Genomic DNA, 45,763 nt, shown 5'->3' on the forward strand with positions numbered 1-45,763 from the left:
GTTTCAGGCAACGGAAACACCCTAGGACATTTCACACTCCTATAGCATTTCCCAAAGGCTACAAAAGAAACACCATCTAGTCCCAAAGATGTAAAAGATGTCACCCTCAATTCGCTCTAGCAGAACAAAATAGAGTAGAAGTAAAACAGATCTGAAACCTAGCCCTTTTTGCATTTCACACGCGGCTAACGCTAGCTAGGTTATCGTACTTCTATTGAAACCAACTTATATCAAACTCTAAATCACCATTGAGTCATTATCAGTGCATTCATGGACTAATAAGTTAACGGCATCGACCTTAACTTCTGATCAAGAGTATATAAGTGTTCTGCAGCTTGCATGTGTTGAGGGTAATCACTGAACTTCTCACGATTCTCCTCATTCATCTTACATGTCTCATCCACCAGCATTAACTTCCAATACAGCTTCGTTGTATGCAACATCGCCAGTAACGGTTTGAACACCTCTTTCTCATAAGCTTGAATCAACTCTTCAATCAACTCGTCACGTTCGTCTTCGCTTGCGATTGAACCCTCGGTTGCCGACAACACTTTTTGATACTTCAGGTTTTGTTGCAGCTTATCCATGACCGTTTGGTTTTCTTCCGCTAAGTCAACAAGCTTCGACTTAATGATGTTTACCCAATTCGCTTGGCTCAGTACTGTGTCATCAACGCTGGTAAAATCTTCTCGTATTTGTCGTTCAACATCTTTTTGAGCTTTCTTTAAAACCGCACGCACCTTTTGGAAAGGCAGCTGATACTCCTTACTTAGCTCGATAATCAGTTTATGAAAACCACCATTTGGAAGGTGTAAGTTTTCTTTAAACGTCGCCATTGCAGCTTCTTGCTGTTCGGTAAGGTGAGTCATTCTGTTTCCTATTCTTTATCACTTATGGTGCTGAGCCCGCGATCATACCATTATTACCCTCGTTTTTTCGGTAACTTGATCAGTTACACCTCGCTATGCCGTTAAATTCTCTCAGCCCTTTCTCTTTTGGCTAGTTATTAACCCACTTGGCATAAAATGGTAAATCTCTATCGGCGAAAGTTCGTACATTACGCGCTCAGGGGATATCGCCAGACAGGAGTCGTTACTTACATATGAAAGACAAGCGCGAGAAATGAGAAAACAGATGACCTATTCAGAATACAAAGAATCCGATTTGCATAAGTGCGTGAGCATTGGTTCAGAAGCAATGGTATCCATTGCCAAGTTTGCCTTTAAAGCCACTACCCTTTTATTTCGATTTTTCCGCTGGCTTGTCGTATCGGCTTATACCTACGTGATGAAGTAATTCTATATGGGAGTCGTTGTTTTCATTACGACTTATCTAAATACCCCAAAGCGCGCCCTATTAGGTCGCGCTTTTTTTGTGCCCAGTTTTATACCTAGCTTGATGCCAAAAGTCCGAGTGCATTTTATATCGTCAGTGGCGCTAAATGGTAAAACTGACCATCGAATAAAAACCATACTACACCTGTTCCAACGAAACAGACTTCTAACTTATACAGGTACTAAAATGAAAAAGATTGCACTTAAAATTGTAGGACTAACGGTTTTGGCTTCTGCGCTAACTGGTTGTATCGGCAGCAACGCCGTAACAGGGAAAGTGATGAAATTTAACGTTGAAGTTGTCGATAACCGCTATGCCCGTGCAGGTGTAAACTTCTTATTAGCGCCTGTATACGGTATTACTACCGCAGCAGACTATGTGGTATTCAACTCACTTGAATTCTGGACAGGTAAAAACCCTATCAGCGGTTCACCACACGTATTTGATACAAAAACAGACACGCACTTCAAAGTGAACGATGAGCTGGACCCAAGCCTGAAAGAAGCCCCTGTCGGCCCAATTTCTAACAATCGCACCATTGAAACGGGTGAGATGATTAAGATCGACGAAAACACGATTCAAATGGACATCGTCTATACATCTGGTGAAACAGCGACTCTAACGGGCATCAAAGACGGTCAAAACGTTACCTATTACATGGATGGTCAGCTTGTATCGCAAACAACTATCGCTGAATTAGAGAAGATTCAAGGCACTGAAGCTTAAGGTTCATCGCCCACACAGAGTTCAAACTTAAAGAGACTTTTGAGCTCATAAAATAGAACAAGCCCGGCGATTGCCGGGCTTGTTTGTATGTGCTCTATTATTTGTAAATGCTCTATTGGGACTGAGACTGTGCAAGTCGAATGCTCACCAAACTCGCCACCATGATAGCTAAGTAAAAGCTGCCGATAATGGATTCCATAAACACAAAGAATTGAGCAATAGGCAGAGCTGGTGATATGTCGCCGTAACCAACCGTAGTCAAGGTGATAAAGCTAAAGTACATCGCATTAAACAAGTTCGTCAGCCAGACTTGCTCTTCTAACCCGTTAAAGGCATTAGGAAAGATCTCTAAAATTAACAAGTAGATGGTCGACCAAGCAAACCCTAGCAACAAGTAAATACAGATGGAGCCGATGATGTGATTGGGTGTCACCGTTTTGGCTTTCATCACCTGCTTCAACGCCGAGTAAATGTGTGAAAACAAGAACACAGCCAACGCCGATAGCGTCACTATCGACAGGTTATAGCCTTCCAAAAATGAAAACACGCCAGACACGAGCGCCGTAATCAATAACAGCCCATACCAAGAGCGATACAAGGCTCGCTCTTTATGAATACCGGCAATTGAACTCGCCAACGTAATAATGATAAGAAATAGGATTGTTTTCTGGCCTTGCGGATAAAACTGCTGCATCACCGCGCAACCAAGAAACAACACCAACAGTGCATAGAATAAGAAGTAGAAGTTGTCGTCTTTAGAGACTGGCTTCATCTATTTTCCCTCGACCTCTGCAGGTTTTTTCTCAGTTTCTTGTTGGTTTTTCTCTTCAAGTCCAAGCCACGCCATCATCAGCTCATAGCTTAAACTCAGTATCACAGCACCGACAAACAGACCGACGATGCCTGACATCGCCATTCCGCCCAGTGCACCCAATAGAATTACCAACATTGGAATGTGAGAGCCACGGCTCAGCAATACTGGCTTTAAGATAGCGTCACTGCCGCTCACCAAAATACACCACACTAAGAACAAGCTCGCCGCCAGTGTCGATTCAACGCTGAACATGTAGATGATCGCCGGTAATAGAGCGAGAATCGGTGGAAGTTGGATTATCGCAATGAGCAGCACAGCTAGCGCCCAAAACGCAGCTGCTGGAACGCCTGCAATCACCAAACCGATTGCCGACATCATGGATTGAATCACAGCCACACCAATCACACCTTGCACAACGCTTCGCACGGTCGATTTAGAGAGCTCTACCAACTCTTCACCTTTACCGCCCGTTAAACGCGCCACTAAGTGAGTCACGCCGGTTTTGCATTTATCGGCATTACTCATGAATGCACCCGCAATGATGGTAGAGATGATGAACTGAATAAAGCCGCCACCTAACGAGCCAAGAACAGAAGCCGCTTTCGTCGCAAACTGTTTAAGTTCATCCGCATACTTTATGAAAGTGCCTTCAATATTGTTGGAGGCGGCAACCAAGGTTGAATAAACCTTCTCACCTATGAATGGAATATCTTGTAAGGACTCTTTCGGTTTAGGCAATGACAATGTGCCATCTTGAAGCCCTGTCATCAGGTCAGTCGCGCTGGTGTAGATACCAGAAGAAAGCGCCGCCAAAGGAATAAATAGAAGAATCACACCAATAAAGCTCAGCAATGCACTGGCTTTACCTTTCGACATCCCGGTTTTATTTGAAATTGCGACCGCCACTGGATACAACGCAGTCGCAATGATCGCACCCCATATCACCAGAAGAATGAATGGGCGCAAAATCGAAAAACACCAATACACGAGCATGGCAATCGCTGCGATCTTGATGGCAGCGTCTATCGCCTGTTTTGAAAAATCATCGGTTAACTTCATGAGACGTCCTTGTTAGACAAAATTAAGGCTGATTTTGTAGAAACTTCCAATTCCGTGTTTCTAGGAATAGAGAAGCCAAAATCATATATATGCCAATTAACACTAATTGGAATATGCGTATAAGAGTGTTGCTATCGATGTCACCGGAGCTCATCAACGTGCTACCAACCAGTACGAGCAACGTACTAAATGCAGTGGCGAAAATAGGTGCTTTTTCGGGAACCGTGTAGATCTTGGTAGCCATAAGAATGGCAATAAGTCCTATAAACAAAGAATAGAAGACAATGTTGGGTACTATAGAAAGAATTGAAAAAGCAGCAATCGCCAGCAATCCCCCGATACCGTTACTTATCACCAGAAAAGCGCTCAACTTTATCGACTTCTCTGACGTAATCATCAACGATAACAACGCAATGAACATCATTGTCAGTAAAGCTTCAGATATTTGAAAAATAAAGAAAAAACACACCACAGGATAGGAGATAATCATCGCCTTAAAGGCCGCATACCAACGCTGTTTCTTTTCGAGTGGCGCAGCAGCGAAGCCTGAGAACGCCGATTTTGGCTCAGGGAAAAACACATGCACTAACGCAAAAAGCATGACTGAAACCACACCAGAGGTCGCTAAGCCAGAGGCCAGCATGACTGAAACGCCAGGGTTATCAATCGCCATGAATGGCAACATCAAGACCGCAATCAACAGTATGGTGGCGAACAGGTTCCATTTTGGGTCGACAAACAAGTAGTAACCCCACAGCATCATTAACCCCACTAAAATCAGCAATGGGATTGGATAATGGGTAATTCCTCGCGACAGTAATAAACCTAACCCCATTGTCACCACAACGGCCAAGAGCAATTCGTAGACCGTTTCTTTATGGAGATTTGGTTTATCAATTAAGAACTTAGCTGTGAACACTGGCGCCACAAACGCAAGTGGCCAGTTTATCCACGCCGCCAAGAAAACAGCCAACGTGACCTAGGCTGTTCTCTCGATAATAAGCTTCAATCCAAATATCTTCGGTTGAAACAAAGGTCATGATTGCTTGCCCTGCTGATGCATAGAAACCTTCAGACAGGCTAAAGTTAGAGACACCACCTTGTGTCGGTGCAGTAATCACGGTGCGCTCTAGGTTCAATTGAGCTTGTTCAAGTGCCAGCAACGCCGCTTTCACTTGGCTATTTTCTTCGCCTTCTTTACCCATTTGTTTCTTAGCACGGTCAAGGTCAGCTTCTGCATTCACAACCGCCGCACGAGAGGTCGCTAATGCTGCTCGCGCTTTATCTGCATCTGATTTAGAAACCACACCTTTATCTGCCATCTCTAAAACACGCTTGGCTTGCAGTTTGGTGTTTTGTCTTTCAACAATAGCTGAAGTGAGTTTCGCTTGAGCTGAAGCAATGCTCGCGGTTTGCGCGCCGACATTTTGGCCTGCAATCTCTAAATTTTGCTCGGCTTGTTGTACGGCTATTTGGTAATCAGACTCATCTAAAATGGCTAGCTTATCGCCTTGATTAACCAGTTGGTTAGGTTGAACAAGAATATCGAGCACTTTACCCGACACCTCAGGTTTGATTGGAACGATATAACCTTTGACACGAGCATTATCAGTAATAGGGATGATGCGGTCTGAAATGATACTGAAGATCAACATGAACGCTACGAACAACAATAAGTAGTTGGTGACCTTTCTTACTTTGTCTTTTCCATTTTCTTGCTGGCCAACTTCTTCCTTGGCTTCTTGCGCATTCCCGTTGACTTCTGACATGGGACTCCCTTCTAGATAACTAACATCAACAAAATTAATACTTTAAAAATAAGCCCGGTGATGGAAAACTCAAGTAAATAGGGTTAGATTTAGTAAACAAAACGTTGCAAATGATATAAGTGCCTTATCTGCACTGCGATAGGTCGCTTCGGCTTGCGCCTGTATTTCAGACACACCACTGCTCACGGTCAGGTTCAATGTTGTCCCTTTGGTAATCACTTCTTTCAGTCGATACATCGCCTCAAACGCTTCTGCCAAATTGGTTTCAGGCATCAAGATAGCGAACTCTTCTCCGCCTACTCGCGCGACGATATCAGTGTCTCGGCTGTTGTTTCTCAACAGTTCAGCGACCTCTTTCAGCGCTGAATCACCTTGGTCATGACCGTGATTATCATTGATAGCCTTGAAGTGATCTAAATCGATCAACGCCAAACAGGAATGTGTGTAACCATAACGCTCTGCCAGGTTAGAATAATGTTTTAAGTCGTTATCAAAGCGGCGTCGATTCCAGCACCCTGTCAGTGAATCCGTTTCCACCAGCATTCTTAATCGACGCTCCAATATCTTGCGTCGGCTAATATCCGTAAAGGTCACCACGTACTTGTTATTGTGCGGCAGAATTTCAGTTAGCTTTTCCACCACAACGTTTACGGTAAACTGCTCACCAAGTCGACTGACGCCACTCAACTCACCTTTCCATCTCTGGTTTTCCTTCAGTGAGCGAGTAATGGTCGTGATTAGGCTGCTGTTATTCATAAAACAGAGATCAGAAATCGGACGAGATTCGACTTGGTCAAAGGCATAACCTGAAACCCGAGAGAATTGTTGATTCACTTGTATGACCCTCAATTGACTATCGAGGACAATAAAACCTGCGACACCATCAATGATCGCTTCCGACAAGTTATTCTTGCTTTGAGCCATTTCATGTCGATAAAGGCGTGCGGTAATAAGAGTGCTAAGTAAAAACAACGCACACACCGAAAAAACCATGGCTGACGTAGAAGCAATACTCAGCAACCACAAGCTAAATGCCATATTGAGGACAAGTGCAGACACCACGTATAGCGGCATTTTTCGGTCATAACTTAACTTGTTCATAGTTTGCTCTGGTGATGGGCGAATGACTATGATGGCTAAGTTTTGATTAAGATATTTACCATTTTACGACACATACAAATTCAAATTACATATCGAACAATAAGTGCATAGGGTTACACTAACTATTAAGCGGAAGAGATTGAAAAGATTCGAGACCGCCACTTTGAATGCCAACCAGTGCCGGGTTACCTAGGCCTACTAACCGAATATCTCCGTCAAAATAACGAATAAACAAACGGTTAGTGGCCAAGCTCGTGTTTACTGACTTGGTAGATTACTGAACGGCTAGCTCCCCTCTGCGTACCCAGAATGCTCGAACATGGTCATAAATCAGATTAAACACAAACGCGTAAATGGTAATAAAAATGGTCACGCCGATGTCCATCAAAAATGCCTGCCATAACCCCACGTTAAGTAAGTATGCCATCACAGGGATTGTCGCTATCAACAAGCCAGCCTCAAATAGCACGACATGAAAAACACGTAACTTAAGCGAACGCTTTGATTTTTCCCCCGTGAAATAACGATCAAAAATACGGTTAAAACAGTAGTTCCAAATCATTGCGATAGTCGCAACAACTATCATGGTTCCTGATAAGGCATTCACATCGTGATCAGTAAATATCGCTAAACCTATAATTGACAGTGTGACGGCCAATACTTCAAACAACACCGAGTGGAAAACTCTCTCTAACGTACTCATACATTCCTATAGCAATTTATAACATGGTGGACTTACCGAAATTATGTCACCGAAAACAATAAGAGAAAGTTAACAGCCATCACGTTTAGTGATAGCTTAAGTATAAGTACCCCATTTTGTATTGAGCGAGAGATAACATGTACAGTTTTGAGCAACTAAAAGTCTTCGTCACGGTGTGTGAAAGTGGCTCTTTCTCTGCCGCCGCTCGCAAACTGAAACGAGCTCAGTCTGGGGTAAGCCAATCGATAGCCAACCTCGAAATTGCCATTGACCAAGAGCTGTTTAACCGAGAGAAAAACATCCCCGTTTTAACCAGCAAAGGTAAAGCGTTATTGCCTGTGGCTAAGTCCATTCTTGACCAGCAAAAGTACTTCGATCAAAAAGTAGAATCGCTGACCCAAGAAGATGAGCACGAACTGATCATTGCGGTTGATGAAAGCATCATAGATAAGAACTTTATTAAGATAATCAGCTCACTCGCCGATCAATTTCCAATCACACACTTCGATATCATTACCACCTCAACCTTTGATGTTGAAGACCTAGTAAGACGCGGAAAAGCACAGATTGGCATCATCTACGCGGATGGCGAACTGAAGGTCGATATGGATTTCTTTTTGCTAGGCCAAGCGCGTTTCCTAACCGTTAGCTCTGCCACTCACGAACTCAGCCAAATGTCGGTAGTACAAGACTCAGACCTCAAGCGTTATCGCCAATGTGTGCATCGCAGCTCAAAGCAGCGCGAATTGTGGTTCACCTACGGTATTAGCTCGATGCTTTGGTATGCCAACAACCACAAGACCATTGTTGATCTCGTTGAACAGAACGTAGGTTGGGCAAATGTGCCCGAAATGATGGTGATGGAAGGCATTCAAAAAGGTGATCTTGTGGCGTTACCTGTCTCGCACGAGCATGGTGGTTGGATTACTCCAGTGGGTTGTTTGGTGTCTCGCAGCCACATCAATGGCCCAGTGCTCACTAGCCTTATTGAAAAGCTTAAGGGGCACTCACTGCAATACAATCAATGGCAAGCCAACTAAACTCCCCCAATTCTTGAGTTCAGCCTATTTCAGCAACGGAATCCTAAGTCAATGACGGTGGTGCTTTCTCCACCGCTACCTCATTTCTGCTTATCTTGCCGATAAATATCTTTGTCGTGTGGATAAAACACCCTAGTTGATGTCCAAAAGTGACCTAACTACACTGCGATCCCAACCGGGTGTGTCTTTTCAAACGAATGTAGACAGGCCCAAATCGCTCTTTAACACCACTGACCCAACTTCAAATCTCCCAGATAAGCGCTCAGCCTTGCCGTTGCTTATATCGGTTTCAAATAGATCACTTTTTGAATATTAATTCGCACCCAATTTATGAGCGCTCTTTGAGTGCTTTTTTATATCTAAATGAACCTTTTGGAAAATTTGTCGTGAACGTTTTAAGAAATATTTGCCCTGAGAAAATGGGTAAAGAGCGTAACAAACGAGAGTATGATTTACGCGTACTTAATTGTGTCAGTGAAAGCGAATATGAATCGCGTATGGCGGTTTGGAATAGCCTAGCGTTAACTGCTACTCCGTCTGCTTCGGAAACAAAGGGCTTCATCGATGAGTCTTTCAACAAGCTTCAACAAGACCTAAAAGAAGCTAGCCGTGAGTTATCGATTAACTACACGGACTTCATCGCAATGGCGCATGAAGAGATCAACTACATTAAGGTGTTTGTGGCTGATAAAACAGCACAATACGGTTGGTACGCTGCGATCGTTCTTATGGTCATCGGCACGGTTGCTCTGTGTATTCAGTAAGTTAGACCACAAATTTTACTGGCTACTGCATCGAGCGCTTTAATGCGCTCTAACTAGAAAACAAATGACGAGTCTCATTTGTTTTCTAGCCACCACAAACTCACTCTCCCATCAAAAACAACAAATCTTGGGTCGCTTGTTTCGGGTCTTCTGCGTGACATATCGCTGATACCAACGCCAGGCCGTGAATACCTGTCTGAACCAACTGCGGAATGTTCGATTCGTTGATTCCACCGATACCAACAATCGGCAATTTCGTTGTTTTCAAAGCCATTTGAATGCCTTCATAACCCCAATGTTTCTTTAGATTCGTCTTAGTCGGTGTGGCAAAAATCGCACTGAGACCAATGTAATCGATCGGCAAACTATCTGCTTGTTGTAGCTGCTGTTCAGTTTCAATTGATAACCCAAGAATCTTGTCTGAACCAATCAGCTTACGTGCTAACTCTGCAGGCATATCCGATTGACCCAGATGCAAACCATCGGCGTCGACAGCCAATGCTACGTCCACTCGGTCATTGATGATCAGCGGAACACCTGAGCCAGCCAGAATCGACTTAACCGCTTGTGCTCGTTCAATGAAGGCTCTTACGTCCCCATGTTTTTCTCTTACTTGAACCATAGTGACGCCACCAGCAACCGCTTGTTCAACCACGAATTTAAGCGTTTCTAGATCTTGTTGGTCGTCAGTCACCAGATAAAGTTTATAAGGGTTCATCGCGTACCTTTGAAGTCGATTTCTAAAATTGGTTTTCTGCCATTTTACCGACAAATCACATCCTATGCATGGAAGTTAGCACTTAATTCCTTAAGTTAGGCGGTTGAATTCAAATACGCAACTCGTTGAAAGCATGTCGAAAAACCCGATTTTTCTAACAAAAGCGTTACTTATTACACAAACTATTCGCTTTAGCATGCCCAGAATGCTGTTTTATGAAATACTCCCCTATGAAGGAATCAGGTAAATATAGGGATAGTTATGCGCCACCTTTCTATAGCGCTCAAGATCAAGCTGGGTTATGCCATCTGCTTGCTCTTTTTCGTCATTTCAGGCCTTGTGAGTTACAAAGGTATTCAAACCTTGTCGAACGGCTTTAGCCAGTACAGTGACCTCAGCCACAAGGCGACATTGTCAGGCAACATTCAAGTGCACTTTCTTCAGATGCGTTTAGCTTCTGAACGTTACTTAGAGTCATTGGATGATCAATACGAAGCGAATTATCAATCGAGCAAACTTGCGATTGATGAACTGCTGAACAACTTAATCCAAACCACCACCAATACTGATAGCTTGTCGAGCCTGCAATTAGTGCAAGACAGCGTTGCAGCTTTTGATGCGGCTTATGGATCAATGAAACAGAGCCAACTGCTCATTGACCAGTTAGTGAACGTGGAGATGGTCACACGAGAAACCAACGCACTGAAAGCGGCTCAGAGCTTATTGTATGAGTCTTACAATAACAATGATCCAAACGCGAGCTTATACGCAGGCATGTTGATGGAGAACTTCCTCGCAGCCAAGATCACAGTGCTGAGTTACTCAAACAACAACGACCTCAAAACCTATGAAGCTGGTAAAGACATTTTTGAATATGCTCTGCCAGGTATAGAAGGCGATATTGAATCTCTTAAATCATCTCCTTATCAAAGTGAATTGATTGAAGATTTCTCTAACCAACGGGAAGCGTACGCGAAAGGCTTTGAGCAAGTTCATCAACAGATGATTGAGAACACGCAAAGAACCGCTACCCTCGCCTCTATTGGTGACAGCTTAGCGATTTCGGTAGCTGATGCTCAGAGCATTCTAGAACAACAGAAACAAGCATTAACACCAGAACTGCAAGCCAGCGAAAAGCGCTCGATTCAAATCATCATATTGCTGACGGGTGTGGCTTTAGTTATTGGCATGACGAGCGCCGTGTTGGTGACTCGCTCTATTACTAAAGGCATCGCACAAGTTAAACAGATCACCAACGAGCTTTCTCAGGGCAACCTGAATGTGGAAGTGAACATTGAGAGCAAAAATGAGATTGGCGAACTGCTGACTAATATGGAGATCACCATTGAATCTCTGCGCGATATTGTTGGCCAAGTGAACCGTTCTAGCGTGCGTATTGGTGAGATGTCGGAGTCACTCAATCAAGTGACCAATAACAGCTCGACCAACGCAACACAATTGAATAGCGAGATGATAAATATCTCTTCTGCCGTTGATCAATTGGCTTCCAGCACATCAGAAATTGCTGCAAGTGCTAACCACGCGTCTCAAGTTGCTAACCAAGCAACCGAGAATGTGGCGATGGGACTCAAAGAAGTAGACAAAACACTGCATGAAATTGGAAGCGCCGATGAAAGCATGCAGGTCAGCAGCCAGAAAGTGACTGACCTACACAAAGAGTCGATGAACATTGGTGCCATTCTTGAAGTAATCAAAGGCGTTTCTGAGCAGACCAACCTGTTGGCATTGAATGCGGCTATTGAAGCTGCGCGCGCAGGTGAACAAGGTCGCGGATTTGCAGTAGTAGCCGATGAAGTAAGAACGCTCGCTAAACGTACCCAAGACTCTGCTAGCCAGATTGATGAGCTCATCACCTCACTACAACGTGGCGCTAAAGATGCGTTAGAGTCTATCAAAGAGAGCCACAGCACGGTTTCAGACGCTTCAACGCAGGCGCAGCAAGCTTCTCAGAATTTACATGTGATTAATCAACACATCCAAGACCTGAACCAAGCCAACAGCCAAATCGCAGTGTCAGTTGATGAGCAGGATCGTCTCACTAAATCACTCGGTGAGAACGCGCAAGGTGCAAACACCATCGCGCAAAGTAACCAAGAGTCAGTCAGCAGCATTTCTGGTGCCGCGAGTGACTTAACCGAGGTTGCTCATCATCTAGAGAGCCAAGTAAATCGATTTAGAACCTAACGAAGCCAATTTCTCATATAACGGGATAGCTAACGCGACGAGATAGTTAATACGGTTTTGAAGCAATAATAGAAAAGCCCTCAACACATATGTGTTGAGGGCTTTTTAATAAGCTACGAATGCAGATCTAGATTGAATCTACTGAATCTTCAAACGTTGAATCAGTGTCTCTTCATCTAGCTGATACAGCTCATCGAGTAAGTTCATCTGCAAGCTACCTGGGCCGCGTGAGTTCTCAGCCGCGATTTCGCCAACCACACCCAACACAGCTGCAGCAGCCAAACCACTATCATCACCGACTGCAGCGAAAGCTCCCGTTAATGCAGTAAGAGTACAACCCATGCCCGTCACATACGGCATCATTGGGTGCCCGTTGTTTAACGTCACAACACTGTCTTTCGTGACAACGTAATCCGTCTCACCAGAAATCACCACATTCGCACCATATTCAGCGACTAAGCATTGTGCTGCGCCTAATGCAGCGTCACTGCTATCTAGTGCATCAACGCCTTTGCTCTGTGCTTGCTCGCCTGCTAGCGCGATAATCTCAGACGCATTACCACGAATGATCAACTTATCCGCTAAGCGTGCAATTTCACGAGAAGTCTCAGTACGCAGCGTACTTGCACCACAACCCACAGGGTCAAGAACCACAACCTTGTTGTTCGCGTTCGCTTGTTCTACAGCAAAACACATTCTTGGCGTCCACACACTGTCGAGCGTACCAATGTTGATCACCAGCGCGCCAGAGAAAGACATCATTTCTGCCAGTTCTTGTTGCGAGTGCGCCATAATAGGCGAAGCGCCAATCGCCAATAACGCGTTGGCCGTATTGTTCATCACGACGTAGTTGGTGATGTTCACAACCAGTGGTTTTTGCTCTCGTAATGCGCGCAACGATTGGATGATTTGTTCAGTTAGCATGGATAAATCCTTATTCGTAAAAGTCGCTTTAAGCCGCTGTTGAATCATCAAGAGCGTTCAGCCCTTGCTGCCAAAAAGCCACTTCCATACGCGTTGCCGTTTTGAAGATATGAACGATGTTCTGACCGCGCTCGCTGTTGATATCAATTTCAGCCAGTAGCTGATTGAAATACTCAGCGCCCGTTGCCACGCCCGACTGGAACTCTTCTCCGCCATAAAGCTGTAGCCAGCTTGCGTATGGGTTGCCTTCCAAAACAGTATCACTGCTTTCTAACAGCGCTTTACCAATCACGGCATAACCGATTGAACACGGAGCCAGTGCCGCATATAAGTCGACAAGATCACCCGTCATACCCGCATCTAGAACGTAGCGCGTGTAGGCAACAGTGCCGAAATCTTCAGGTTCGTTTTCTAAATCCGATTCCGTTAAGCCCCACTGACCACAGTAAGTGACGTGGTGAGAGATTTCAGAATCTAATAAAGCATGAACACTTGGCAGTGCACGACGCATATCAGCCAGTGTTTTCGCCTTGTAGATCGCCAAGGCATACGCGCGAGCATACTGCTTCAAAAACAGAAAATCTTGCTTCAGGTAATGCAAAAAACACGGCTGAGCGAGGGTGCCGTTTGCCAGCGTTTTAACAAAATCATGCTCGGTGTAGTCTTGCCAATCTTGCTGACAGGCTTGGATTAAGTCTTGGTATTTCATGAGATTCCTTAGTCAAAAGTCGGCACGTAATCAGCGGCTTTTGGTAGTGATTTGATAATGCCTTTGTCGAACATGAACTGCGCGTAATCATCGTAACGCTTCATATCTACAGCAGAAGGGCGAAGTGCAAAGCGAGTCAGTGTGTCGTTCCATGCACGTTGGTTAAGCTCGTTGTTCAACGTATCTGGTGAATACGCCACAAATTCGCTCCATGACTCTTGCGGGTGGTTCACAATGTAAGTGGTTGCTTGTTCCAATGCTTTGTTGAACGCTTTGATCGCTTCATCATCGTGCTGCTTTGCGTTCGCAACAAAGATAAGCTCATCGTAAGCTGGCACACCGTGCTCTTCTGGGAAGAACGCTTTTGCTTTAAAGCCTTCAAGGGCTAACTGGTTGGTTTCGAAGTTACGTAAGCCACCCCAGATTGCATCTACCTTGCCCGATGCCAATGAAGATGAAAGTGCCCAACCAACATTGATGGTTTGCACGTCTGTAAACGCAACATTTTCTTGCGCTAGCATGGTGCCAATAGTCGCTTCTTCGTTTCCTGCGATCGCAATACCGATCTTCTTGCCTTTCAGATCCGCTAGTGAATCGTTCTTGCCGTTATCCAGAACCATTAGTGTGTTTAGTGGCGTCGCGATAAGGGTTGATGCACGAACTAAAGGAAGACCCGCTGCCACATCCATGGTTAAACTTGGTTGGTAAGTTACCGCTAAATCGACCTTACCTGCTGCGACAAGTTTCGCTGGCGTGCTTGGGTCTGCTGGTTCTTGGATTTCAACCTCTAAGCCTTGGTCAGCGAAGTAGCCACGCTCTTGAGCAATCACAATTGGGCCGTGGTTCGGGTTCACAAACCAATCCAACATCAATGTCAGTTTCTTTTGTTCAGAATCCGCCAATGCATGACCTGAAACTAGCGAAGCAAGCAGTGCCACTGCACCTACCAATTTGGTATTTTTCATAGTTAACCTTTCCTTTTGAATATTATTCTTATATTGAGCGAAGCCATCATTGGTTTTCCCAAGGGATAGCTTTTTTGAGTAACTTGTCTGTGATGAAGTAGAGCGAGATAGATAGCACCGCCAAGATGAACAAGGCAGCAAACATCTCATCAATGATCATGCGCGCGTTGGCCTGTAGCATTAGGTAACCCAGCCCTTCGCTCGAACCAACCCACTCCCCGACGACGGCACCAATTGGGGCAATCACCACAGCCACACGAATGCCAGACGCTAAGGTTGGCAGTGCAGCAGGAAGTTGGATATGGCGAAGCAATTGCCATTTCGATGCACCCATCGTCTTGGCAAGATCGAGATAGCCTGTCGGTGTATTACGTAGGCCGTCGTAGCAACATGTGGTAACAGGGAAGAAGATAATGATCGCCGCCATCACCACTTTTGACGCGATGCCATAGCCAAGCCACAACATCAATACTGGCGCAATCGCAAACACAGGGATCGCTTGGCTAGCGATTAAGATAGGTAATAGCCAACGTTTCAACGGATCGAACATCAACATCTGCAGAGCGAAAAACAGCCCCATGGACAAACCGAGCAATAGACCAAGTAAGATCTCTTGCGCAGTCACCCAAGTGTGTTTGAGTAACACATCGTAGCGTTCGATTAGTTTAATAAAGACTTCTGCCGGAGCGGGAAGAATGAAGCTCGGCATCTCGAAGATAACGACCACCATTTGCCATAAACCGAGAATCACGGCGCTGCTGATAAGCAAACGCATAACGGGATTCATCTGACGAGGACGTTCAGTGCTCGCCTGTATGTCGGTTGAATGAGCCACAGCTTCGCTTCGCGTTAGATCATTCATAATCACGCTCCAACTGATCTAAGATCGCTTGTTGTAACTCAGCACATTCACCATCTAACACTCTTGGTGTGGCCGTGTTGGGCACAGATAAAGACTGAGCGTTCGCAGGTGTGCCTTGCAACACATACAAATTATCCGCCAAGCGCACTGCTTCTTGTGGATCATGGGTGATCAACACAACGGTTTTACCTTTTAGCAGTTCACACGCTAAGCTCTGTAGTTTGTGTCTTGTTACCGCATCCAGCGCAGAGAACGGTTCATCCATCAGCACCACTGGCTTGTCTTGCATTAAGGTTCGAGCCAAAGCAACACGCTGGCGCATACCACCAGACAATTGATCCGGCATCGCATTCGCATAATCAGCCAAACCAACCGCAGCTAACAACTCGAGTGCTTGATTGGTTTGCACTGCTTTATCAGAAGCTGGATTTTGAAAGCGATGACTCAGGCAAACATTGTCGATGACCGATAGCCATGGCAATAACAAATCCTGCTGCGCCATGTAAGCGATGCGATCCGTTAATGGCAATTCATCAGAGGTTACCAATGTGCCCTGCCATTCCACCTTGTCGTCCAACAAGCCTGCCAGATAACGCAATACCGTGGTTTTTCCGCAGCCACTGCGACCAAGTAACACTGTCCACTTGCCTGCTTTTAAGCTCAATGACAGTCCAGATAAGGTCGCGTGCTCGCTATCTCGGTAACGCAGAGTCGCATTACTGAGTTGAACGCCAATCGTATTAACGGACATTACCGTGCCCAACGAAGAAGTGATTTACAGGGCCGTGACCTTGACCAACTTGAAGTTCGTCGGCGTGAGCAATTGCTCGTGAAATGTATTGTTTACCTAGGTCGACAGCCTCTGGAAGTTTGTTGCCTTGAGCCAAGAAAGAAGCAATAGCAGAAGAGAGCGTGCAGCCCGTTCCATGAGTGTTTTTGGTAGGAAAACGCTTCGCGCTAATCAGAGCAGATGTGGTTGGCAGAATCAGTAAGTCGTTACTGTTTTCATCTTTCTCCAGGTGGCCGCCTTTCAAGAGAACCGCTTTAGCACCTAGTGCGCGTAAATCTTCAATCATGCCCTGCATTTCAGCTTCGCTTTCAGGTACCGGCTTGCCTGTTAACGCCGCGCCTTCAGGCAAATTAGGCGTAATGATGTCTGCCAGCGGAATCAGCTCTTGTTTCAGTGTAGTAATGGCTGAGTTTTCTAAAAGAAGATCACCACTGGTTGCGACCATTACAGGGTCAATCACTAAGTGTTTAGGTTGGTACTGCTTAATTTTATCAGCGACGACTTTGATGATTTTCGAATCGGCCAACATGCCGACTTTTACTGCCACGATATTGAGATCAGTAAAAACCGCATCTAACTGGCTAGCAACATGGTCGAGTGGAATAGGCAAAATGGCGGAAACGCCTTGGGTATTCTGAGAGGTAATTGCGGTAATTACCGAACAAGCGAAGCTACCCGTTGCAGACATGGCTTTAATATCAGCTTGAATGCCCGCGCCACCACCACTGTCAGAACCAGCGATCGTCAATACAATCGGAGTGTTTGTTCGAATCGAACCATCAGCAGAGTGCTGCGAAACTGAGGCTTTTAGCGTTAAATCTTTTGAATTAGAACTGTGTGTCATTGTCGCTCCTACTATCTTACAAGACGTAGGAGAACGAACACCGATCGAAGGAGAAGTCGCAATAAACACATGAAAGTTTTCATGGGTGCAGACGCAGATCGAGTGCTTATAGTTCCCTACGCCAGTGTTAACTGAATCAGGTTCAACGGGTCTCGATTAACGATCTCAGCAAACACCAAATAAGGTATATGCCCCCCGACTATTGATAGCGATAGTAACAGCACTCTCACAACTGAGATACTGATTTTATTCAATTATAAGAATTACACATGAAAAAATTTCAATTAGGCAAAACAAATACTTATAACGTTCCTTTAGATGGCTTCGACTGTATAAACAAGCACAACACAATCAGAGACATACCTAACCAGCCTGTAAAAGGAATCAGCTCACCGACAACACAGACGGCAAGCACCGCTGCAACTACTGGTTCAAACAGAGTCAGCAGATTGGCGCTACTCGCGGTCACGTGGCGTAAACCAAAACTGAACGCGATATAGCCCAAGCATTGTGGGATTAACGTCAGATAACTGATGACTAATACGTTAATCTGCGAGGAAAACAGGTTCTCCCCCGTAAACCAGAGCGTTGGCAGCAACAGCATCGCACCCAGGCCAAAAATACTGCCCATCGCCGCTTGTGACTTAATCCCTTTGTCGATCAGTGCTTTGGTCGCCCAAGAATAAATGGCGTAACACAACCCAGCGAGCAAACCTAAAGCAATACCGAACAGCTTGAGATCATCACCGGATTCATTCGTCGATGAAGATTCTGAAAACACCAACAACCCAATACCCACCACACCAATCGCAAAGCTAGTGAGCCAACGTTTGTTGATATTATTCTTTTTGCTAATAAGACACTCTAACAGAGCAGAAAAGAAAGGTGCGGTAGCAATCGAAACCACTGTACCAATCGCCACGCCAGATAATTTCATTGAAGAATAGAAAGCTAAAGGATAGATCGCTAAAGCCAAAGCGCTCACCGTCAACAGCTTCTTGTTCTGCAAAAGCTTGTCGAAAGCGAATAGGATTTTTCGATACGCCAATCCCGCTTGCATTAGGCCACCGACGCCCATAGAGAAAGCACCAATCGCTAATGGGCTTAGATCAGGCGCAAAACTTGCGGCGGTGCCTGTCGTGCCCCATAAAATAGAAGCAAACAAGATGGCTAAAGTGCCCGTTTGGAATTCGTTAACGCGATTGATGGCAAGATTCATTTCTATTACCCAATTTTCAGTTCTGAAATAGATAATAGTGAAGATTGATAAAATTTAGTTTGCCGAAAGGACGCTATTGTTGTTTCTAAAGACTGTCTTTCATTGAGCCTAGAAACGCCCTTGGAGACATTCCAAAGTGCTGAGAGAAGCGACGACTGAAAGCAGAAACATCACTATAACCCACATTTTCGGCTATCAACTGAACCGGTAAATCGGTGTGGGTTAGCAAGGCTTGGGCTTTCTCCATGCGATATCGAGTGATGTATTTAAGCGCACTGATCCCCAGGCACTCTTTGAAGCGTTTTTTGAATTGAGTAGGGCTCAAACAGGCCGTTTTTGCAAGTTGTGAAATGGATAATGGCTGGGTGTAGTTATCCGCAATCAACCTCTGTACCGCACGGATTCTTGGGTCGATGCTCTTGCTCACTTGTTGTTGCTCTAACAGCAGTGAAAACACATCCAAAACTGATGATTCAATACCACTATCGACCTGATATTCCAGCTGCTTTTCAACAAACAGCAAGAAGCTCATTAAAGGTGGCGTTATCGTGAAAACCGAAAGCTCATGCTCTAACAAATGCTGAGGCAACACAGCCATATCCGCGACAATAAACCGCGCTGCTTCGTCCGCTTTAAACGCATGTGCTGTGGTTACCGGAATCACCACACATTCGCCCACCGCCACTTTACCGACATACCCCACCATTTCGATATTAATACTGCCTTGGATCGGCAATACCAGTTGATGATGGTCATCATGAGCATGGGTATTAAATTGCTTGGTGTAAGATCGAATGCTTAAGCTAGATTTCATGAGCAACGCCGGAGTACATTTCGCTAGGTTAAAGTAAGAGATACAAAGTTACATTATCACTTCCCTAGAGTCACACTCAATGATCATCAAATTCATGCTAACTAGGTGACATGATCAAAAACGGCCTCTAAATGAGAGGCCGTTTTTATTCGAATGCTTAATCACGTCAAAGATTTAAAACGATACTTGGTTATCCTGACCAACCACTACCTGAACACTATTTTGAACTTCATAAATGTCAAAACCATCAGCAACCGGATCAGCATTGTCTTCATCACTGTCGTGTTGCGCGGTACAGGTATAACCCAATGAGTAAGTACCTGGATCAATAAATCCCAGAGAGAACTCATAGTTAGTCTGTGCTTCATTCATTGCCACTGATGCTGAAGTAATCGGCTTCACCTCATCGGAACCGCCAATAGGCGCCATGTCAGCTTTGTCGACATTACCTTCATACAAGTACACCGACTGAACATAAGTATTATCATTTGTAGGGTTACAAGCTTCAAAAGTGGTACTCGAAACAGTACCTTCAATGTTTCCTGTCTCAACCGTATTGATAAGGCTTACAGACGTTCTTTGAATAGTGTAATCAGGGAAAGTCGAACTGTTCTTTAGGCCACGTCGAAGATCGAACTCGACAACAAAATCGTTACTCTGTTGGTTCACATTAAATGAATCATTAAAGTAAAGCACGCCAGCGTTATCTTCTTTACCAACACCTTGCGGGCACGCGCCATTACCTTTCACCGTTAACTCACGAATCGAGTCATCGTTTTCTACAACATAAGATGGATGTGTCGGGTGATCGCCATCATTCGCAAACACACATAGTTTATAGCTACCTACTGGAACTACCTCGTTTTCAATCAAAGGAAGTGCATCGCTTCCTTGGTAATCCAATAAATTGACACTTAATGGAATAGGATCTTCACCGTCTGGCAACGGGTCGCCATTTTCATCAACGTAATCACCGTTTTCGTCCGTTTTATACACGTCATACACTAGCGTTGTACCTCCCTGAATCGGAAGTAAAGCTACCTTGCTGAATGTCACCGTCACATCTTTAACATCATCGACGGGCGCATCACTCACACTCAAGGTAATGGGTGTCGTACTGCTTGATGATCCTGAGTCTCCGCCACAACCAACAAGCCCGGCCAACACAAGGCTAGCTAAAGCCGTTTCCTTTAAATATTTCATAACTCATTTCCTATAAAATCACTGCTCAATAAAGGGCTTATTTGAGTGCCCTCTTATTCTTTTTCTTGTTGTGACCCATAAATAAACAGCGCTATTGTTTGATGATCCCTACTATTCAGGGCATTCCTCATCCAAAAAACACTGTTCATCAAGGTGCACATATCAAGTCGCACATAGGTTAATTAAGTCTAGTAAGTAAATTGTCAGTAGCAACGCATGTTTGGCAAAAGTGCTGTCAATTGTGTTGAAATAGTCGTTGAGTAGAAAATGGGAAACAGGGATTGAAAGCAACTTGATCAAAGTGAATAATCGCCACCAAGATCAAAAAAGGCCGTTAAGACAGCCTGTTGCTGAACTTAAACGACCTTTTCATTGAATTTTGATTAAGCTAATTCGATCTTAGCTCATTCAAATTCGCTTATTTTTGAAGTTGTTCTTTAGCCGCTTCAACCTTAGAGAAATCTAGGCCAAGCTCTTCAACGGCTTCTTTGATTAGCGCAGGGTTTTGCATTACCTGGCCCATCAGCATTTGAAGTTTATCTTGTGGTAAGCCAAGTTGGCTGATCGTCGCCATTGCTGCAAGAGGGTTCTCGGTCAACGTCTTGAATAGCTCGCTGATCTGCTCGTCGCTAATATTGTTCTCTTTCAACATTGCTAAAATCAGGTTCATTTTTTTGCCTTTGAAACACTAAATTAAGTAGGAGCACAGCATACCATCTAGCTGTGCTCGATTGTACTAGCAACTTATACTTTGCCTACTGTGAAGTAACCCTAAGCCTAGCGAGACTCTAATGGGTAAGAGCGGTAGCTCCACATACCATAGGTTCTAAGCGCATCTCGGTAGATACCTAGTAGCTCACCATCACTCGCCTTCTTAAGATCTGCGAGTGGCTTGTCTGGGTAAGAAACCGTATCAAAAGTAATGCCCTGAGGGCCGGTTTGCCAGCTAGCGATTTCAAACAGAGTTTGACCACGACGAACATGGCTTGCCGAGCTAATAATGGTCGCGTGCTTAATATCATGGCGAGCAAGTGCGTAGCTACTGAATAAGGCATTGCCTACCGTGCTGGTCGCGTAATTCTCTTCGATGATGCGATCTTTGCTTACCCCTTTCTCGATAAGCCAATCCGCCATTAACTTACCTTCAGTCTTGTGGTTCTTGGGCACGCCACCCGTTAACACGATCATCGCATCTGAGTTCGCCTTAGCCATCGCCAATGTTGTCTCAAGACGCTCAATCAAAATTTGATGCATAGAGCCGTCTGGATTAAGCGCATAGCCCAAAGTGACAATCGCGCCATGATGATCAAGCAAGCCTTTATCCGCAGACTCTTTCAACGGTGTTTCTAACACGCGGTCGACCGTAGCAAAAATGCGTTTGATGTCTTCTGCTTTACCTTTGTTCAGGATTTCCAGTTTCTCCATGTGCTTATTGGATTCACTTTCATTGCCTTCAAATCGCTGCCAAACCGCAAGGTAAGCATGAAGATCAACATCGTCTGGTGCAACCGTCAGCGCTTGCTCAAACAGCTCAATAGCGCGCTCTGCATTCTTGTTGTAGATCTGAGCGTTCGCTGCCGAGATAAGCAAATCAGTACGGTAAGGTTCTAGTTGGTAAGCTTCTAACAATCGGTTAGTCACAATTTCCATGTTGCTTGGCATTTTAGCCGTAAAGCCCGCGTGAGAAATTCTTGCCGGAGACTTAAACGCCTGCAACGCATCAAGAAGTAATTGGTCGACAACTTGTCGCTTAGTCACCAACTGCGCGTAATCCGCAGAAGCCTGTACTGCGCCGTCGTTAGCAGCAAAAGAATAAGGTGTTGCGCCAAAAGCCAGCATGCCACCAAGAGCGAGGGCGAGGGCGATAATGTTCTTTTTCATGAAAAGATCCTGTGTCGTTAAGTGTTCACATCAGATTTGCTCACCAATGTAAGTCCCTAAGATTAAAAAACCGTGAAGCACACCTTAATCTCTAACGTTTATATTCATTTGTTGCATAAGGTGTGGCAGCAGATCACGATTTTGAACTTACCAATAAGCCTGTGCATCCAGATAATTCTGGTTTGAACCAGTGCTCAACGTTTTTGTTGGAATATCTGACTGCGGATTTCATACGCCCTATCCCGCCAAAAACCACCCATCACAAATCCGAACTCCGCATAAAGCAACGAATCAAAAAAACCACTTTAAGCTCATTTTTTCAACAACTTAAAATCCAACACACTGAATCGCGCGATTTTACCCCTCGCTCAAATAACGAGGTCTTCAACACATAGAGTTGGAATGCGAGTCAGAAGATCTTCAAATAATTCAAAATCAACCATTGAACGATCGTTCAAGTGGTGCTTTAATAAATGACCAATACAAGGAGTTACCCCATGCTTAAGTTCTATTTTCACCAAACACCAAACCCAATGAAGATCGCTCTGTTTTTGGAAGAGACAGGCCTAGATTTTGAACTTGTTCCTGTCGATACCTTAAAGGGTGAGCAGCATTCACCGGAATATCGTTTAATCAATCCAAATGGCAAAACGCCTGCGATTGAAGATGAAGGACAACGTGTATTCGACTCTAACGCTATCCTTCTGTATCTCTCAGAGAAAACAGGCAAGCTTGGCGGTCAGCCAGAAGACAGAGCTGAACTACTCTCTTGGATGATGTTTATCGCGAGTGGCCTTGGTCCATATTCAGGCCAATCGGTACACTTCCGCCATGCTGCACCAGCAGGCTTAGACTACGCTGTGAACCGATACCTACGTGAAGCACAACGTCACTACGAAGTGTTAGAGAAGCATATGGAAGGTCGTGAATTTATCGTAGGAAATGAGTACACCATTGTCGATGTCGCTGCATGGGGTTGGATTGACAAAGCACCAGTCGTGCTTGGTGAAGAAGGCCTAGAACCTTACCCGAACTTGAAGCGTTGGTTTAACGCAATCAACACTCGCCCTGCTGCACTGCGTGCTCGCGAAATCGGCAAAGGCATTGAGTTTAAAACCGAACGTGATGAAGAAGCAAAACGAGCACTGTTTCCTTCGAATTTCCCAATCAACGAATAATTCAGCATGAAGTAAACGATGTGGAGCGAAAGCTCATTACTGGGCGAGCTATCTAAAAATCAATAGTATTGTTTCTATTAACTGATACCACACTAGTTAAAATATCAATACTATTGATATAGCTATTGTAAGAACCCTTACCGACATCCGATGGTGTCTCTGTCGGTCGTGCCGGGGAAAAGTCCTGAATCAGTTACTCTGGATCGCAGCGAATTTGTAAAGCATATGTTAGGCATGAATTAAACTTCGACTACAAAGCATAAACTTATTTTCAAGATACCAAATGAAAAAACAATCATGTGACAATCAACTAAAGAGACGATAAATGAGTTTTACAAAGACTAATAGCATTTGAAAGTAATATTAATTTTTGAATGCTAATTCAAATAATTAGGCGTTCTGATAGTTTTGCTTTTTTCGTTGATATTCTAGGCAACAAAATGAGATCAGGCTGCCTTAGTGCTTTACTTGTTACAATATCTGGTACGTGCTATCTATCTATAGGTTTTTCAGGACTTGAGAATCAGTTTGGTATGGTATGGGCAGGAGCTGCGTTAATCGTCTTAATCGTGTTTAATTTGACGCTGCCACTCTCTTTAGGCGCTTACTTTTATACTACAAGTATATTAGGTTGGCACTGGTTTGAGGCATCATTATTCACGTTAGTACTAATAACCATCATAGTTCCTGCGATCATTAAATCTGTTAGTCACATTCTAAATCCAGCGTCTTCTGAAAATTAGACAGATTATTAGCGCGCAGGTTTAATGACATTGATTTTATCAATTTCACGTAAAAAAAGAGCCGCTTTAGCGGCTCTTGATTTTCAAACTATTCGAATCAGTTCAGATTACTCTTTACCGAATACGTTGTTCTCTTGCTCTTGTACACGGATGAAAGTCGTACGCTTAGTTAGCTCTTTAAGCTTTGCTGCACCTACGTATGTACAAGTTGAACGTACACCACCAAGGATGTCAGAAATTGTGTTGTGAACAGAGCCACGGAACGGAAGTAAAACAGTTTTACCTTCAGCAGCACGGTACTTAGCAACACCACCTGAGTGCTTGTCCATAGCCGACTGTGACGACATTCCATAGAACTTCATGAATTGCTTACCGTCTTGCTCTACAACTTCGCCGCCTGACTCAGAGTGACCTGCTAGCATGCCGCCTAGCATTACGAAGTCAGCACCGCCGCCGAACGCTTTAGATACGTCACCCGCACATGAACAGCCACCGTCACCGATGATCATGCCGCCAAGGCCGTGTGCTGCGTCGCCACACTCGATGATTGCAGAAAGTTGAGGGTAACCTACGCCTGTTTTAACACGTGTAGTACAAACAGAACCAGGGCCGATACCAACCTTAACGATGTCTGCGCCAGCTAGGATTAGCTCTTCAACCATGTCACCCGTTACAACGTTACCAGCAGAGATAACTTTAGTCGGGAATTCAGCACGTACTTTTTGTACATACTCAACTAGGTGCTCTGAGTAGCCGTTAGCGATATCAATACAGATAAATACGAATTCGTCGCTAAGCGCCATGATTTGCTTAGTTTTCTCAAACTCAGCTTCAGAAGTACCTGTTGAAACAAATACGTTGTTCAGCGTTTTCTTGTCTGCTGTTTTTGCGAACTCAGCCCACTGCTCTACTGTGTAGTGCTTGTGTACTGCAGTCATAACACCGTGCTCTGCTAGAGCAGCTGCCATTTCAAAGCTTGCTACCGAATCCATGTTCGCTGCAATTACTGGAGTACCAGACCATTGACGACCGCTATGCTTGAATGTAAAATCGCGGGTTAATTCAACTTGAGAACGGCTTTTAAGGGTAGAACGCTTCGGACGGAAGAGTACATCTTTGAAACCTAACTTAAGTTCTTGTTCGATACGCATGATAATTTGTCCTGTAATCATATTACGTGTCGTGCGTTTTCGGTAAGCGTTGGCAGACGCTTTACTGAGTTTCGGACACAAAAAAACCGGAGCGTTGGCAGACGCTCCGGTTTTCAGCATTATAGGCTGTGATTTACTAACAGCAAGTCTGATATTTCATTTTTTTTTGTGCTATCCTCTCAAAGATTCCATATCTGGTAAAAGCTTCCCGCCCGTCATTTCCTACTAAATTCATAGTAATTAATAACTTAACAACATATTCACGCAAACGCTGTCGGTTTATTGCGCAAACGTTTCCCTTGCAAATTCGGCGAAAAAATCTTCGATAAGGCAAATTTGTGAAAAAAGTGCCCTTTAATCACATAAAAATCACACTTTTCTTGAATCAAAAAATGCGTTTTTTCTTAAATAATTTCATTTTTTTCTGACTTTTTTCGCTTCGAGTGCCGATCTCAGCCCTCTTTCATTAGCCCTGAAATTTATAAAGTACAAAGGCAAGATCGATTAGCACGTTCGAAACTTGGATGAGCGGGGTAAAGTCCACAAAATATGGCAGGTTAGATGCGCTTATTTATGAGAACCCAGCGGATACAAGCCGCTGTTGATAGAGCCTAACAACAACTCGACTAAAGTTAACGAACACGGAACGCCTTTCTTTAGTTCGAACTCATTACTACAGGATCAGATACAAAAATGGCCAAGGGGATTAACCTTGGCCATTTTTATTTGGTTTTCAGAGTGCTCTTATAAGGCGATTCAATTTTCACCTTAAGGTACGTCAAGCCTTTTTCTGAGACATCAGAGCTTCAGCAGTCGCATCTTGAATCGACAAGAACAAGGATGTCACTTGCCCAGTTGGAGAACGCATCGGGTTAAGCGTGACGTTCTGATACATAAAGTCGGCTTGCTGAGTTACTGGCCTCACGTTGCGGCACTTAAACAGATAAGGCCTTTGTTGCCACGTTATGAAGCTACGGCAGCCTAGGTCATAAACCGGTTTTGTTTTAAGCCTAAACCACTCTTCAGGAATTTCAGGGAATAACTCAAAGATCGACTTACCGATCGCATCATGCGATTGCTTACCGCTATGGTGCGTCATGAAGCCATTCCAAACTTGTACCTGAAAGTCACGGTTAATGACCACCAGCCCCATATCGACGTTTTGAACCATGTCTACCATCCAGTGGAACTGTTCAAATTCAGCAGGAAGATTCAACATATTAAAACTCCTCCATTAGGTAGGCCAATTTGTTATCTAGAAGAGGCAGAGACTCATCAACAAACATAAATAGAAGGTCACAACGGATGGACGTGCCGTCGATGTTGTAGCTGACTTCGAACGTCATGGTCTTTTTAAATGAGCCGCTGGTATTTTCAATCACCGAATCAATCGAGATGTGTTGACCTAGCAGCACAGGAGAGCTCTGGAAGAAACGAACTTCTGATTGCTCCCCTAACCCATTCAAGAAAGAGCCGACTAAGATGTTCGATACATCCATCAACAACTCTAATTCTTCTAGCTGCTCGCTTTCTGTTGGCACCTTCATGAGCTTCTTAAGATCGCTCACACTGGAATCACTCAACAAAACTAGCGCTTCACCTGCAATGCCTTCTCCACTAAAGCCTTGGCAAACACCCGACACTTGGTCGTTATCCGCTAGGTCACGAAGTGCCATGTGCAATTCACTCACTTCGAAGATGTTAACGTTCGGCAGCGGTAGGTGAACAAACACATTAAAGTGACGAGCCAGTGCATCAGCGGCACGGCCTATCGCAACGTTCGCAACTTCCATATAGATGTCACGTCGGCGCAGAATCGGTAGCTCTAGCGGTGCTGGCGTAATAAGTTGAGGCTGTTTTGGTGGCTCAACATGCTCACGTAGAATCGCTTTTAACGCTTCTTTATCGATCGGCTTTTGCAAAAATGCTTTGGCGCCAAGATCCAGCACCTTCTGTTGTGCTTTTGGTTGTATGTCACCAGAAACAACGACAACTGGCGTGGTATCGCCTAAACGTTGCATCTCTTCCAATGTGCCATAGCCGTCTAATTCCGGCATGGTTAGGTCGAGGAACATCAATTTGAATTGGTTTTTAGCGAGCTCTTCAAGTGCATTAAGCCCATGAACAGCAAAAGTTATATCTGCATTTAGAGAACTAGGCAGTGACCGAGCCATCTGCTTCCTTGCTAACGCAGAATCATCACATATAAGAACTGGGAACGACATAAATGCACCACTGACAAATTAAAGCTAATTCGACCGAGTGTAACAGAACATTATGGTATCAGGTACGGGGTGAATGGATTTATGTGCAGATTATTAGTAAGAATGATGAAACAGGTGGGTAAGCTATTATTTCGCATTATTCTTCATGAAAAACAATATGCTACAAAGGTAATAGCCAATCCTTGCTGTTGAGTAATAGCACTATTATATTTAACAGCAGCCTTAACAAGCGGGTTTATTAAGGCTCGACTGACTCATTCATTGAACGGCTTTATGTAGCCATGATAGAGAGCTATCCAACAAAGCTAATGCAAGAGAACTAGAACTGATATGAAGGCCATAAAATCAGTAATGCGAAACGTATGATCACAGCAAATACCAACAACGCGATCCCCAGGCGATACCATTTGTATTCGGCGATGTTCATTGGGATACGCTTGTAGAACATCGTAATCACGCCTTTCCAATCGCTACTGCGTCTTCCGTACTGCATCATGCTCGTCAAAACAAACAGTGCGCCAAGCACTAACATTCCTTTTTCAGCCCAGAACAATCCAACTTCCATTTGTGTATTCCTTGATAAAACGGTGAGCAACTCAAATCATTCTAGTCACCTTTTAGCTCGGTTTCTGTAAGACCAAGGTCTAAATTACGAAGTACGCAATTTAGGGCTTATAGGTCATTGTTGGTAATTGATAGTTCTCGGTCAGCAATACAACGTTTATCGTTCAAGGTTCCATGGTAAAGGCGAGCATCACAAGCAAATCACGTATAAGCATGATTCGACAAATCTGGAGATTGGTTGTTCTTTTGAATGACACGCATCAATTGGATAAGCAGCAGAATACCTGTCACGCCTAAGCCAACACCGATTCCGCCCCAAATCCCTGCCAATTCGAACTTAGGCATCAAATACCAAGCCGCAGGCAAGCCAAATACCCAGTAACCGATGGCAGTCATCACGGTTGGCATAGAGACAATCTTCATGCCTCTTAGCAGGTTAATCGCCAGTAGTTGCCAAGCATCAACAATAAAGCACAAAGCAACGACCCAAATCACAGAAGCCAGTAGTGAAGTCATAGCACCCGTGCCATCGTCTAACTTGAAGATAGAAGCGATCATCTCAGGCCATATAATGAACACGGCCGACAACGCCACACTCAACACCGACACCAATATGAAGCTTTGAATCGAGGTTCTTTTTATTCCTTCGTAGTTACCCGCGCCAAAATCACGGCCAACCAAAATCGCCGCAGCTTGTGAGAAACCAAAATTGAAGTTCCAAGTAAAGCTTAAACATTGCAGCAAGATTTGGTGCAAGGCTAACGAAGCAATACTGATCGTGCCCGCCATCAAGGTGCCACCGTAAATCAAGCCATGCTCAAGTAAAGCAGCCAAGCCGATAGGTAGACCCATCAACAACAATGGGCTCATCAACTTGATTGAATACTCTTCTGTATTTAGCCAAGGGGCGAACTGCTTAAACTCGTCACGCTTAAATACCCAAACCGTATATCCAACCATCACGATAAATGCCGCGATAGCCGTACCAAGCCCTAAACCTGTTAAGCCCATGTCTAATTGGAAGGTGAGAAAGTAGCTCACTGGCACATTCAGAATTACGGTGATAATCGACATCACAAGAATGGAGCGCACGTTGCCAAACGCACTGGTTAAGCCACGAAGTACCAACAAGATAAGCGAAGGCAACATTACCCACTTCAAAGCATGGACATATTCCATGGCTAAAGTGATCACTTCTGGTGGCTGTTTGGCTGCTTCTAATACCAACGGAGCAAACCAGAAGCTGGCCATTAAGGTCACGCTGAGCACGAATGCCAACATGGTTGCGCCTTTCACCGCCAATCTAATTTGAGTATTACCAAACTCAGGGCGAGCTACTCGCTGACCATAAGCGATCGCAATCAAATTCGCGACACAACCCACGGTGCTGCTCGCAATAATGAAGATGAAAAAGTAGATTGAGGCACCTAAGCCACCAGCCGCAAGGGCTGACACACTGATACGCGACATCATCCAAACATCAGTAAGAACTAAAGCCATAGATATCAGCTGTGAAATGATCAAAGGGAATGCAAGAGTGAGTATTTTTTTCATGAGCGCCTCAGGTAATTTCGCCCAAAATACGATCGATGAGGCTAGCGTTCAATTGATAAATTTGCGACTCTAACATTCCATAAACTCATGCGAACGAATTATGACCCCATATCCTAGCTTGCCATCATCACATAATGGCTTAAAAGCCTTTGAAGCTGCCGCAAGGCTGATGAGCTTTACTCTGGCTGCCGAAGAGCTGCATGTGACACAAAGTGCGATCAGCCGACAGATCAAACAGCTTGAAGATGAGTTAAACGCATCACTGGTTATTCGTAAGCATCGAGCCATAGAATTAACGGTACAAGGTCATGATTTGTATGTCGCTTTGCGAGAAAGCTACGGTAATATCGAAGCTGTTATCGCCTCTTGGAGTGAGCCCAAGCAGAAGCGTATCGTGATCAAAGCGACTCTGAGTTTCGCGACGCGAGTATTGATCTCCAAAGTTCGGGAATTAAACGAGCGTTATCAAGATCATGAGATCGTCATTGTTCCTGTGATTGAGGAAGACGAATCGATTAATAGTAGTGAGTATGATCTACTGATCTTCCACACGCGTTTCAAAAAACGCTATGACAAGGCACCTGACATTACCTTCTTGCGTGAAGAGTTCATGGCGCCGGTTTGCTCGACTAGCTTAACCACCAAAGACACCGACCTTGATTCAATCTTAACCTTGCCAAGGCTGCATCCAACCTTAGATCATCACGACTGGAAAGTGTGGCTGGCCGATGTTGAATTCCCACCAAAGAAACCTGTCAGAAATACCAGCTTCTTGTCTTTAGATATGGCGCTCAGTGCCTGTCTATCCGGTGAAGGGGTTACGGTCACGGATCTGTTGTTAGTTCAACAAGATCTCCAACGAGGCTTCTTGTACTGCCCTAGAAATGCAAAAATCCAACACAGTGCTTGGACTTACTTCATGCACCAGCGTAGTCACACGCCTATCATCAACGACCTTATTGAATGGCTTAGAGAAGAGACAACAAAAGAGATCGAGTTGCTGAAAGTACTCGCACAGCAGTATCAATGGTTTGGTGTAATAGAACAGGACAAAGCCTTTGGTCGGCTCTTCTAAACTAAGTTATGATTCCTGTTCCCTCAACCGATTGATATTTTTATGCCTTCTTTCTCTTTTTCAATGATCCCTGTTGGGGTTAGATTCATGATCCTTTCTGCTTTTGGATTCGCACTGATGTCAGCGTGTGTGAAATACATCAGCAACTACGGCATACCTGTATTCGAAATTGTTGCAGCAAGGGCTTTGGTGTCTTTGATCATCAGTTATATCGACGTTAAGCGAAAAGGCATTTCGATCTGGGGAAATAACAAACCGTTGTTGTTTGTTCGAGGCGCAGTTGGCACAGCAGCCTTGATGTGTGTTTACTACGCTGTGACCACCTTGCCATTAGCAGAAGCAACCATTCTACAATACGTTCATCCTGTATTTACCGCTCTACTTGGTGTGTTATTCCTGAAAGAACGCGTCCAAAAGTCGACCATGATCTGCATTGCGTTTTGCTTAGCAGGATTATTAGTGATGGTTCAGCCAAGCATGAACAGTGGCGCGAGCAGCGAGTTACCGCTATTCAGCATTATGGTGGCGTTATGTGGCGCATTTGGTAGCTCAATTGCTTATGTGATTGTGAGGAAGCTTAGCCAAACAGAAGACAGTTCAGTCATCATCTTCTACTTCCCACTGGTTGCGCTACCAATCTCAACAGCTCTTATCTGGAACGACTTTGTATGGCCTAGCCTATTCCTAACCATGATGCTTGTGCTCGTCGGGATTTTCACACAAATAGGACAATACGGTTTAACCAAAGCAATGCAAACCCAGGCAGCAGGTAAAGCTTCAGCTTACTCATACGTGCAGATCGTCTTCTCAGCGCTATTAGGTGTGTGGATCTTCAATGAGATTCCATCGGTTTGGACTTATCTAGGTGGTGGCCTGATTGTCACTGGTGCACTCATTAACGTGTTTGGTAAACAGCTATTGGTGCCGTTCAAGGCTAAATAAGTAACCCACTCAATATCAGCTGATAAATAGAATCTAAAAAGGGCATTGCGGATTATTCCACGATGCCCTTTTCTATAAATGCTCTCTAGCGCGCTTTCATTCAGCTAACCAACTTTAACAAAGCGGCGTATTACGTAACTAACTCGTGGCATTTCGTAACTTAGGATCATCACTCAAATACTCAACAAACTCGATTTCAAAGCCTGCAGGATCCACAAAGTAGACATTTTTTCGATAAGGTTCTTCGGCACCGGGTTTGGCAATTGGAAAGCCCGCATCAACAAGGCGTTGAGTGACACTTTCGATATTATTGGTCACATAAGCGAAGTGTGCGAGACCAACAGAATGCCCAGCCAAATCTCTATTTTCACCTTCACCGTGATCACTTATTGCTATGTATTGGTACTCGTCGCCAAAATGCAGCCAGTTACGTGGCTTGCCTGACCATTCGCCTTTTCCTTCATCACGAACGTACCAGTGTGGAAACGCCGCTTTATAGAAAGTCAGCATTTCAGGGATGTCCTTGACGACTAAATTCACATGTTCAAGTTGGATCATTCTTCTCTCCTTAAAGTATTCTCGTAAGCAACGTTGCACATCCTAATACCTCAAGTTAAGTTGAGGTAAAGCACTAATTTGCATTTATTTCGAGAACGTTTTTAGAGCCCAAATTGTCGTATTTTGAAGCGATACAAACCCTAAGTTTAGACGACCTTCCCTGATGTGGTTTATTTGGAATCCAGAATGACTGAGAGACAAGCCGCTATGGTTTAGGCGGAGTAACCTCAACTTCTAAAGCGGCTCGGTCTCTCCACTTGAAAACCTTCTTCCATTTAATCGGCATCATTGGAATAACGATGAGACTAATGCCCACCAGCGTCAGGATGTCTGGAATCTCATCGAACCACATAACACCAAACAATGTTACGAACACCAACCCAGAATATTCGGCGAGCGCAATCTGGTTGGCCGGTGCTTTTTTGTAAGCCACCACCACAAGCGCATGGTATCCAAGTACGAACAAGTTGATTGCCATGATCCAACCAACATGACGCCATTCGAGCGCAGACCAAGTTGGCAGCGCTAATGCCAGTGCAAGTGGCAGAGTCATAATGCTGGTCCAGAACAGAGTTGAGATGATGTGTTGCTCTGCATTCAAGCGTTTAATCAAGATATTACCCACGCCCATCGCAAGCGCACTGCCTAGCCCAGCAATCGCCGCCCAATGAAATTGTTCAGGGCGTAACACGATTAATACGCCCACAAAACCAATCAGGGTCGCGATCACTTTTGAAGATGTCGGCCTTTCTTTCAACAGCACGATCGACAAAGGCAGCATAAGGATTGGTCCAACGTAGAACATCGCGTTTGCTGTCGCCAAAGTAAGGTGTGTAATGGCGATCATCGCGCAGCCACTCCCCACTAAGATAAATTGAGCCCTTAAGAAGTTGATTCGGCAACCGCCTTTCATACGCGTCTCTCTCGGTAACTTTAACCAAAATGGAAGCAACAAGATCACGCTCAATAGCTGACGGATAAACACGTACTGGAACGTAGGGACTTCGCCATTCAGTATCTTCAATGATACGTCTGAAAAAGACGCAAGTAGGTTTGCGAGCACCAAAAGCAAAATGGCGTGGTTAACAGCTTTATTCATACAGAAGTAAGATTACACATTTGTCATACAATTATGGGCGCACATCATACATGAGAATTTGAAATGTGTAATAGCAAAATTAATAAGGCTCAGACTAATGCAATTTTGAATTAAACCTCGATGAACAAATCACAGCTATTCGTTCAATATTTAGCCGCATTAATATTCTCTTATTGACTGATACATCAAGTTACAAATCGCTTTCATATTAACCAAGAACACTGATCTGGGTTAATAAATTGGCTTCACAATAACCTTACTTTTAATGTGGTCAGATAATTACAAAAAAGGAAGTTAAAGTGAAAAAATTATTAGCACTTGGTATCGCAGCGGTAATCTCGGCTCCAGCAGTAGCCGACCACAACACAATCAATGGTATGGATTTTGGTCCACTCGCAAAGTTAGTCGGCACATGGAAATCAGTCGAAACTGGCGGCGTTGATATTTCTCCAGGCCAAGAAGGCACAGAAGTGGGTGCAGGTGGTCCCGCGGTTACACCATTCTATGAAGTAATGACGTTTGAGGTTGCGGCAGATGCAACCAATGCCAGCGATCAATATCTGGTTGCTCTGTACTACAAACAAGAAGTATTCAGAAAGGCCGACGACTCTAAGCTCCACGATCAACGTGGCTACTTCATCTACGACCAAAAAAATCAGGTCGTCTACAACTCTTACTGCGTACCACGCACCACATGTGTCACCGCAGAAGGCCCTGCTGGCGATACAATGACGTTAGTTGCGTCTAAGCGTGGCATCGCTGAGTCCGAATACATGACGGACAACGCAACCACCACGGGCTTCACGATGAACATTAGCATTTCAGACGATACGCTGACGTACTCTCAAACAACAGGCTTAGAGATCTACGACAACGCATTTGCTCATACAGATTCAAGCACTCTAATTAAAGTGAAGTAGATTCAAATACAAACGCCTTTCACAGCGAAGTGAAAGGCGTTTTTCTGTTGTACTTGTAACAACAAACAAGTTTAACTAGATTGTGTATCAACCTTGGCGTAACGGTTGGCTAGCACTGCACAGTAAAAGATCTGAATCGGGTGATAAAGCATGATTGGTAGTAATATCATCCCTAGATTAGGGTTGTGAGCAAAGATCACCTTAGCCATAGGAATACCTGCCGCTAAGGTCTTCTTAGTACCACAGAATACTGCCGCGACTTCATCTTGATGATTGAATCCAACCTTTCGGGCACTCCATTGAATGCCGTGTACCATCACCATCAATACCACTAAACAAATCACCGCTGACAGCAACAACAGCATTGGTGAAAAGTCGCTCCAAATACCGTGTTCAATAGAGTCACAGAAAGCACTGTAGACGATCAGAAGTATCACGTATTTATCTAACTTATTGACCACTGACTTGTGTTTCTGAGTCCATTCAAAAAGTAACGGGCGCATCAACTGGCCGACAATCATTGGCAATAGCAGCATTTTAGATATAGAGATCACCGATTCCATCAGGTTTAGCTCTGCACCTTCCAACCCCATAAAGAGCTGGATCAGTAGAGGCGTAATGAACACGCCTAAAATACTAGAAAGTGATGCATTGAATATCGCACCCGGTAGGTTTCCTTTTCCAATCACCGTCATCGCGACCGAAGACGAAATCGTACTCGGTAATACGAGAGGTAACAGAAACCAAAGGCCAGAGCTGCTGGCATATAAGCGACAAAGCCTTGCCCGAATATCACCCAAAGCAGTGGGTAAACTAAGAATGTCGCGCTTTGTACAAAAACATGCAGCTTCCAATTCGAAAGCCCCTCAAGAATGGCTTTGGGAGACAAACCCAAACCGTGTAAGAAAAACACCAAAGCGATGCCGAGAACAGTCACCGTATCGAGATGAAGTACCCCACCCGATTTGCCCCAATCCGGCGTAAAAACAGCAACGACCATAGCCACCACCATCCCTACAAGAAACCATTCCTTTTTCAGTTTTTCTATCATGTTGACACGCACTTTCTGTAGATTCCATTTCAGCCAATAACAAGGCTCCGATGCTATTTATCCTATCGACTCTAATTTTAATTAACCACCATAAACGCAAATTAAGCTCGTCTTTATCTTGAGGGTTAACGTTGTTATTCGAGTTTGTTACGCACGCTTCGCTCTGGATTGAACAGATGTATGGAATGATGATGAAATATTAGAAAACAGCGGTTTATCGAGAAGGTAAGACCCTTTCAGTGATCGGGGCACAGAGGTAAGCCGTAAGGATATGAAAGAAAGACGTAGGCAATCTAAACACCAAAGATCAGCCTATTCTCAAAGATGACGCAGCGGGAGTAACACATGGACAACAGAATCACCATTATTGAATTTCTCAGAGTATTTGAGTTTATTCGCTCTTCCGGTGAGCAACGGGACAACAAATATCTAGTTGGCGAAATGACGGCTTGGCATGATTACGACGGTTACACCTGTTGGCTAAGCTATAAAGACGTCACGGTGACGCTGATGTTTCACGGTTCGCTAAAAATTGAGTACGACAACGCTTCAAATTACTCTGAATTTATTGAGCATTGTATGGGTATGCTTGCCACTGAACCTTCTCCATAAAACGCGAACAGACTAACGGCTAACGGCTAACGGAGACAATCATGAACGAAACGGCTTCATTGCTTAAGCGAAGACACCCTTTTTGGCTAGTACTCAGCCTCTCCTTTTTATGGTCTCAAGTATCTGTAGCAGGCATAGGTATGATTGATTTTATACAACCGAACGAACACAAGAATTGGACAGCGACCAACGACGATGTAATGGGTGGCATCTCAACGGGCGGGCTCATTTATCTTGATGATATGAGTCGATTTAGGGGCGAGCTATCGTTAGAAAACAATGGTGGTTTCAGTTCTGTAAAGCGCTCCATTGAATCACCAGCCCATGAAATAGATAGCGCAGAGCTAGTTTTCGTTGGTGATGGTCGCACCTACCAACTGAGACTCACAACATCGAAAGATGGTAATCGAGTTCAATACAAACACGATTTCGTTACGATAAAGGGAGTGCGGCTTAACAAGGTGTTCCACTTCAATGATTTTCAAGCTGTGTTCAGAGGTCGGCTACTGAGCGATGCGCCGGAACTTAAGGCACGAGACATCAAACAAATAGTTTTTTTGATTGCGGACAAACAGCCCTCGCCTTTTGAGCTAGACCTAATACAGCTTCACTTCAGAACATCGAAACCTATCACATCACCAGAAGCTGACTAAACTGAAAACAAACAAAAGCCCCTGAAACCTTTTGACTAGCAATCAGATATCAGGGGCTTCTTCTATTTAAACCGTCAACGACTCAAAACAACGACGGATTAAAACATCAGCAATTAGTATTTGATGGCAGTTTTACCAATCGAGGCACTGCTCTCAATGCGTTGGTGTGCATCTTTGATTGTATCCACACTAAAGCCATTTAGGGTCGTGGTTAGAGTCGTTTTAATACGGCCCGAATCAATCAGATTCGCGGCTTGGAATAGGATGTCTTGCTGCTTCTGGATATCTTCGGTGTTAAACAATGAACGCGTGAACATCAGCTCCCAAACAAAGCCTGCTGATTTTCCTTGCAGCGCTGATAAGTCAATGCCACCATCAAATTCAACAATCGAACTGATCATGCCTTGCGGTGCGATCAACTCAACCATCGCATCCCAGTGCCCTTTTGTATCAGCAACATTGAAAATGTAGTCAACATGTTGAATGCCTTGCTCTCGCACTGACTCAACAAGGTTACGGTGGTTCACCACATAGTCCGCTCCCATATCTCTTACCCACTGCTCCGTTTCAGGTCTTGAAGCTGTTGCGATAACATTTAGGTTGGTCAGTTGCTTAGCCAGTTGAATCGTAATTGAACCAACGCCGCCCGCTCCACCAATGATCAGGATAGACTTTTTCTCTTCAGGACGAACACGCAAGCGGTCAAACAACGCTTCCCATGCTGTAAGCGTCGCTAGTGGCATAACGGCTGCAGCTTCATCAGAAAGGCTCTTAGGCGCTTTAGCGGTAATACGGTAGTCCACAGCTTGGTATTCTGCGTTAGCCCCCATGCGTGTTACGTCACCCGCATAGTACACACGGTCACCGACTTCGAAGCCTTCAACGTCAGCACCTTTACCAACAACTTCACCGACTGCGTCATAGCCCAGCACTTTTGGCTGCTCAAGAGTTTTGTCTTTGGCATTACGAATACGAATTTTAGCGTCAGCAGGATTGATAGAAGTCGCGCTCACTTTTACCAGCAAGTCATTATTTTTTAGTTCTGGCAGACTCGTTTCAAACTCAAATAAACTGTCTTGCTCTGTAATCGCAAGTGATTGAGTAAATCCGATAGCTTTCATTTTTGATGGTACTGACATTGTGCTTTCTCCTTGAATTAGACGAGTTAATCTTAGTCAATTCTCACTCTAGATAAACCGCCTAATATTTGAATAATTCTCAAATAATTTTTGATAGTGGTATTGCCGTTATCTGAGTAACGCAGACGTCTCACTGCATTGCCAACGGCTTAAAGGCTAAATCAGGCCTTTCTCAATCAACCAATCATGTGTGACTTGATCTTGTGGTTTACCTTCACGGCAAACTTTGTAATCCAGCTCTGCGATGATGTCATTCGAGAAGCATAGGGAATCCAACTTCTGAATCTGTTGTTCGCTGAACAGATGCTTCTTGTCGTCTCTTAAAAGAAGCACTGCTCTGTCCACTATTCCGAGTAGGCCTTTTGGCTCTTTGAGCTCACGAATATCGTAACGATAGTGCAAAAACTGAGGTTTCCACAGTGGCACTACCACCCACTCTTTGTTTGCGACTGCACTTTCAAAGGCACTGAAACAATCGTCTTCACTGCCAGGAAAGAACTCGTAGCCGGCATCGCTCAGGCCATAATCTTTCATCATCTGGATAGAAAAGCGTGTGATGCCAGCGCCGGGGTTGATGCCTTGGATGGTCGAGTTCATTTTCTCGATCACTTCAGCTTTTAATAAATCAGAGACTTCAGAAACCGCCTCTTCAGGCACATAGTCTGGTACGCCCCACAAAGCATAAGGTTCATAATGAAGCCCAAGCTCGATAAGTGGCTCAACTTCTTCAACGCCCGCTTTGTAGATACCGTGACTTGATGGCAACCACGCAGAAGAAAGCATATCCACTTGGCCTGCTTTCAGCTTTTCAAAGTTCTCCTGATGTGGAGAGAAAATACGCTCTACCTCAAAACCCATGGATTTCAATACATTGGCAACCAATGATGCGGTCGTACGGTGGAACGACAAATCCGTTACACCCATTGTGATTTTCTTAGTCATCTTATCCCCCTAGATCGTAGGTTTCGTCCATACGATGTGTACTGCGCTACGTTGTCGATATGGGGAAATGATAGTGAGAAAATTACTAATGAAAAACAGCCTCATATTTGAATTATTATCAAATTAGTTTTGACAATTAAGTATTTGAAGCTAACTTAGAAGCGATAAGTAGAGATAACCCATTTGCAGATTGTGATGGGGAAATATCCCAACGCCATGTTTAGAACATAATTCAATACAGGTAGATAACATGCTTCTTGAAGATTTACAGGTCATTTTGAAAGTGGCGGAGTTTCGCAGTATCACCGCTGCAGCCACCAACCTTGATATGCGCACTGCCACAGCAAGTGCAGCGGTAAAACGTGTTGAAGCGGCACTAGGTGCGGAGTTATTTGTAAGAACCACGCGCCACCTAAGGCTCTCTTCAGCTGGCGAGCGTTATTTACCGGAATGCGAACAAGCCTTAAAGATGTTGGAGCAAGCGAAGCTCAACATGCGCGAAGAGCTCGGGATTCTTGATGGTGAAATTCGCATAGCGCTTTCATCGGATCTAGGACGCAACCTAATCACACCTTGGTTAGATGAGTTCTTGCTTGAATACCCAAAGGCGACGCTTCGCACTAGCATCAGCGATAGCAATATCGACTTCTACCGAGATTCCGTCGATATGGCGCTGCGTTACGGCTCCCCGACCGATGCCAATATGTATGGTTTTAAGATATGCGATGTGCCGAGGATATTGTGTGCGGCTCCTGACTACTTGGCTGAAATGGGAACACCAAAACACCCGAGTGACTTAGCGCAGCACAATGGTTTGCTTTACCAACTCCATGACATGTTGCAAGACGAGTGGGTGTTTAACGATGGTACTCAAGATCATAAAGTGAAACTAAAAGGAAATCGCGCTTCGAACGACGCAGACCTTGTAAGACGTTGGTGTATCGCGGGTAAAGGAGTGGCAATAAAATCTTGTTTAGACATGTCACCTCATCTGCTTTCAGGCGAAGTGGTTAAAGTTATGCCTGAGTTTAAGCCGACCCCTACCGAGCTGTGGTTAGTGTGTCCAAGTCGTCAATCCATCACCCCGACTGTGCGTCTACTGAGAGATTTATTCAGAGAGAAGACCGCTGAGATCCTTTCGCAACTGAGCAAACAAGGCATCATAGAAAGCACAACATCTTAAGATTGAATGCCGCTTAAAGATAAGAAACAGAGAGACAAAAAAGGCGTTAGCGAACTCAATTCGCTAACGCCTTTCATCATTAGAACATCATAGCTTCATGATGAACCTTAATAAGAGTACTTAGTTTAATACTCTTAATACAAGAGCTTAGTTTGACTCGTCTTCAACATCGCAGTCTGCACAGCACTGAAGAGCAATCTCATGTTCGAAGGTGATAGTGTCTTTACCATCTTCTACTAGCTCTGCGATTTCGTCTGCCACTTCTTTTTCATCATCCGCTTCGATTCCGCTTTCTAATTCTTCTTCTGAATAACCAAAGAAGTTAAGCAGTAAGTACTCGCGAGCTTCTTCTTTCGTGCAAACCACGTCTGCAGAAAGATCAGGAGTAACCTCGCCTTGTGCAAGTGTCGCTGTCACTTGTGCGATAGCATCGTCTTTCATCGCAGGCGTTAACCAACCAAGATCAGTACTTACTGTCGTTTTTTTACAGTCGAAGCAAGGCAGTTGGTGAAAGTAGTATTGAAAGGTAGTCATAGGTAAATTCTTCTTTAAATGTTGTATAGCGAGATTATGCGCGTTTTGTAGCAAAATACTATCTCAATCACAACCTGAAACCGCTTCATGCTGAGTATTTTTACCAGCGCCGCGCAAGCTGATGTGATCATCCTATAAAAGCGCTGTTTTACCCATGCTTACTCAGCTTTACGCTTGTTTACATTTGTACGGGTAATATATGCCTTATCAGATAACAAGCGTGGCACCTCACAAATATTTGGGTCATTGCTTAGCTTCATCGCTCCAACTATTAGCTATGAGTTCACGGCTTACTTAACTACTTAGCTACTTAGCTACTTAGCTCGGATTTGTTTGAAATAGCTTTGTTTTCAATTAACTTACTTGCACTTGGCTTATTTTGAACCACGCTTATTTAAATCACCCCTTCTCGGATACCCAATCAATGATCATGACAAAATATCAAGCCCTTGCCCTTTCATCAGTTGCTTTGCTCGTTACAGGCTGCTCACCATCATCAGATACACCCTCGGTCAGCAACGTCAGTGATTACCAAGGCTCAGCGAGTATTACTCAAGGGTTGGCGACCACCGTTGAATCGAATCTCTTTGAGTGTGCAAACAGACGTAGCCGAGTGGCGGGCGTCGGGGAGATTACGGACTCAGAAGGAAAGGTTTGGACGGTTCCAGCCAAAAACAACTTTGCGACAGGGCCGAAAGCCTTTGATCTTTATGAAGAGTGCTCAAACACCACGCCAAGCAGCCTAGCCGAAGTCGATCAAAGCTCTGTACCGGTAGCTGTTGTGGATCAAGACGGTGAGGAAATAACAGGTTATATTTTTGCCGATAACTATTTCGAACTTTATATCAACGGCAAGTTAATCGCGGTAGACACCGTTCCTTTCACACCGTTTAACTCAAACATCGTCAAATTTAAGGTGAAGAAGCCTTACACGATTGCGGTGAAAGTGATTGATTGGGAAGAAAACCTAGGTCTTGGCAGCGAAGATAACCGCGGAAAGGCATACCACGCTGGTGATGGTGGCTTTATCGCGAGCTTTAGTGACGGAACCGTGACAGGTCCAGACTGGCAAGCACAAACCTTTTATACCTCACCGATTTATGACCTGACTTGTTTGAGTGAAGTGGACGGGAAGCGTCTTTCTGAAAGCTGCACCACGGAAGGAACTGACCACGGTCAAGATGCCTACGCCGCTCATTGGGAAACACCAACCAACTGGATGAACCAAGAGTTCGATTCAACATCTTGGCCTCTAGCATCGGTATATTCAGAAGACGATATTGGCGTGAACAATAAAAAAGCGTACATGAACTTTATCGAAAAATTCAGTGGTGCTGGCGCAAGCTTTATCTGGTCGACAAATGTCGTTCTCGATAATGAAGTGCTACTGAGATACGAAGTTAAGTAGCTTTATTCCTTTGTAAGCAAGCCCAGTCACAAGTATGACTGGGCTTACTACTCAAACAACTTGCTGGTGTTTCTAATTCACAGCGAACCTGATCATAATCTTGAGTCGTTTGATTACGGCAAAGTTTGCGAAGCCTCGCTTGATCCACGTGACCTAGCTTTGTAATTGTGTAACCAGCAACAAAACAACCCGATGCACAAACCCCAAAATGCACTGCCGATTCCCAGTAAATTAGTACCAGAAGCAGTGAATAAGAAAGTAAGCAGCGCAGGCTCTCGATAGTGGGTGTCTGCCATCGAAACAGCTAAACAATTCATCAAGGTCGGCATCACCGCTAAGCCAGCAACCGCAATGACAATCTCGGAGGGCACGGCGCTAAACAGCGACACAAATGACATCCCCATCACGCCAGCTAACAAGTAAAACCCGCCCATACAAATCCCCGCGATATAACGTGTCTTTGGATTACTATCCGCATTAGGGCCCATGCAAATAGCGCCCGTAATCGCTGCAAGGTTATACGCAAAGCCACCAAACGGTGCGAAGATCAAACCTGTCACCCCGGTGGTGGTAATGATCTTCGATGAATCGACTTGGTATCCGTTCGCTTTTAGAACCGCAAACCCCGGTAAGTTCTGTGAAGCCATCGTCACTATAAACAATGGGATTCCGACACTGAACAACGAAAAGAACTCAAAATCGGGCGTGATGAACACTGGGGTCGTTAATCCCATAGTCACCTGACTGACATCGAGTTTGCCAAACCCCACACACATAACCAGTGCGATAATGAAAATACTTGGGATCAGTAAATTACCTAACCGCGCTTTCGCCAGAATAAATACAGCGAGCATGACCGCTACGACTTGTGCCTCTTCCATTAACGACGTGAACAAACCCAAACCGAATTGCAATAGGATCCCCGCGAGCATCGCAGAGGCAATCGATGTTGGGATCTGTTTTAGGACTTTCTCAAATATCCCCGCTAATCCAACTAACGTGATCAACATCGAACTGAACAAAAACACGGCCACAGCCTGATTCATTGTCAGCCCTTCAAGAGATGTGATTAACAACGCCGCTCCAGGCGTCGACCACGCTGTAACCACAGGCTTCTTGTAATGAAACGAAAGCAGTATTGTGGTTACGCCCATGCCAATTCCCAACGCCCAAAACCATGACGCCACTTGTTCTTCAGTTGCTCCAGCACTCATTGCCGCTTGGAAAATAATCGCCGCGGCGCTCGCATAACCAATGAAAACAGCGATAAAGCCGGTACTGACGTGAGAAAATTTTAGCTTAGTCATGTTAATTTATTCCTGTGTGCGTTATAACGTCCATAGACTGAACTTAGCACCCGTGCGCTATAACGCACAACTAATTTTTGAAAAACTTGTAGAGAAAATATGCAAACAGAAATTAAAGTCGGCGTTAACTTGAAACGCCTTCGCCAAGAAAAAGGCTGGAGCTTAGACAAAACAGCGAAAGCAACAGGCGTGAGTAAAGCAATGTTAGGACAAATTGAACGTGGAGAATCCAGCCCGACAGTCGCTAAGCTCTGGCAGATAGCTTCTGGATTCGAGGTGTCACTTTCGAGCTTTATCGCGGCTAGCCCAAACAGTGAACTGACGAGTTTATTCAGAGATGCAAACGAACTAAGGCATGAAGAATACAACATTGGCTTTTTCGTCAGTTTGTTGTTTCCTTTTGAGGAAGCACTAGGATTTGAAATATTCGAACTCACCCTAGCACCCGATTACCAGCATGAATCCGCCCCACATAACGCAGGCGTCACTGAGCACATCTTATGCATTTCAGGAGAGATGGCCGTGATGTTTGATGATGAGTGGCATACGTTACGCGCAGGACAAGCCGTTCGCTTCAATGCCAACCAGACCCATGCCTACAAAAATATCGGTGAAGGAAACTCCGTATTTCATAATGTGATTCACTACCCTAATAACAAGCAATAGTGCCGGATTTGGTGCTAACGGATGTTTAGCTCTAACCGGATGTTCAGCGCTAACGAAAGAGCTGGCAGACCACTGGCTGTTACTAACTTAAAGCGACTATACGTTGACGACCATACTGCCATCTTCGGCTTGATAACGAGCCCATAATTGAGAGAGGTTTTCTTTATTAAGCTGTATCTCTTTTTCTTTCAGAAACGTTTCGTTGTGCAGCTTCGAATACGAGCGCTCAGCAAGGTCACAGCTAAATGTAACGATGGTTTTCCCTTTCCCCATTCTAGCCGCAGCGTATAGCGCACCTGCTACGTTCAACGACGAACTGCTTCCTAGAAGAATACCGTCATGTTCCGCAACAAGGCGGGATATCGTCACCAAATCCTGATCGGGAAGCGTGATGGCACGATTGATTTTTGCCTGCCTGAAATTTTCAACCGTTCGCATGATCCCTATGCCTTCCGTGAACGAACTTCCCGTTGATTGATAGTGTCCATTACGTAGAAACGAATAAATGCCGGACCCATTTGGGTCAACTAACCAAGTTTCGAGATTGGGTTTCTGCTCAGATAGATAGTGTGAGTTTCCGGCAATGGTTCCACCCGTCCCCACCACTGAAACTAGAGCATCAATATTCCCCTGTGTTTGCTGCCAGATCTCAGGTCCAGTATTTAAATAGTGCGCTCGATAATTACTGAGATTTTCAAACTGATCTGCCCACCAATAACTCTCATTTTCGACACCAATCCGCTTAGCCGTGTGGTAAAAATGTTCAGGGTTTGCAAAAGGACAAGGGTCGACCAATAACAGTTCAGCATTATAAAGCGAGATCATGCGCTCTTTCTCTTGTGCCTGCCCTTTTGGCATCACCACCAACATTTTGTAACCAAGGGATTTAGCGACCAGAGCAAGTCCTATTCCCGTATTACCAGCAGTACCTTCAACGATTGTCATTCCCGGCTTAAGCTTACCGGCTTCTATTGCATCCATAACCAACTGAAGTGCCGCTCTATCTTTAATCGAACCACCCGGGTTCTGGTGTTCGCACTTAATAAGAATCTCACAACCTGATATCTCTGAAAGACTGTTGATTCTAACAAGATCGGTATCGCCAATCAGTTCACTGAGATTGTTTGCAATATGGGCAGATGACATCGCGACTCCATTTATTTGTTGAGGATAAGTTTGTTCATCGATTGGGTTGTCGATGATCATAAGCGTAGCTCTGGGGTCTGCTTAGTCAAGAAGTGCCGGAATTGAAAAGACTCTCATTTTCCAAATAGCAATTATAATTAGGGGTGACCGATTAGATTGAGGGCAAAAAAATGTTTCTAAAAGAGAAAAAACCGGTGACCTCGTTGATATAACTGAAATGACCAAATTAACCAACTTATTTAAAGACAGTATCGAAGGTCGGTTTCAAGCAGGCGAAGAACAGCAAGACCCTGAGATGTTTAAAAAGTCCGAACTGATGTTTATGTCAGGGGAAGAGTTACCTCGATGCTGGACAGATCCAAACTACCGCTCAGGGACTAAATAACCTTAGCGCTTCCAGAGCACCCGATGAGTCGCAATTTAAGCTCTGTTCTAAAACTGTTTCACGATCGCCTTGTAGGCTATCCCCCTGTTAAAACATTCAGACGCATCTTTACTAGACACAAAAAGCGAGCCACTTGGGCTCGCTTTTGATTGTCTTTTTCTTGCTTAGACTTCAGTTCAGATTACAGAAGTTCTACCGACTGTTGAGCAATCACGAATTCTTCGTTGGTTGGCAAGCTATTATAATCGCACCTATTAACACGGGTTTGGACAGAAATCATTTA

The 45,763-nt window shown here is 44.5% G+C and carries 46 protein-coding genes, 2 pseudogenes and 1 riboswitch (1 of these 49 running past the window's edge); of the genes and pseudogenes, 16 read left to right on the forward strand and 32 right to left on the reverse strand.

Annotation, left to right across the window (positions count from 1 at the left end; translation table 11 throughout):
• Positions 1 to 45: the final stretch of a hypothetical protein gene (locus AB4154_RS06125; RefSeq protein WP_004731601.1), read on the forward strand. Its footprint begins 165 nt before the window's first position; 45 of the gene's 210 nt are visible here — the last part of the coding sequence; the start codon falls outside the window, past its left edge; the stop codon is at positions 43 to 45.
• 230 nt (positions 46 to 275) lie between these two features.
• Here the strand turns inward: AB4154_RS06125 and AB4154_RS06130 are convergent, their stop codons facing one another.
• Positions 276 to 869, reverse strand: coding sequence for a hypothetical protein (locus tag AB4154_RS06130; RefSeq protein WP_017061898.1), 594 nt, complete (start codon positions 867 to 869; stop codon positions 276 to 278).
• 265 nt (positions 870 to 1,134) lie between these two features.
• On the opposite strand from AB4154_RS06130, the gene AB4154_RS06135 reads away from it, so the two are divergent.
• Both AB4154_RS06135 and AB4154_RS06140 read left to right on the forward strand, forming a co-directional pair.
• Positions 1,135 to 1,296, forward strand: coding sequence for a hypothetical protein (locus AB4154_RS06135; protein ID WP_170962358.1), 162 nt, complete (start codon positions 1,135 to 1,137; stop codon positions 1,294 to 1,296).
• Between the two features lie 225 nt (positions 1,297 to 1,521).
• Positions 1,522 to 2,061 (forward strand): DUF3332 domain-containing protein, encoded by a 540-nt coding sequence (locus tag AB4154_RS06140; protein WP_017061899.1) that lies wholly within the window; start codon positions 1,522 to 1,524, stop codon positions 2,059 to 2,061.
• A 112-nt stretch (positions 2,062 to 2,173) separates the two neighbouring features.
• Here AB4154_RS06140 and AB4154_RS06145 read toward each other — a convergent pair whose 3' ends face one another.
• The 6 genes and pseudogenes from AB4154_RS06145 to AB4154_RS06170 form a co-directional block, all read right to left on the reverse strand.
• Complete coding sequence (locus AB4154_RS06145; protein WP_017061900.1) at positions 2,174 to 2,833, reverse strand: potassium channel family protein; 660 nt, start codon at positions 2,831 to 2,833, stop codon at positions 2,174 to 2,176.
• Complete coding sequence (locus AB4154_RS06150) at positions 2,834 to 3,934, reverse strand: AI-2E family transporter (protein WP_017068458.1); 1,101 nt, start codon at positions 3,932 to 3,934, stop codon at positions 2,834 to 2,836.
• 22 nt (positions 3,935 to 3,956) lie between these two features.
• On the reverse strand, positions 3,957 to 4,907 hold the full coding sequence (locus tag AB4154_RS06155; RefSeq protein ID WP_240798934.1) for a DUF2955 domain-containing protein: 951 nt from the start codon (positions 4,905 to 4,907) through the stop codon (positions 3,957 to 3,959).
• Positions 4,906 to 5,703, reverse strand: a pseudogene (locus AB4154_RS06160) (HlyD family secretion protein); the annotation flags it as partial. The gene AB4154_RS06155 and the pseudogene AB4154_RS06160, both read right to left, overlap by 2 nt.
• A 69-nt stretch (positions 5,704 to 5,772) precedes the next feature.
• On the reverse strand, positions 5,773 to 6,804 hold the full coding sequence (locus tag AB4154_RS06165) for a sensor domain-containing diguanylate cyclase (protein WP_136974475.1): 1,032 nt from the start codon (positions 6,802 to 6,804) through the stop codon (positions 5,773 to 5,775).
• 274 nt (positions 6,805 to 7,078) lie between these two features.
• On the reverse strand, positions 7,079 to 7,507 hold the full coding sequence (locus AB4154_RS06170; RefSeq protein ID WP_017066716.1) for a PACE efflux transporter: 429 nt from the start codon (positions 7,505 to 7,507) through the stop codon (positions 7,079 to 7,081).
• 137 nt (positions 7,508 to 7,644) lie between these two features.
• On the opposite strand from AB4154_RS06170, the gene AB4154_RS06175 reads away from it, so the two are divergent.
• Positions 7,645 to 8,547 carry a LysR family transcriptional regulator gene (locus AB4154_RS06175; RefSeq protein WP_050648153.1) on the forward strand — a complete coding sequence of 301 codons (903 nt, stop codon included), beginning with the start codon at positions 7,645 to 7,647 and terminating at the stop codon, positions 8,545 to 8,547.
• Positions 8,548 to 8,966: 419 nt separating this feature from the next.
• Positions 8,967 to 9,311, forward strand: a complete 345-nt coding sequence (locus AB4154_RS06180; protein ID WP_017064409.1) for a hypothetical protein — start codon at positions 8,967 to 8,969, stop codon at positions 9,309 to 9,311.
• Positions 9,312 to 9,411: 100 nt separating this feature from the next.
• Here AB4154_RS06180 and thiE read toward each other — a convergent pair whose 3' ends face one another.
• Positions 9,412 to 10,029: a thiamine phosphate synthase gene (gene thiE, locus AB4154_RS06185; RefSeq protein WP_017061909.1), complete on the reverse strand. Its 618-nt coding sequence runs from the start codon at positions 10,027 to 10,029 to the stop codon at positions 9,412 to 9,414.
• Positions 10,030 to 10,290: 261 nt separating this feature from the next.
• Here thiE and AB4154_RS06190 point away from each other — a divergent pair, with 261 nt between their 5' ends.
• Complete coding sequence (locus tag AB4154_RS06190) at positions 10,291 to 12,234, forward strand: methyl-accepting chemotaxis protein (protein ID WP_017071986.1); 1,944 nt, start codon at positions 10,291 to 10,293, stop codon at positions 12,232 to 12,234.
• A 138-nt stretch (positions 12,235 to 12,372) separates the two neighbouring features.
• Here AB4154_RS06190 and thiM read toward each other — a convergent pair whose 3' ends face one another.
• The 11 genes from thiM to AB4154_RS06245 form a co-directional block, all read right to left on the reverse strand.
• Positions 12,373 to 13,158, reverse strand: a complete 786-nt coding sequence (thiM, locus tag AB4154_RS06195; RefSeq protein ID WP_372122484.1) for a hydroxyethylthiazole kinase — start codon at positions 13,156 to 13,158, stop codon at positions 12,373 to 12,375.
• A 28-nt stretch (positions 13,159 to 13,186) separates the two neighbouring features.
• Positions 13,187 to 13,867 carry a thiaminase II gene (tenA, locus tag AB4154_RS06200; protein ID WP_076666710.1) on the reverse strand — a complete coding sequence of 227 codons (681 nt, stop codon included), beginning with the start codon at positions 13,865 to 13,867 and terminating at the stop codon, positions 13,187 to 13,189.
• An 8-nt stretch (positions 13,868 to 13,875) separates the two neighbouring features.
• A complete protein-coding gene (locus AB4154_RS06205) occupies positions 13,876 to 14,832 on the reverse strand; it encodes an ABC transporter substrate-binding protein (RefSeq protein WP_017067315.1) in 957 nt (318 codons plus the stop codon).
• Positions 14,833 to 14,878: 46 nt separating this feature from the next.
• On the reverse strand, positions 14,879 to 15,694 hold the full coding sequence (locus AB4154_RS06210; RefSeq protein ID WP_108093165.1) for an ABC transporter permease: 816 nt from the start codon (positions 15,692 to 15,694) through the stop codon (positions 14,879 to 14,881).
• A complete protein-coding gene (locus AB4154_RS06215; protein ID WP_372122487.1) occupies positions 15,687 to 16,445 on the reverse strand; it encodes an ABC transporter ATP-binding protein in 759 nt (252 codons plus the stop codon). Before AB4154_RS06215 ends, AB4154_RS06210 begins: the two co-directional genes overlap by 8 nt.
• The gene (gene thiD, locus AB4154_RS06220) at positions 16,435 to 17,328 is read right to left on the reverse strand and encodes a bifunctional hydroxymethylpyrimidine kinase/phosphomethylpyrimidine kinase (protein WP_372122489.1); all 894 of its coding nucleotides are present in this window, start codon (positions 17,326 to 17,328) and stop codon (positions 16,435 to 16,437) included. The genes AB4154_RS06215 and thiD overlap by 11 nt, the downstream gene beginning before the upstream one ends.
• 96 nt (positions 17,329 to 17,424) lie before the next feature.
• Positions 17,425 to 17,536: riboswitch (TPP riboswitch) on the reverse strand.
• Between the two features lie 93 nt (positions 17,537 to 17,629).
• Entirely contained in the window at positions 17,630 to 18,547 is a 918-nt protein-coding gene (locus tag AB4154_RS06225; RefSeq protein WP_102394458.1) for a DMT family transporter, read from the reverse strand.
• 85 nt (positions 18,548 to 18,632) lie between these two features.
• Entirely contained in the window at positions 18,633 to 19,361 is a 729-nt protein-coding gene (locus tag AB4154_RS06230) for a helix-turn-helix domain-containing protein (RefSeq protein ID WP_372122491.1), read from the reverse strand.
• 174 nt (positions 19,362 to 19,535) lie between these two features.
• Positions 19,536 to 20,564 carry a DUF4382 domain-containing protein gene (locus tag AB4154_RS06235; protein WP_136974469.1) on the reverse strand — a complete coding sequence of 343 codons (1,029 nt, stop codon included), beginning with the start codon at positions 20,562 to 20,564 and terminating at the stop codon, positions 19,536 to 19,538.
• A gap of 418 nt (positions 20,565 to 20,982) precedes the next feature.
• On the reverse strand, positions 20,983 to 21,234 hold the full coding sequence (locus AB4154_RS06240) for a DUF2999 family protein (protein ID WP_372122493.1): 252 nt from the start codon (positions 21,232 to 21,234) through the stop codon (positions 20,983 to 20,985).
• 107 nt (positions 21,235 to 21,341) lie between these two features.
• On the reverse strand, positions 21,342 to 22,445 hold the full coding sequence (locus AB4154_RS06245) for an ElyC/SanA/YdcF family protein (protein WP_372122495.1): 1,104 nt from the start codon (positions 22,443 to 22,445) through the stop codon (positions 21,342 to 21,344).
• Positions 22,446 to 22,942: 497 nt separating this feature from the next.
• On the opposite strand from AB4154_RS06245, the gene AB4154_RS06250 reads away from it, so the two are divergent.
• Positions 22,943 to 23,623 (forward strand): glutathione S-transferase family protein, encoded by a 681-nt coding sequence (locus tag AB4154_RS06250; RefSeq protein WP_017061920.1) that lies wholly within the window; start codon positions 22,943 to 22,945, stop codon positions 23,621 to 23,623.
• A gap of 850 nt (positions 23,624 to 24,473) precedes the next feature.
• Here the strand turns inward: AB4154_RS06250 and AB4154_RS06255 are convergent.
• The 5 genes from AB4154_RS06255 to AB4154_RS06275 form a co-directional block, all read right to left on the reverse strand.
• On the reverse strand, positions 24,474 to 25,517 hold the full coding sequence (locus AB4154_RS06255; RefSeq protein ID WP_017062429.1) for a GMP reductase: 1,044 nt from the start codon (positions 25,515 to 25,517) through the stop codon (positions 24,474 to 24,476).
• Positions 25,518 to 26,295: 778 nt separating this feature from the next.
• Positions 26,296 to 26,736 (reverse strand): PAS domain-containing protein, encoded by a 441-nt coding sequence (locus AB4154_RS06260; RefSeq protein WP_017062430.1) that lies wholly within the window; start codon positions 26,734 to 26,736, stop codon positions 26,296 to 26,298.
• 1 nt (position 26,737) lies between these two features.
• Positions 26,738 to 27,742: a response regulator gene (locus AB4154_RS06265; RefSeq protein ID WP_029235212.1), complete on the reverse strand. Its 1,005-nt coding sequence runs from the start codon at positions 27,740 to 27,742 to the stop codon at positions 26,738 to 26,740.
• A 319-nt stretch (positions 27,743 to 28,061) separates the two neighbouring features.
• A complete protein-coding gene (locus AB4154_RS06270) occupies positions 28,062 to 28,307 on the reverse strand; it encodes a hypothetical protein (protein WP_010430578.1) in 246 nt (81 codons plus the stop codon).
• A 200-nt stretch (positions 28,308 to 28,507) separates the two neighbouring features.
• Positions 28,508 to 29,860, reverse strand: coding sequence for an MATE family efflux transporter (locus tag AB4154_RS06275; RefSeq protein ID WP_017062432.1), 1,353 nt, complete (start codon positions 29,858 to 29,860; stop codon positions 28,508 to 28,510).
• A 100-nt stretch (positions 29,861 to 29,960) separates the two neighbouring features.
• Between AB4154_RS06275 and AB4154_RS06280 the strand changes: the two genes are divergently transcribed.
• Positions 29,961 to 30,935, forward strand: a complete 975-nt coding sequence (locus tag AB4154_RS06280; protein ID WP_372122497.1) for a LysR family transcriptional regulator — start codon at positions 29,961 to 29,963, stop codon at positions 30,933 to 30,935.
• Between the two features lie 42 nt (positions 30,936 to 30,977).
• Entirely contained in the window at positions 30,978 to 31,877 is a 900-nt protein-coding gene (locus tag AB4154_RS06285) for a DMT family transporter (protein ID WP_048610851.1), read from the forward strand.
• Between the two features lie 138 nt (positions 31,878 to 32,015).
• On the opposite strand, the gene AB4154_RS06290 is transcribed toward AB4154_RS06285, so the two are convergent.
• A complete protein-coding gene (locus tag AB4154_RS06290; RefSeq protein ID WP_137002417.1) occupies positions 32,016 to 32,435 on the reverse strand; it encodes a VOC family protein in 420 nt (139 codons plus the stop codon).
• 205 nt (positions 32,436 to 32,640) lie between these two features.
• A complete protein-coding gene (locus AB4154_RS06295) occupies positions 32,641 to 33,534 on the reverse strand; it encodes a DMT family transporter (RefSeq protein ID WP_017065985.1) in 894 nt (297 codons plus the stop codon).
• A 299-nt stretch (positions 33,535 to 33,833) separates the two neighbouring features.
• Here AB4154_RS06295 and AB4154_RS06300 point away from each other — a divergent pair, with 299 nt between their 5' ends.
• Positions 33,834 to 34,454, forward strand: a complete 621-nt coding sequence (locus tag AB4154_RS06300; RefSeq protein ID WP_372122499.1) for a heme-binding beta-barrel domain-containing protein — start codon at positions 33,834 to 33,836, stop codon at positions 34,452 to 34,454.
• Positions 34,455 to 34,525: 71 nt separating this feature from the next.
• On the opposite strand, the pseudogene AB4154_RS06305 reads toward AB4154_RS06300, so the two are convergent.
• Positions 34,526 to 35,466 (reverse strand): annotated as a pseudogene (locus tag AB4154_RS06305) (bile acid:sodium symporter family protein).
• A gap of 384 nt (positions 35,467 to 35,850) precedes the next feature.
• Here AB4154_RS06305 and AB4154_RS06310 point away from each other — a divergent pair.
• Positions 35,851 to 36,117, forward strand: coding sequence for a DUF3081 domain-containing protein (locus AB4154_RS06310; RefSeq protein WP_017068432.1), 267 nt, complete (start codon positions 35,851 to 35,853; stop codon positions 36,115 to 36,117).
• 41 nt (positions 36,118 to 36,158) lie between these two features.
• The gene (locus tag AB4154_RS06315) at positions 36,159 to 36,770 is read left to right on the forward strand and encodes a CIA30 family protein (RefSeq protein ID WP_372116123.1); all 612 of its coding nucleotides are present in this window, start codon (positions 36,159 to 36,161) and stop codon (positions 36,768 to 36,770) included.
• A 113-nt stretch (positions 36,771 to 36,883) separates the two neighbouring features.
• Here AB4154_RS06315 and AB4154_RS06320 read toward each other — a convergent pair whose 3' ends face one another.
• Positions 36,884 to 37,909: a zinc-binding alcohol dehydrogenase family protein gene (locus AB4154_RS06320; protein WP_017068430.1), complete on the reverse strand. Its 1,026-nt coding sequence runs from the start codon at positions 37,907 to 37,909 to the stop codon at positions 36,884 to 36,886.
• A 156-nt stretch (positions 37,910 to 38,065) separates the two neighbouring features.
• On the reverse strand, positions 38,066 to 38,833 hold the full coding sequence (locus tag AB4154_RS06325) for a glycine betaine ABC transporter substrate-binding protein (protein ID WP_372074320.1): 768 nt from the start codon (positions 38,831 to 38,833) through the stop codon (positions 38,066 to 38,068).
• 268 nt (positions 38,834 to 39,101) lie between these two features.
• On the opposite strand from AB4154_RS06325, the gene AB4154_RS06330 reads away from it, so the two are divergent.
• Positions 39,102 to 40,034, forward strand: coding sequence for a LysR family transcriptional regulator (locus tag AB4154_RS06330; RefSeq protein WP_102428016.1), 933 nt, complete (start codon positions 39,102 to 39,104; stop codon positions 40,032 to 40,034).
• 147 nt (positions 40,035 to 40,181) lie between these two features.
• On the opposite strand, the gene AB4154_RS06335 is transcribed toward AB4154_RS06330, so the two are convergent.
• Positions 40,182 to 40,568: a hypothetical protein gene (locus AB4154_RS06335; RefSeq protein WP_017068428.1), complete on the reverse strand. Its 387-nt coding sequence runs from the start codon at positions 40,566 to 40,568 to the stop codon at positions 40,182 to 40,184.
• Between the two features lie 424 nt (positions 40,569 to 40,992).
• Here AB4154_RS06335 and AB4154_RS06340 point away from each other — a divergent pair, with 424 nt between their 5' ends.
• Entirely contained in the window at positions 40,993 to 41,976 is a 984-nt protein-coding gene (locus tag AB4154_RS06340) for a hypothetical protein (protein ID WP_372122501.1), read from the forward strand.
• A gap of 113 nt (positions 41,977 to 42,089) precedes the next feature.
• On the opposite strand, the gene AB4154_RS06345 is transcribed toward AB4154_RS06340, so the two are convergent.
• Positions 42,090 to 43,283: a benzoate/H(+) symporter BenE family transporter gene (locus AB4154_RS06345; protein ID WP_372122503.1), complete on the reverse strand. Its 1,194-nt coding sequence runs from the start codon at positions 43,281 to 43,283 to the stop codon at positions 42,090 to 42,092.
• Between the two features lie 99 nt (positions 43,284 to 43,382).
• Between AB4154_RS06345 and AB4154_RS06350 the strand changes: the two genes are divergently transcribed.
• On the forward strand, positions 43,383 to 43,949 hold the full coding sequence (locus AB4154_RS06350) for a helix-turn-helix domain-containing protein (protein ID WP_372122505.1): 567 nt from the start codon (positions 43,383 to 43,385) through the stop codon (positions 43,947 to 43,949).
• Positions 43,950 to 44,045: 96 nt separating this feature from the next.
• Here AB4154_RS06350 and AB4154_RS06355 read toward each other — a convergent pair whose 3' ends face one another.
• Positions 44,046 to 45,095 (reverse strand): cysteine synthase A, encoded by a 1,050-nt coding sequence (locus AB4154_RS06355; protein ID WP_372122506.1) that lies wholly within the window; start codon positions 45,093 to 45,095, stop codon positions 44,046 to 44,048.
• Positions 45,096 to 45,312: 217 nt separating this feature from the next.
• On the opposite strand from AB4154_RS06355, the gene AB4154_RS06360 reads away from it, so the two are divergent.
• Positions 45,313 to 45,480 carry an acetyltransferase gene (locus AB4154_RS06360; RefSeq protein WP_372122508.1) on the forward strand — a complete coding sequence of 56 codons (168 nt, stop codon included), beginning with the start codon at positions 45,313 to 45,315 and terminating at the stop codon, positions 45,478 to 45,480.
• Positions 45,481 to 45,763: the final 283 nt, after the last annotated feature.

The organism is Vibrio sp. 10N.286.51.B11, assembly GCF_041469245.1.
Taxonomy (GTDB): Bacteria; Pseudomonadota; Gammaproteobacteria; order Enterobacterales; family Vibrionaceae; genus Vibrio; species Vibrio crassostreae_C.

Bases quoted from the DNA above. Each gene is read 5' to 3' on its own strand.
- AB4154_RS06130 (WP_017061898.1), bottom strand. From the start codon at position 869: ATGACTCACCTTACCGAACAGCAAGAAGCTGCAATGGCGACGTTTAAA.
- AB4154_RS06135 (WP_170962358.1), top strand. From the start codon at position 1,135: ATGACCTATTCAGAATACAAAGAATCCGATTTGCATAAGTGCGTGAGC.
- AB4154_RS06140 (WP_017061899.1), top strand. From the start codon at position 1,522: ATGAAAAAGATTGCACTTAAAATTGTAGGACTAACGGTTTTGGCTTCT.
- AB4154_RS06145 (WP_017061900.1), bottom strand. From the start codon at position 2,833: ATGAAGCCAGTCTCTAAAGACGACAACTTCTACTTCTTATTCTATGCA.
- AB4154_RS06150 (WP_017068458.1), bottom strand. From the start codon at position 3,934: ATGAAGTTAACCGATGATTTTTCAAAACAGGCGATAGACGCTGCCATC.
- AB4154_RS06165 (WP_136974475.1), bottom strand. From the start codon at position 6,804: ATGAACAAGTTAAGTTATGACCGAAAAATGCCGCTATACGTGGTGTCT.
- AB4154_RS06170 (WP_017066716.1), bottom strand. From the start codon at position 7,507: ATGAGTACGTTAGAGAGAGTTTTCCACTCGGTGTTGTTTGAAGTATTG.
- AB4154_RS06175 (WP_050648153.1), top strand. From the start codon at position 7,645: ATGTACAGTTTTGAGCAACTAAAAGTCTTCGTCACGGTGTGTGAAAGT.
- AB4154_RS06180 (WP_017064409.1), top strand. From the start codon at position 8,967: ATGGGTAAAGAGCGTAACAAACGAGAGTATGATTTACGCGTACTTAAT.
- thiE (WP_017061909.1), bottom strand. From the start codon at position 10,029: ATGAACCCTTATAAACTTTATCTGGTGACTGACGACCAACAAGATCTA.
- AB4154_RS06190 (WP_017071986.1), top strand. From the start codon at position 10,291: ATGCGCCACCTTTCTATAGCGCTCAAGATCAAGCTGGGTTATGCCATC.
- thiM (WP_372122484.1), bottom strand. From the start codon at position 13,158: ATGCTAACTGAACAAATCATCCAATCGTTGCGCGCATTACGAGAGCAA.
- tenA (WP_076666710.1), bottom strand. From the start codon at position 13,867: ATGAAATACCAAGACTTAATCCAAGCCTGTCAGCAAGATTGGCAAGAC.
- AB4154_RS06205 (WP_017067315.1), bottom strand. From the start codon at position 14,832: ATGAAAAATACCAAATTGGTAGGTGCAGTGGCACTGCTTGCTTCGCTA.
- AB4154_RS06210 (WP_108093165.1), bottom strand. From the start codon at position 15,694: ATGAATGATCTAACGCGAAGCGAAGCTGTGGCTCATTCAACCGACATA.
- AB4154_RS06215 (WP_372122487.1), bottom strand. From the start codon at position 16,445: ATGTCCGTTAATACGATTGGCGTTCAACTCAGTAATGCGACTCTGCGT.
- thiD (WP_372122489.1), bottom strand. From the start codon at position 17,328: ATGACACACAGTTCTAATTCAAAAGATTTAACGCTAAAAGCCTCAGTT.
- AB4154_RS06225 (WP_102394458.1), bottom strand. From the start codon at position 18,547: ATGAATCTTGCCATCAATCGCGTTAACGAATTCCAAACGGGCACTTTA.
- AB4154_RS06230 (WP_372122491.1), bottom strand. From the start codon at position 19,361: ATGAAATCTAGCTTAAGCATTCGATCTTACACCAAGCAATTTAATACC.
- AB4154_RS06235 (WP_136974469.1), bottom strand. From the start codon at position 20,564: ATGAAATATTTAAAGGAAACGGCTTTAGCTAGCCTTGTGTTGGCCGGG.
- AB4154_RS06240 (WP_372122493.1), bottom strand. From the start codon at position 21,234: ATGAACCTGATTTTAGCAATGTTGAAAGAGAACAATATTAGCGACGAG.
- AB4154_RS06245 (WP_372122495.1), bottom strand. From the start codon at position 22,445: ATGAAAAAGAACATTATCGCCCTCGCCCTCGCTCTTGGTGGCATGCTG.
- AB4154_RS06250 (WP_017061920.1), top strand. From the start codon at position 22,943: ATGCTTAAGTTCTATTTTCACCAAACACCAAACCCAATGAAGATCGCT.
- AB4154_RS06255 (WP_017062429.1), bottom strand. From the start codon at position 25,517: ATGCGTATCGAACAAGAACTTAAGTTAGGTTTCAAAGATGTACTCTTC.
- AB4154_RS06260 (WP_017062430.1), bottom strand. From the start codon at position 26,736: ATGTTGAATCTTCCTGCTGAATTTGAACAGTTCCACTGGATGGTAGAC.
- AB4154_RS06265 (WP_029235212.1), bottom strand. From the start codon at position 27,742: ATGTCGTTCCCAGTTCTTATATGTGATGATTCTGCGTTAGCAAGGAAG.
- AB4154_RS06270 (WP_010430578.1), bottom strand. From the start codon at position 28,307: ATGGAAGTTGGATTGTTCTGGGCTGAAAAAGGAATGTTAGTGCTTGGC.
- AB4154_RS06275 (WP_017062432.1), bottom strand. From the start codon at position 29,860: ATGAAAAAAATACTCACTCTTGCATTCCCTTTGATCATTTCACAGCTG.
- AB4154_RS06280 (WP_372122497.1), top strand. From the start codon at position 29,961: ATGACCCCATATCCTAGCTTGCCATCATCACATAATGGCTTAAAAGCC.
- AB4154_RS06285 (WP_048610851.1), top strand. From the start codon at position 30,978: ATGCCTTCTTTCTCTTTTTCAATGATCCCTGTTGGGGTTAGATTCATG.
- AB4154_RS06290 (WP_137002417.1), bottom strand. From the start codon at position 32,435: ATGATCCAACTTGAACATGTGAATTTAGTCGTCAAGGACATCCCTGAA.
- AB4154_RS06295 (WP_017065985.1), bottom strand. From the start codon at position 33,534: ATGAATAAAGCTGTTAACCACGCCATTTTGCTTTTGGTGCTCGCAAAC.
- AB4154_RS06310 (WP_017068432.1), top strand. From the start codon at position 35,851: ATGGACAACAGAATCACCATTATTGAATTTCTCAGAGTATTTGAGTTT.
- AB4154_RS06315 (WP_372116123.1), top strand. From the start codon at position 36,159: ATGAACGAAACGGCTTCATTGCTTAAGCGAAGACACCCTTTTTGGCTA.
- AB4154_RS06320 (WP_017068430.1), bottom strand. From the start codon at position 37,909: ATGTCAGTACCATCAAAAATGAAAGCTATCGGATTTACTCAATCACTT.
- AB4154_RS06325 (WP_372074320.1), bottom strand. From the start codon at position 38,833: ATGGGTGTAACGGATTTGTCGTTCCACCGTACGACCGCATCATTGGTT.
- AB4154_RS06330 (WP_102428016.1), top strand. From the start codon at position 39,102: ATGCTTCTTGAAGATTTACAGGTCATTTTGAAAGTGGCGGAGTTTCGC.
- AB4154_RS06335 (WP_017068428.1), bottom strand. From the start codon at position 40,568: ATGACTACCTTTCAATACTACTTTCACCAACTGCCTTGCTTCGACTGT.
- AB4154_RS06340 (WP_372122501.1), top strand. From the start codon at position 40,993: ATGATCATGACAAAATATCAAGCCCTTGCCCTTTCATCAGTTGCTTTG.
- AB4154_RS06345 (WP_372122503.1), bottom strand. From the start codon at position 43,283: ATGACTAAGCTAAAATTTTCTCACGTCAGTACCGGCTTTATCGCTGTT.
- AB4154_RS06350 (WP_372122505.1), top strand. From the start codon at position 43,383: ATGCAAACAGAAATTAAAGTCGGCGTTAACTTGAAACGCCTTCGCCAA.
- AB4154_RS06355 (WP_372122506.1), bottom strand. From the start codon at position 45,095: ATGTCATCTGCCCATATTGCAAACAATCTCAGTGAACTGATTGGCGAT.
- AB4154_RS06360 (WP_372122508.1), top strand. From the start codon at position 45,313: ATGACCAAATTAACCAACTTATTTAAAGACAGTATCGAAGGTCGGTTT.